The sequence below is a fragment of the Stieleria bergensis genome (assembly GCA_007745635.1).
In the GTDB taxonomy this organism is placed as follows: Bacteria; Planctomycetota; Planctomycetia; order Pirellulales; family Pirellulaceae; genus Stieleria; species Stieleria bergensis.
This window is the reverse complement of sequence record CP036272.1, coordinates 4,844,115-4,901,785: the sequence shown is the minus strand read 5'-3', so window position 1 is coordinate 4,901,785 and position 57,671 is coordinate 4,844,115. Positions and strand designations below refer to the sequence as shown.

The window sequence follows — 57,671 nt, the reverse complement described above, 5'->3', positions numbered from 1 at the left end:
CGTGACGTTCGGTCCACGATGGCACGGACGACCAGCTCCATTTTATCCGCTGCACCGCGTCCGGCGAGCAAAACTTCCGAATGATCCGCCTCTGCGGCCCGGTCGGGGAGTGCCAGGTTGGTGATCACGGAAACACCCAGAGCTGGAAATCCGCGTTCTTTCGCCAGAATCAGTTCCGGTACGGTGCTCATTCCAACCACGTCAGCCCCGATTCGACGCATCATCCGGCACTCGGCCCGCGTTTCGTAGTTCGGCCCGAGGGTGGCCAGATAGGTGCCCTGATGGATGGCAAACCCGTGTTGTTGGCCACACTGGAGAGCAAGCTGTTGAAGGGTGGCGGTTTCAGGATGGCCGGGACGATTGCCCTGCCAGTTCAAAGGCGGTTGTTGGCGTTCCGGATCGTCCTCTGGCAGCCCTCGGCCGCCGCGATCAAGCGGCTGGTGCAACCAGTCAATCCAGTCTCGAATGACCAGTAAGTCGCCCACCGAATAGTCTGCTCGCAGGCCTCCGGCGGCGTTGCTGGCGATGAATTGTCGCGGTTCCAGTGCCAGCATCAATTCGATGGGGAATGTCAGTTGGCAGCGTGAATGGCCTTCATAACGATGCAGTCTGCCAGCCATTGCGACGACCGGTTGGCCTGCGAATTGCCCAAACAAAAACGCACCGCGATGGCCGGCCGCTGTGCAGGAGGGCATGCCGGGGAGGCTGTCATAGGGAATCGAAAACGAGTCCTGGATCTTTTCAGCAAACGAGCCCAGGCCGGTCCCTAAGACAATTGCGGTCGCTGGGCCTTGTTGACGCCAAGCGGCCACGTCATCTCGTCGCGAGATGGCATCCAGAGCTTGTTGCAACAGAGAGTCGGGCAATGACAAGTTAACGCCGTGACTGAAAGAAAGCTGAGTGGCCAGCGAACTAGGCGATTCGCGTTTGGCCGGCTTCGAGAACCAATTCAGAGACGATGGTTTTAAGATCCGGCCCCGCTTGGTTAGCGACTTTGATGATTTCTTCGACGTTGGCGGGCTTCAGGGCATCGGCAAAACACATGTCGGTGACCACGCTCAGCCCCACCGTCTTGAGTCCACAATGCACTGCAACGATGGTTTCGGGGACGGTGCTCATGCCAACCACGTCGGCGCCAATCATTCGCAGAAAACGGTACTCGGCTCGGGTTTCAAGGTTAGGGCCCGCTACAGCGACAAAGACGCCACGATGCATGGGAATATCAGCGCGGCGGGCAATGGTCAGAGCTTGGTCGATCCAAAACTGGTCGTAGGGTTCGCACATGTCAGGAAAACGTGGCCCCAGTCGATCGTCATTGATCCCAATCAGCGGATTGTCGCCCATCAGGTTAATGTGATCGTCAATCACCATGATGTCGCCGGGACGATAGTACGGATTCATGCCGCCGCAGGCATTGCTGACAATCAGCAGTTCCGCTCCCAGACGTTTAAAGACGCGTACAGGAAGCGTAATGGTTTTCAGCGGGTAGCCCTCATACATGTGAAAGCGACCTTCCATCGCCATCACAGGAATGCCCTTTAGATAACCGCAGACCAAACGTCCGCGATGACTGGTCGCTGTCGAGACGGGAAAGTGAGGAATGTCCCCGTATTCAATCGATGCCTTGATGTCGATTTCTTCGACCAAGCCACCGAGTCCCGTTCCCAGAATCATCGCCACGGTGGGCTTCTCATCAAACTCGGCCATGATCTTTGCGGCCGCTTCTTCTATCTTGTCAAATAGATCCAACATCGAGGGGGGCTCTTTGGGGCAATCGTGATTCTGGACACAGGCGAGACGCCGGAGCAGGCTTGGTTCAGGGCCGCGGCAGTTCTTCCCCATCATAGCGGTCTCGCCTCAGATCGTCAGTACAACAGCGACGTAATTGCTGAATGCTTTGAGTGAATACCAAGCCCCTGGTGGTGTGCTCGCGTTTGCGGTGCTCTTCCTCCGCCGGCCCTGACGCGTGTGTCATAAATGCACATGACCTTCACGGATGATTCTCCGTGCAAACACAAACACTGTCCGTCGCCTCCCTCTGCGAAGCGACCGCCAGCACCCTATTGTCAATCTTTCTAGCGCTGGTTATCGTCGACGCCTCGATGGAGGCTCTATCCACCGATGCTGCTGTTTGGTCAATGAGGATGCAGAACGATGAACAAGAAAGACTTTTCGATCATTCCCACCGAAAGTGAGTTGGCTGCGATGGGACGCGATTTGCGATTCCATCCCAGCACCAACACCGATCCGAAGTCCCTGACTCTTGAACAGATCGAACAGTTCAACCAAGACGGTTACGTTGCGCCCTTGGAGATTTATAACGACTCGGAAATCAACTCAATCCGAAGCTACTTTGACGATTTGCTCGCTCAGGTCATGCAGGGTGGTGGGGATAGCTATTCCATTAGTTCAGCGCACCTGAAGTACGGCCCAGTTTATGACATTCTGACTGATCCCAAGATTGTCGCGCCGGTTGCCGACTTGTTGGGTGAGGACGTGATTGGTTGGGGATCGCATTTTTTCTGCAAGATGCCCGGTGATGGCAAAGCCGTCGCCTGGCACCAGGACGCCAGTTACTGGCCGCTGTCTCCTAGCAAGGCGGTCACGGTGTGGCTGGCGATTGACGATGCTGATTTGGAAAATGGCTGCATGAAGTTCATTGCAGGTTCTCAGGTCCACGGTCACATGACTTACCGGCCCAGCGATTCCAGCGAGCACAATGTTCTGAACCAGACCATCGATGATCCAGAAAGTTTTGGCAGACGAGTTGATGACCCCCTAAAGGCAGGCCAGGCGTCGATTCACGCCGATCTTTTGCTGCACGGCAGCGAGGCAAACCTTTCTGATCGCCGCCGTTGCGGATTGACGCTGCGATATTGCAGCAGTGATGTTCGTGCCGATCTGGGGTGGAGCCAGAAAGGCGTGCTGGTGCACGGTCAAGATGATGGGTCACATTGGAGCAACTTGGCACGACCGGAATAACTGTTTGGGTCAGTTGTCATCCTCTGGCTTTTTGCCGACCGTCATGTTCTGCCGGTGGAAAATCTTGACGCGCAGTGGACGGGACGTTATCGTCATAGACAGGTGAAAGGTTGCCTATTGGCCATTGATATCGTGTTGTTGTGACCGAATTGGATGTGTCACCTCTGCGATTGATGTTGTCAAAGCATGCTTTCACCGTTCCCGCCTGCCCTTCTGGGCTACCTGTACCGTTCCTACCTTCGCTCGATCGCCATGTGCCGTCGGCCCTGCGAAGAGCGAGGCAATGGTTTGAGTACTGGACTGGCGTTCGCCCAAAAATAACGTTCTACATCGCCTGTTCAGCCTGCGACGTAGATCTGCGAAACCGATCAGTCCACCGACCTGAGCTTGAGACCATGCGATCACTGCTGATCGGTGTCTGAAGCACAGGGACAAGGTGTTGTTGTGAACACTAGGGATCACCGAAAGGGTGACGGGAGTTCACGCACGCATTGTCTGATCTTCATTTCGCAGTTCTGTCTGCCGGTTCGAGCGCCCGAGATGGCTCGTTAAGTTCTGCTTGGAATGGTCAGCAGGAACTCGAGCGTTTGGTGATGTGGAGTGATTTTTTCCTCCGTCATTCAGGTGAACTCCGTGATTGCGCTGACAAACAAGCGACATCGATTCTACGTCTCTCCGTTGCTGCGGCGTCGCAGCTCGCTTCCATCGCTCATGGCCCTTTTGCTGGGCTTTTGTTTCGCCAACGCTGCGTCACGCGTTGTTGCTGAAGAAACCACCGAGAAGGCTGCCACGGAAGTCAGTTATCATCAGCAGATCGAACCCATTTTCCGCGCCAACTGCTTGGGTTGCCACCAAGGTGCGAAGCAGATGGGCAGGTATTTGATGACCGATTTCGCCAAGCTGATTGCGGGTGGCGAATCAGGCGATGCTGCGATTGTGCCCGGAAAGCCCGATGAAAGCTACTTGGTCGACTTGATCACTTCAGAGGACGGTCAAACAGCTGACATGCCCAAGGCTCCGGCCAAGCCATTGGCAGAGATCGAAGTCGAATTGATTCGTCGTTGGATCGAGCAAGGTGCCAAGAACGACTCACCGGAAAGCCAGGGCCCGTTGTACACCGCCGAGCAACCGCCCGTCTATCAAGGCAATCCCTCGATTGCATCCGTCGACGTGTCTCCCGATGGCCAGTTGATTGCCGTCGCGGGCTTGCACGAAGCGCTTTTGCTGGATGCCAACGATGGAACGCTCAAGAAGCGATTGGTTGGATTGAGTCCACGGATCAACAGCGTTCGCTTTTCACCGGATGGAAAACGGCTCGCCGTGGTGGGCGGCACACCGGGACAATCCGGTGAGATCCAGATCTGGGATCCGAATTCCGCTGAGTTGACTCTGTCGGTTCCGTTCACGTTCGATGCGTTGAGCAGTGCATGTTGGTCGCCTGACGGAACCAAGCTGGCCTTCGGTGCCAACGACAACGTCGTGCGTGCGATTGACACGACCACGGGCCAGCGAGTGTTGTTTCAAGGGGCTCACGCAGACTGGATTCGTGACGTGGCCTTTTCCAAAGATGGCAAGCACTTGGTCACCGTCGCGCGGGACATGTCTTGCAAATTGACCGAAGTCGAAACCGAACGCTTCATTGATAACATCACCTCGATCACTCCGGGGGCGCTCAGCGGCGGTCTGAACAGTGTGGTCATGCATCCCAGTCGAGACGAAATCGTGGTCGGTGGAGCGGACGGGGCGGCGAAGGTCTATCGCATCTTCCGTCAGACCGCTCGCAAGATCGGGGACGATGCCAACCTGATCCGCGTGTTGCCTGACTTGCCTGGTCGAATCTTTTCGGTGGACATCGATCAAGAGGGGTCGCGCATCGCTGCTGCTGCAACGTTGGACGGCAAGTCCGAAGTCCGCGTTTGGGCGTACGACTTTGACGGAACGCTCAGTGCGGGGCTCAAGAAAGTCTTGGCAAAACGCGTTCAACAACGAAACGCCGGTGAAAAGAAGCAAGTCGAAGAGTATCGCAAAAAGACGACCAAGGAGCTGACCAAGTTCACACTGGACGCCAAAATTTATGCCGTGCAGTTTGCGCCAGACAAATCATTGATCGTGGCAGCCTGTGACGGCAAATTGCGAAAGCTGTCGCCCGAAGGCAAACTGCTGGGAACCTTTGATGTCGTGCCAGGGAAACAGTCCGCCGTCAGCGAGGCGGCTCAGTTCGCGGCATCGAAATGGCTTGATCGCTTGCCAACATCGGAATCCAAACCCATCGATCCAGCTCAGTTTGCTTCGATCACGGTCTTGCCCCAACGCATTGCTCTTGATTCGCCCTACGCCTATCACCAGATTTTGGTGACAGGAGTGCGTGGCGATGGCAGCACCGTTGATGTGACGCGCGCTTGTCAGTTTCAATCGCCAGAGATCTTGAAGGTCAACGGTTCGGGACTGGTCGTTCCTGTCACCGATGGCAAGGGCCAATTGTCAATCAAATTTGGTCAGCACCAGCAAACGTTGGATGCGATTGTGTCTGCGTCAGACAGCCAGAAGCACGGCGAAGTCGATTTCATCAAGGATGTGAATCCGGTGCTTAGTCGACTCGGTTGCAATCAAGGCACTTGCCATGGTGCTCAAAAAGGCAAGAACGGCTTCAGGCTGTCGCTGCGAGGTTATGATCCGATCTTTGAGCTGCGTGCGCTGACCGACGATTTGGCGGCACGGCGAATCAATCCCGCTGCTCCGGATGAATCATTGATGCTGCGAAAACCGCTCGGCCTGACGCCGCACGAAGGCGGCGTGTTGATGGCCAAGGGGGATCCTAACTTTGCCATTTTGCGTCGTTGGATTGCCGATGGCAGCCAGTTAAAGATGGACGCATCACGCGTCACTAAGCTGGAGATTTTTCCCGAAAATCCGATCATTCAAACCATTGGCGATCGCCAGCAGATGCGTTTAGTGGCTCACTTTCAGGATGGCAGCACGCGAGACGTGACTCGCGAGGCCTTCATCGAAAGCGGCAACAGCGAAGTCGCAGAAGCCGGCACGGCAGGCTTGATCTCCTCGGTTCGTCGCGGCGAAGCTGCGATTCTCGCTCGCTATGAAGGGAACTACATCGCCACAACGTTGACCGTGATGGGCGATCGCAGTGGCTATCAAGCAGCAGAGGTTGAATCGTGGAGCCGGATCGATGAACTGGTCTCTCAGAAATGGAAACGCGTCAAAGTCCAGCCCAGTGGCTTGGCCGATGATGCCAGCTTCCTGCGCCGAGTGACTTTGGACTTGACCGGTCTTCCCCCGACCAGCCAAGAGATTCGCGACTTCCTGGCCGACCAAACTCCGACTCAGGAAAAACGAGCCAAGGTGGTTGATCGCTTGCTAGAGAGCGAAGCCTATGTCGAGTTCTGGACCAATAAGTGGGCCGACCTGTTGCAAGTCAATCGTAAGTTCCTGGGCGTGGAAGGCAGCAAAGCGTTCCGCGATTGGATTCGCACCGCGGTCAACGACAATGTGCCCTACGATGAATTCGCACGGCAGATTATCACTGCCAGTGGATCCAATAAGGACAACCCGGCGGCAAGTTATTTCAAGGTGCTGCGGGATCCAGAAGACACCATGGAAAACACCACGCACTTGTTCTTGGGTGTGAGGTTCAATTGCAACAAGTGCCACGACCATCCGTTTGAACGCTGGACACAAGACCAGTACTACGAGATGGCTGCCTACTTTGCTCAAGTCGGTCTGGAACGTGATCCGGCATCAGGCGACAAAAAGATTGGCGGCACTGCGGTCGAAGGTGCCAAGCCTCTGTTCGAAAAAGTTGTCGATCGTGCAAGTGGTGACATTGTTCACGCTCGCACCGGCGAGGTCACTCCTCCTGCGTTCCCCTATGAAGTTCCCTGTGATCTGCCAGCCGAGGGAACTCGGCGGGCGCAACTGGCAACTTGGATGACCGCCCCAGATAACCCGTACTTCGCAAAGAGCTACGTCAACCGCCTGTGGGGATACCTGTTGGGCGTGGGCTTGATTGAACCGATCGACGACATTCGCGCTGGCAATCCCCCGACCAACCCTGAATTGCTTGATCACTTGGCCGAGCAATTTGTTAGTAGCGGATTTGATACCCGTTCGGTCTTGCGATCGATTTGTAACAGCCGAGTCTATCAACTGAGCGTTGAGACGCAGCCGATGAACGAAGACGATCAGCTGAACTACTCGCACGCCATGCCGCGACGCTTGCCGGCCGAAGTGATTTTCGATTCGGTTCACCGGTTGACCGGTGCGGTTAGCAAGATCCCTGGCATGCCAGCCGGCACGCGTGCGGCCGCAGTCACTGATTCTGGCATTCGTTTGGCCGACGGTTTTCTGACCAACTTGGGGCGGCCGGCTCGAGAGAGTGCCTGTGAGTGCGAACGCAGCAGTGAACTGCAACTGGGCCCGATCATGGCTTTGATTAGCGGGCCGACCATTTCTGGTGCGATTGCCGATCCCAAAAATGAACTGGAGCGTTTGGTCAACGAGCATCCTGATGATCAACCGCTCGCCAACGAGATCTTCTTGCGAGCCCTGGGGCGTTTCCCGTCTGACGCAGAAGTCGAAGTGTTCAAGCAATTTAAAGAGCAGATCCTGGCCGACAACAAGATGTTGGAAGGGCGGCTGGCGAAAGCTGAAGCCGACTGGAAGGTTCGTCGGGAGGCACTGGAAAAACAACGACTGGCGAAATTGGAGGCAACCAAGCAGCAATTGGCTGCCAGGATCGAAGCGGCCAAGCCCGAACAAGATCGGCTGGCTAAAGAACGTCAACAGCGTATCGATGCTGCCAACAAACAACTGGAAGCCGCGCACGCGAAGTTGAACCAGAAGGCCGACAAGTTTGTCACCGATCACGCCAAATCCATCGAGTGGAATTTGTTGCGACCGGAAGCGGCTAGCAGCACCAATGACGTCGTGCTCACTCCGCAACCGGATCGATCTGTGCTGGCCAGCAAAGTGGCTCCGAAAGCGGTTTACACCGTGGAGGCTTTCACCACGCAGAAAAACATCACCGGAATCCGCTTGGAGGCCCTCTCTGATCCGGCTCTGCCAGGAAAGGGGCCGGGGCTTCCGCCGCACGGTAACTTTGTCATCACAGAGTTCCAGATTCAGGTCGCCGATGTTGCTCAAAAGGATCCTGCGAAGGCTTATCAGCCCGTGGTCATTGCCAAGGGGAAAGCCGATTTCTTGCAGCCTAGTTTCACCGCTGAAGCAACCTTCGATGGCAATGCCAAGGATCAAAAAGGTTGGGCCGTTTCGGGCGCACTGGGACAAGATCACTGGATCACGTACCAATTGAAAGAACCGATCGCCAATCCCAACGGTTCGAAGCTGAAGTTTGTGATCACCCAGGTTCACAATGCCAAGGATCACATTCTGGGCAAGTTCCGGATCAGTGCGACATCGCAGTCGGGAGATTTGGGTTTGGGCCTGCCAGAGAGCTTGCAGGCCATTGTTTCAACTCCCAAACCCCAGCGCACCGAAGCCTTGGTGAAACCATTGATCGATCATCTGGCGATCAACGATGGTGAGATCAAAGCTGCCAAGGATGCGATTGCTAAAGCAAGTCAAGCCGTGCCTCGTGACCAACAAACGGTCCAGCTGGAAACGCGACGCGATGCTTTGACGAAAGAAACCCCAATGGACACTGCGTTGGTGCGTCTACGTGCTGATGTCAAACAGAGCCAGCAGCAGGTGCAGCGAGCTCGGTTGACTGCCGCAGAGGACTTGACCTGGGCGCTGATTAACAGCCCTGCGTTCTTGTTCAATCACTAATCACCAACGTGAATCGTCCTGGTGACGATTCATCATTGCCAATTAAACAGTTCGTCATTCCGATACACTTCTGATCGCCGTTACCAACGGAGTCCAATCATGTTGTCTTTTAAAGGTTATCCAGCGAAGGATCTTTGTGATCCGCATTTGAAGTCGTCACGCCGAACGTTTCTGCGTGTCGGTGGCGCTGGCATGCTGGGGATGAGTTTGCCTTCCCTGCTGCAATTGCAAGGCGCCAACGCCAGTGATTCCATTGGAGGTGGGCCTGGCTGGGGAAAGGCCAAGTCGATCATCATGGTTTACTTGCAAGGTGGCCCCAGTCACTTGGATCTCTGGGATCCCAAGGAAAACTTGGCTGACAATTTCAAGAGTCAGTTTCAGCCGATCAGCACCAAGATTCCCGGCATCAAATTCACCGAGAACTTGCCTCGATTGTCCCAGTTGAATGATCGTTTCACCACGATTCGTTCGATGTCGTACACGCCCAATGGTTTGTTTAATCATACCGCGGCGATCTATCAGATGATGACGGGCTACACCACTGACAAAGTCAGTCCGTCGGGACAACTCGAACCCCCGTCACCCAAAGATTTTCCTAACTTCGGAAGTAACCTGATCAAAATGCGGCCGGTCGAAGAACCGATGCTGCCGTTCGTGATGTTGCCTCGTCCGTTGCAGGAGTCAAATGTTGTCGGCAAAGGCGGTAGCGCGGGGTTCCTGGGCAAAGCTTATGATCCGTACACGCTGTATCCATCGGGCGATGATCTGGATATGGGCAAGATGGATCGGATCAAAATTGATGATCTCAAGCTTCGCCCCGAAGTTTTTAGTGTGCGATTGCAGCGACGCGCCAAGATGCGTGATCTGTTGAATGCCCAGATGCCTCACATCAACAAAGCGGTGAACGATTTTCAGCTCGACACCTACTACGATCAAGCGCTTTCGCTGATCGTTTCGGGCCGCGCTCGCGAGGCGTTTGAGCTTTCCAAAGAGCCCGATGAGATCCGTGATCTGTACGGCCGCAACACATTTGGTCAAAGCTGTTTGCTGGCTCGTCGTTTGGTGGAAGCTGGAACGCGAGTGGTCGAAGTCATTTGGCCGAAGGTCGCCAACAGCGACAATCACTCGTGGGATCATCACTCCGGCCTCAGCAAACGGATGAAGGATCAGTCCGCGCCGATGTTGGACGCGGGTCTGTCCGGTTTGATCGAGGACTTAGACCAACGCGGAATGCTGGAAGAGACTTTGGTGTTGGCGGTCGGTGAATTCGGACGCAGCCCCCAACGTGGAGTCAGCACCAGCGGCAACAACAATAGCGATGACGGACGCGATCACTGGCCGTATTGCTACACCGCTGTCATGGCTGGTGCCGGGACGCGGCGTGGATATGTTCACGGCAAAAGCGACAAGACCGCCTCGGCTCCGCTGGAAGATCCCGTGCATCCATCGCAGTTGCTGGCAACGATCTATCACAGTTTTGGGATCAACCCGGAAACCATTGTTTACAACCACCTTAACCAACCGCGTGAACTGGTGAAGGCTCAAGCGCTAACGGCCTTGCTGGCCTAGCGAGCTGGGTGCAAACCCATTGATCAAATGCAAGGGCGATGCCACAGGGTGTCGCCTTTTTTCATGCATTGAGCGCTTTGCCGTCAGACTGTTTGGTGGCGTGTTTCTTGGCTGCAACGATGTCAGTCGGTGTCCGCTGATGGAAGACGTGCAGTTTTTACCGGTTGCTTTGAAAAATGTTCTTGTCGGTGCAAGTGGCTGGCAATGTGAACGCTTGCATATTTTTGAGCCGTTTGACCCGGTAAATCGCAGGGTTTTTAGGCTGTCTTGTTTTTCGTTTTTATCGATTGGTCCGCGTTGTGCTTAACGCTGGCAACAGATCCATGCGGGTCTGGTTTCTGCGGGGCGTCGACCTGCTGAATCGATCGAACGGCGTTTTTCTGTCTGCAAGTGCGGACGCGTCTTTCGATCAACCTCTCGATTTTGGAGAAAACGGAATGAAACGTCTAAGTGTTCAGGCTTTGGAAAGCCGCAAGCTGATGGCCGCTGACATCGGACTTCAGGACACGACTCTGTACATTCAGGGAACTGAAGCTAACGAGATCGCCGAAGTCTACACCGTCGACACCTCGGTCGTCGTCAAGTTGCAATCTCAAGATGCTGACGGGAATGTACTCGAATCGCTTGAGCAATCGTTCGACGCCCAGGCAGTCGATGGCGTCATCTTTGAAGCCTTCGCCGGTGATGACTTGCTAGTCAATGATTCCAATCTGCCTTCGATCATGCGTGCCGGCGGTGGTAACGACACCCTGCTCGGCGGATCAGGCGATGATATCATGGTCGCCGGTGCCGGTGACGATGTGGTGATGGGTGGCGGAGGGTCTGACACCTTTTTGGCGGGACCAGGGGATGACACCGCCATTGAGATGGATGCCAGTGCTGACGATGCCAGTGCTGACGATGCCAGTGCTGACGACCTGGAACCCGAAGCCAACGACGGTGATGAGCCCGTGGCCCAAGGTGACGAGCCCGTCACGGAAAACGGGGATGGCGACGAGCCTAGCGCTGAAGCGGATCAGCCCGTTGCTGAAGGCGGTGACGCAGAAGCTGATGATGCTGAAGACGCTGTCGTTGACGAGCCCGTTGCTGAAGGCGGTGATGTCGATGTGGATGCCACCGAGACCGATGGCGGCACTTTGGTAGACGTCGACGGTCAAGCGGATGCTGATGGCGAAACCTGCAGCGTTCAGGCCACTGAACCTGCCGCTGATGTAGTGCCGGAAAATACGGATGCGGAATTGCTAAGCGATGACGTTCCACCGGAAATCGTTGATCTGGAAGAAACCAGCAGTGAAGATCAGCCGGAGAATGATCCGGTTGACTTGGAACCTGTTGATCCAACGGCCATCGATCTTGGATCGGACGGCGATCTGCCTGAGCCGACCAATGATGCTCAGGATGACAATGATGCTCAGGATGGCAATGATGCTCAGGATGGCAATGATGCTCAGGATGGCAATGATGCTCAGGATGGCAATGATGCTCAGGATAACAGCGAAGGTGAAACCGATCCCGTTGATCCCACCGCGGAGGCCGAGCCGACTGAACCAGAGCCAGCCGATGATTCTGATCCCGTTGATCCCGTCGATCCGGGTCTGAGCGATGCCGAGGGGGCCGATCCCGAGGCAAGCGGTGATTCGGAAACCAATGACGAAGAATCAACTGATCCCGAAGCGACTATCCCCGAAGGCAGTCAGCCCGAAGGCAGTGACGCTGAAGGCAGTGATTCCGAGTCCGTTGATGGTGAACTGACCGATCCGCAACCGGAGGCTTCCGGAGACGAGAGCAGCGACGTTGAACCACAGGATCTGCCTGAACCGGTCAACGACGATTCTGCTGCCAGCGAAGAGGAGCCCATGTTGGAAGTGGTCGATGATCCCGCCGATCCACAGCCTGTGGATTCCCAGCCACAAGCTGATCTGAACGATGGCGACCAGTCCGAAAGCGAAGGCTCTGAAGATCCAATCGCTGAAACCACGACGATTGAAAACGAAGTCGAAGAGGGGCCGATGGAGCCTGAAACCGATAACGACGTGATTTTCGGTGGGGCCGGTAACGACTGGATCTTCGGTGAAAGCGGTGAAGACATCATCTTCGGTGGTCAGTCACCGCTGGAAGAGACCTTGATCAGCCAACTGTTGGCTGGCCGCATGAGCTAAGCAAAGCTCTCAAGCGACAAAGGAACACAAGCTGGTTCCATTTGTCAGCGATCGATTCGTTTGCACGCGAATCCGTGGCTAAGAGGGCAGATCGGATGTTTCAACGCTCTTAGCATCAACAAGATCGGCTCGCGCGGCAGGGAAGCCGCCCGCTCCGAACGTTCTTTTCATCGCAGGTCAGCCAACGCATCGTTGTGATGAGTCTGATCAGTGTGGATGGAGTGCTTGCTCTTGCACTCACTCAGCAAGCTAGTCGTTGAGTTCAAAGATTGCTTCGACTTCGACCGCCATGCCAGCGGGCAGGCTATTGGTGCCGATCGCACTGCGAGCACCAATGCCGTTTTCCTCGCCGAAAACATCACGCAGCAATTCGCTGCATCCGTTAATCACCGCGGGTGAATCTGGAAATCCGTCAACGCACTGAACCAAGCCCAGCAGTTTGATCACACGTTTGATTTTGTTGATCGATCCGAAGTGGTTTTGCACGCTCATCAAAATGCCAAGACCCGCCAGTTTGGCCGCTTCATATCCGACTTCCACATCCAGGTTCAGTCCCAGGCGGCCAGTCATCAAGGTCTTGTTGGGTTGCAGAGGGCCATGGCCGGAAACGTAGGCAAGGTTACCAACGACCACGACGGGTTTATAAACGCCCGCTGGCTTGGGTGCCGGGGGAAGTTCTAGGCCAAGGGATTCAAGTTTTTCTTGAGGGGACATGAGCAGGCACCAGGTAAAGGAAAAACACGCACACCAAGAGGCGAATGGAATGGCATCAGTTTGCCAAGCAATTCGCCAGCGCACAAGGAGCCCCTTTTTTACCAGGGCAACGCCCAGCCGACGGGGCGGGGCGACCTTCGCGAGGAGAGATCGGGTAAATTAAACTCAGCGAACGGTTCCGCTTCGTTTCAGGCTGCTCCGCCACGTTTGACCCGGTGCTTTTAGGGCTCTGGGGGCTCTTAGGGCAGGTCCAGCAAGACGTGGAGTTCAGCCGTCGGGATCGAGTTGTCGGGCGGTTCGGCCCATTTCGTTCGCTTTCCATCAACAACTTTCCTTCTGACCTTCGAACTGCTGACAACATGACATCACTGCAAGGCAAGCGAGCTCTGATCACCGGTGGCACCCAGGGAGTGGGGCAAGCGATTGCGCTGGCGTTGGCCGGTGCTGGGGCGGATTGCTTGTTGGTAGGGTTGGCTGCGGATGACACCGCCCAGCAAACCGTTCAGGCCTGTCGGCAACAAGGCGTGCAGTGTGAACTGATTTGTTGCGATCTGGCGCGGGAGCCAGATCAGTACCTCGATGACTTGATGCAACAGATCGAACAAACCTTGCCTGGGATCGACTTGCTGGTCAACAACGCGGGGACGTATGTCGACCTGCCCTTCTTGGAAATGGATTTTCAGCGTTATCAGAAAACGTTCCATTTGAACGTGACCGCTGGTTTTTTTCTGACCCAGCGAATCGCTCAACGCTGGGTGCAGCAGGGTGTTTCCGGCCGAATCGTTTTTACCGGTTCCATCAACGGGGTGTTATCCGAACCGGATCACGTGGCCTACGACGCCAGCAAAGGTGCGGTGGCGGCGATGGTGCGTTCCTTGTGTGTGTCGCTGGCTCCGCATGGGATCCGAGTCAATTCCATGGCGCCTGGGTTAGTGCGAACGCCGCTCACCAGTGGCGCCATCGACGCTGATGGATTTGGTCAATGGATGAGTTTGCACACGCCAAGCGGTGTCGTGCCGGACGCGAAGGTCTGCGGAGACGTCGCCCTCTTTCTATTGTCTGATGCGGCTCAGCATATTCATGGGCAGACCCTTTACGTTGACGGTGGCATGAGCGTTTGGCAACAACCTGATCCGCCAGCGGGATGGTCGCCCAGCTAAGCTCGTAACCAGCTCAGTTGGTTACTTGACGCCCAGTTTCTTTTTCAGCGCCGGACTCTGGAGGTGCTTGACGACGTCCAGCGGTTCGCAGCGATTGTCGTCACCATAATCGATGTCCACCGCGCCGATCGCTTTGGCTGCTTTAAGAGCAGCTTGGTGAAGCGTTTTGTTGCGTTTGCCGATTCCCATCAGCGCCGTGTTCATCGACTCGCGAACCCACATGTCTTCTTCGTGGATGCTGAACTTGATCTGCTCAATCAAGTTCAGCAGAAAGTCATCGTCCATGCCCTGGGTCTTTTTCTTGGAGAGTTCATAGATCAGGGCATAGCCACAGCGTCGGCGAACCGGGTCTTCGTTTTCCATCCAGTCACACGCCAGTTCAAAGGCGAAGGGAGTTTTGGCCAGGGTGGCGTCGCAGGAGGAGAACACATGGCTCATGTAGCCACCGGCAAGTTGTTCGACTTGCTTTTCGGCTTGGCTGCGTTTGAGTTGTTTGGGATCGTCAATCATCAGGCTTAGCAGTCTGGCGTCGTAGACTTTGCTGCGCCAGAGTTCCTTGGCCAGTTTGTGGTCCCGGCCGATGGACTTGGCAAGCTTGCGGAGCTGAGTCAATCCGATGCCAAAGCTCATGAGGTTGCCCGCCTTCTGGCAGAGCTTTTCCCAGTTCGCGATGCCGCGTTCGTTCTTGTTTTGCTCCAGCAATTCCATTACTTCCGCAGCAGTCATCGTCACTCTCAGATCAAGGCCTAAAGAAAACGCCGATTATAGATGATTCGCGGCGGACCGAGGGCTGTTTTCTTCCCAGCGCTGTGGCTGAGATGCTCGATGGCACGGAGTCGTGTCAAGATCCCGTTGCTGATGGATGTTTCTGGGATTTCGTCTATACTAGAGGTTGGTTGTTGGCTGCGTCTGATTTTGTTGTCACCGGCCACTTTCCAGCCTTCCTTTCGCTGCCCTCCCCCGCTTCCTTCCAGCAGTGCCGCTGTTCATTAGTGGTGATACTGAAACATGTTGTCAAAAGTCTCCATCTGCGGCCGAAACCACTGGTTGCCGGCAAAGCGTCTTGCTTCTGGGTTTGTCTTGTTGGGTGCGTTTTTTGCATCTTGCAATGGCAGTGCCGAACAACCGGCGGCCCCCGTGCAATTCAATCGTGACATTCGGCCGATCCTGTCGGACAAGTGTTTTTCGTGTCACGGCATTGGTTCGGAGGATCCGGCTGCGGACTTACGACTCGATCAGTTCGAAGCCGCAACGGAATCGGCGATCGTGCCCGGTGATGTTGAAGCCAGCGAAGTCGTTGCTCGGATTGAAAGCGATGATCCTGATTCGATCATGCCGCCACCTGATTCTCACAAGGAACTGAGTCCTGAAGAGATCAAACTGATCCGTCAATGGATTCAGCAAGGTGCGGGGTACGAAGATCACTGGGCCTATCAACCGATGCGTCGTGCAAGCAGCGTTGATGCCAAGTTGCCACTGTCGAAGCAAATTGATCAGATCACTGCGTCGCGGTTTGAACAAGCGGGGATGAAGCCCGCTGGCCCTGCCGACCCGGTCACCTTGATTCGGCGTCTCTCTTTTGATTTAACCGGTTTGCCACCAACGCTTGACCAAGTGAAAGCGTTTCAGGCCAAGCATGATCGTCAGGCGATCGAAGCCTTGGTGGATCAGTATCTTGCCTCGCCAGCCTATGGCGAACGCATGGCGATGTACTGGTTGGACTTGGTGCGTTACGCGGACACCGTCGGCTACCATGGGGACCAAAATGTGTCACAGTCCCCGTATCGCGACTACGTGATCCAGTCTTTCCATCGCAACATACGCTACGATCAGTTTGTCCGTGAACAGCTGGCCGGTGACTTGTTGCCCGATGCAACGCTGCAACAGAAGGTCGCCTCGGGTTACAACCGACTGAATCAAACGACGGAAGAAGGTGGATCGCAAGCCAAAGAGTATTTGGCGATTTACTTTGCGGACCGCGTGCGAAATGTTTCGCAGGTCTTCTTGGGATCCACAATGGGTTGTGCTCAATGTCACGATCATAAATACGATCCGTTTACCGCCAAGGACTTTTATTCCTTTGGTGCCTTCTTTGCTGACTTGCAGGAAGTCGGTGTGTATAGCAACCGTGGACGGCCGCCAATGATGCGTGTGCCTACGGCCGAACAGCAACAACAAATCAAAGGCTTGGAGCAAGAGATTGCTGACGCCGAAGCAAAGCAACCTGAACTGCGTGCTGAGTTGCTGACGAAACTCGCTGCCTGGGAAGGCGAAGCGGCCAAGCAAATTGGTGTCGCGGTGGAAGTTGAAAAGCCATGGGTCGACGATGCGTTGCTTGTCCAAGCACCGACCAATGGTGACTGGCGTTTCATTGCCGGCGACGAAAAAGCTGGCATCCCGGTTCACTCTGGCACGAAGGTTCGCCGGCAGCAAAGCGGGGAACTGGTCCAGCATTACTTTGATCGATCAAAGCAACCCTTAACCGTCACCGATGACACCGTGTTTTACAGTTGGGTTTACATCGATCCCAAGAACCCAGCGAAAGCCTTGATGTTGCAAATCAATAACGGTGATTGGTCGCATCGCAAAGTCTGGGGGAGCGATGACATTGTTTTTGGTCGAACCGACAAAAGCGGACCCGCCTACTTTCGTGCTGGCGCGTTGCCAGCGACCGGTCAGTGGACGCGTCTAACGGTTTCTGCGAAAGAGGTTGGCCTGAAGTCAGGCGACAAAGTCAGCGGGATGGCGTTCACTCAGTTCGCCGGCAAGGTCTTTTGGGATGACGCCGGCTACGTCGACACCGATGGAGTTCCGGCGGCAATCGCAAAGACCTTGCAAACCCCAAAAGAAAAGCGTGACGACACGCAACAACAGAATCTGATCACCTATTACTTGGAAAGCCAAGACGCTTGGAAAGACTGGAAACAGCAGGTTCAAACGCTTAAGGATCAACGGCAGCGTGTCGAGGCGATGGCGCCCCAGACCGTTGTGTCCGTCTCGGGGAAAGCCAGGCCGATTCGAATTTTGCCACGCGGGAATTGGCTGGATGAATCGGGCCCCATCGTTCAGCCTGCTGTGCCAGAGTTCATGGGGCAGCTGGAAGTCGGCTCCGAACGAGCCAGTCGATTGGATCTGGCAGATTGGATTTGCCAGCCGGATAACCCGTTGACAGCTCGCACGATGGTGAACCGAGTTTGGGCGTTGCTGTTCGGACGCGGGATCTACACCAGTCTGGACGACATGGGCGGCCAGGGGACGTATCCATCGGATGTTGAACTGCTCGATACGCTGGCCTTGGAGTTCATTGAATCGGGCTGGGACGTCAAGCAATTGGTGCGTGAGATTGTGCTGACGGACGCCTATCAGCGGTCTAGTTTGGCTTCCGCTGAGTGGCTGCAAGCAGACGCATTCAATGACAAGTTTGCTCGCCAAGGACGCTTTCCGCTGATGGCCGAAATGGTGCGTGACAACGCCTTGCAGATCAGTGGCTTGTTGGTGGATCAGGTTGGCGGTGGCAGTGTGCGTCCCTATCAACCTGCTGGCTACTATGCTCAGTTGAACTTCCCCCGTCGAAAGTACCAAGCCGACCAAGGTGGCAACCAGTATCGTCGTGGTGTTTATACTCACTGGCAGCGAACGTTCTTGCATCCGATGTTAAAAGCCTTTGATGCTCCCAGTCGCGAAGAGTGTACCGCCGCACGTGCTCGATCGAACACGCCGTTGCAGGCGCTGGTGTTGTTGAATGATCCAACCTTCATTGAGGCCGCTCGCGTTTATGCCCAGCGGATCATGAAGCACACGCCACAGCAGGATGATCGCATGGTGTGGGCGTTTGAAAACGCGGTTTCGCGGCAGCCGTCCGATGAGATTAAGCAAACTCTAAAGGATGTGTATCAAGCACACCTGGCCCATTATCGAGACCATCCAGAAGCTGTTGCCGAATTGCTTGCCCAGGGGCAACAGCCCGTCGACGAATCACTCAATGCTGCCGAGCTAGCGGCCTGGACGGGCGTTGCTCGTGTGATTCTTAACCTGCATGAATTGACCACTCGCTACTAAGATTCCTTCTTTCAGTTACGAAGAACATCATCGTGGAAACTTTCAATCAACGAATGATTCGCCGCACGTTTTTGCGCCGAACGGGAATTGGTTCGATCGCATTGGCATCCTTGCTGCGAGCGGACCAAGCTGGCGCGGACCAAACTGCTGCAGGTCCGGGCAATCTTGGTGGCGGTGCCTTGCTGTCTGCCAATCATCACCCGCCCCGTGTGCGGCGCGTGATTCATTTATGCATGGCGGGTGGTCCCAGTCACTTGGAGACCTTTGATTACAAGCCCACCCTGCAAAAGCTTGATGGCAAACCGATGCCCAAATCGGTCACCGAAGGGCAACCGATCGCACAGTTGCAAGGGCGGGAATTGAAAGTGCTGGGGCCGCAGCATCAGTTCAAAGCCAGTGGTGAGAGCGGTCTGATGATTTCAGAAGTCTTTCCACAGATCAGTGGGCTGGCTGATCAGATGTGCGTGATCAATTCGCTGCACACCGAACAGATTAACCACGACCCGGCTCACACGTTCTTTAACACGGGGACTGCGATCAGCGGGCGCCCCTCGATGGGTTCCTGGGTGTTGTACGGTCTTGGGTCCGAAACCGAAAACCTGCCGGGCTTCATCGTGTTGACCAGCGAAGGTGGCGGGCAATCACAGCCGATCAGTTCGCGGCAATGGCATTCGGGGTTTTTGCCCAGTCGCCACCAGGGCGTGCAGATGTATTCCACCGGCAGCCCGGTGCACTATGTGAAAAATCCCAATGGCGTCAGCGATCCGCTGCAGCGCAACGTCGTGGACGCGGTTTCAAAAATCAACTCGCTGCGTGACGGTTCCTTGCAAGATCCAGAGATTGCGACGCGACTGGCGGCGTATGAAATGGCCTTTAGGATGCAGAGTTCCATTCCCGAATTGACCGACATGTCCGATGAGCCACAGCATGTCATCGATGCCTATGGTTGCACTCCCGGTGATGGCTCGTTCGGCAGTAATTGCTTGCAAGCCCGGCGACTGGCGGAACGTGGCGTGCGCTTCATTCAGCTCTATCATCGTGGTTGGGATCACCATGGCGGTGTCAAGAATGGTGTCGCTACCACCGCGAAGCTTGTCGATCAGGGCACCGCTGCGTTGGTCAAGGATTTGCAGCAACGCGGCATGTTGGAAGAGACCTTGATCGTCTGGGGCGGCGAGTTTGGGCGGACGCCAATGGCACAGGGCAGCGGCCGAGATCACCATATCAAAGGCTTCTCAATGTGGATGGCTGGCGGTGGAATCAAGGGTGGCATGAACTATGGCCAAACCGATGAATTCGGCTACAACGCCGTCGAAGACAAAGTGCATGTGCGAGATTTTCATGCCACCATGTTGCATCTGTTGGGCATCGATCACATGCGGCTCTCGTACAAGTTCCAAGGGCTCGACTTCCGCTTGACCGGAGTTGAGCCCGCGAAAGTCATCAAACCGATCCTGGCGTAACCGGCACAGCCTTACATCAAGGCGCGGAAATAGCAGACGCCGGCCGCGGTAATGTGCAGTGGAATCATCGAAGCCGCCGTCCATTGGTAGCGTTTCTGTTTAGAAAAGATGCCCAGCACTGCCAGGACGACGCCCAAAGTTGCCACCATCAACCCACCTACGGGGAAGAGGATGGTGCCGAGGATCGCAAACAGCAGAACCAAGACCGCCGCGGCCGTTGCTCCCATCGCCAGATACATCAAGGCATTGAGTTCAGCCAATGAGACCGCGCTGACCGTCGGCGATGATTTGATCGAAGGGGCTGACGCGGTCCCGGGAGCAAAAGGTGATCCGACTCGCAACGGTCCGATTGCCAGTGCCGCAGTTTTGATCGAGACCGCTGGAGATGTTGCGCCGTCTGGGAGTGACTGGGGGCTGTTTTCCGATTCTGCTGGAGACGGTTCGGTTTCAGCAGGCGCAGGTTCCGGCGTGGAAATCACTTTCGCAACAAACAGTGCTTCCGATGGAGCAGGCGCTAAAGGCTCGTTTGCGGCCGCATGATCGTGGTTTGCCGATTGGCCAGCAGGCATTTTCGGGGACGCAGCTTGCTGATTGGGTGAGTCATCGGGGTTGCTCATGACAAAGCAGTCTGCCGTGGAATGTGAATGACAGGAGCGGAGACGCCGGCTGGGATGTCAGTCCTGGCGTCTAGAACCCTCATTGTAATGGATGAGGTTTTCCCTGCACGCGGTGGTCAGGGCCTGCGATCTGGGAATCCAAGAATTGCCTGCTCGTCCCGCCCGTCCATTGGGTCAGTCGCGGACCCGATCGTTGTGTCGTTTTGGGTCTCTGATGTGGCAGAGCTGTGTCTGCAGCGTGGGCGGATCTTGCAGCCTTTGTGAAACGCCCCCCAGACGAGTAGCGTTAAGATGGGGTTGTCTGTCAGAAACTGGACGGATGAGGGCGTTACAGGTGTAGTCGTCGTGGCGGATCCGATGCTACACTTTCACCCCGGTTTGATTAAAACGTGAATCTGATGGCGTAAGAGAAGTGCTTGCAATGTTGTGTTCGATTAAGAAGGCGTTTGTTGGTTTGGAGAAGCACCGCGCTATCCAGATTTGGGCCGTCATGCTGCTAGGTGTCCTACAAGGTGTGGTGGTCTTGCAGTCTGGATCGTTGGTGGTGGCTGCCGATGTCGAGGTTCCTCCGCCGGCGGAGCCAGAGGTTTCTCCTGCGTCCGAAGAAGCCACCGAGGCGATGGCAGCGATTCGGATTCCCGATGGCTGGAAAATTGGTCTTTGGGCGGCTGAGCCCGATGTCGCCAATGTGGTCGCTTTCGATATCGACCGCGTGGGGCGAGTTTATGTCTGCGAAACGTTTCGCCAGAATCGAGGTGTCACGGACAATCGTGGTCACGACAAAACGTGGCTGTACGCGGATTTGGCTGCGAAAACGGTTCAAGATCGCATCGACTATCACAAACGCTTGCTTGGCGATGCTGCGATCACGTACATGCAGCAAGATGATCGCATTCGTCGTTTGACTGACACCGATGGTGACGGCAAAGCCGATGAGAGTGTCTTGGTTGCCAACGGGTTTAACCGCCTGGAAGAAGGCACAGGCGCTGGGATTTTGGCGACCGATGAGGGGCTGTTCTACACCTGCATCCCCAAACTGTGGAAGCTGGTCGATCAGAACGGCGATGGAAAGATTGATGAACGGATCGCGCTCTCCGATGGTTATGGAGTGCGTGTTGCCTTCCGTGGACACGATTTGCACGGCCTGATTCGAGGCTACGACGGTCGGATCTACTTTTCCATTGGCGACCGCGGTTACCACCTTCGAAACAAAGAGGGCAAAGTGCTGGCCGATCCCGCCAGTGGTGCCGTCTTCCGCTGTGAACTCGACGGCAGCAACTTGGAAGTGTTCGCACGCGGATTGCGTAACCCACAGGAGCTGGCCTTCAATGATCGTGGTGATTGGTTCACCGTGGATAACAACAGTGATAGCGGCGACCGCGCTCGCTTGGTTCACTTATTGCAGGATGGCGACACCGGTTGGCGTATGTACTATCAGTACCTTCCCAATCGCGGTCCATTTAACCAAGAGAAAATTTGGTATCCTTTGAACGAAGATCAGCCAGCGCATATTGTGCCCCCGGTTGCAAACTTTACCGACGGACCGAGTGGTTTGGCTTACTACCCAGGAACGGGTTTTGGCGATCGGCTCGATGACACCTTTTTGATCTGTGACTTTCGTGGTGGCCCCAGCAACAGTGGCGTGAGGACCTTTCAGGTCGAGCCCGCTGGCGCGACTTATACCAAAGGCGAAGACACCGAATTGATCTGGTCGACATTGGCAACGGATGTGGCGTTCGGTCCTGACGGCGCCATCTATGTCAGTGACTGGGTGAACGGTTGGGATGGTCTTGGAAAAGGCCGAATCTTTCAAGTGACCGACCCGACCCATCAACAGGATGCGGCGGCGGTCCAAGCCAAGCAGTGGCTGGCCCAGGAATTCAGTGAGCTGGACGAAGCACTGCTGCTGGAACGCCTCGCACACGTTGATCAACGTGTGCGTTTGCACAGCCAATGGGAGCTGGCGCGACGGAACAGTCTGCAGCCTCTGGCTTCGATCCTCGCTGATGGAAAGGCTCTTCCGTTGGCTCGTTTGCACGCAGTTTGGGGGCTGGGGCAGATCGCTCGCTCGCAGCAAGCGGAGTTTAAAAAGAACAGTGATGAGTTAATTCAAGCGATCGTCGGTGCCGCAAATGACTCTGACCAGGACGTTGCGTTTGCCGCTTTGTCCGTGACCGGTGAACAGGCTTGGGGACAAGCCATTGCCGCTGCCACCAAGGCCTTGCAAAGTCAATCCTCGCGAGTTCGCTACGCTGCGATCGACGCCTTGGGCCGTTGCAAAGACGCCAAATCGATCAAGCAAGTGTTGCAGATTGCTGTGGCTGCACCAAAAGATGTGGCCCTGCGTCACGCGGCCGCGATGTATCTTTCGCGAGTCCTGAACAGCAGTCGGCTGGCTGAGTTGAAAGAAGACGATCGCAGTCACGTGCGATTATTGGCCGTCGTGGCTTTGCGACGTCAGCAGAGCGGTGCCGTGCGAGCGTTTCTGGATGACAGCGATCCCAAAGTGGTTCTCGAAGCGGCTCGTGCGATTCATGATCAACCCATTTCCGCTGCCATGCTGGACTTGGCAGCTCTGATCAAGCGGCCAGCGGCTTCCAAGGCACTCAGCCGCAGAGTGTTGAATGCGAACTACCGGATGGGCACTCCCGAGAACGCGGTCGCGGTCGCTCAATTCGCAACCCGTGGCGAAGCCGGCGAAGACCTGCGGCTTGAGGCGCTGGAGATGCTGGCCAATTGGGCCGCACCCGATGCCTTGGATCGCGTGTTGGGAGACTACCGCCCGCTAGAGAAACGATCACAGGCTGCTGCGGCGACCGCTTTGGAGCCGCAAGTTGACTTGTTGATGGCGTCAGCTGAAAAGGTCCGCCTCAAGGCAATCGATGTGGCTTCGTCGTTGGGGATTAAGAAAATTGGAGAGCAACTTGCCAAGCAAGTCCTGCAGAAAGAACGCAGCGCCGCCGCACGTGCGGAAGCTCTGCGAGGGCTTGCACGTTTGAACCCGTCGCAAGCCGTGGCGATGGCGCAGTCACTCACACAAAGCAAGCAGTCTGCCGCGCTGACTCTGGCGTCGTTGGATGTTCTGGCCCAGCATGCTGCCGCAAAATCGATCTCGCGATTTATTGATGCCTTGCAAGATAGTAACCTGACCGTGCGTCAGCGCGCTTGGGACTTGGTTAGCAAAGACAAGTCTGCCAAAGCCGATGAAGTGATCGCCGCCGCGACGGCTGATCTGATCGCTGGAAAATTGCAGACGAGTCTGCACTTGAACGTGTTGCAGGCTGCAGAGGGGCGTTTGAAGCAGGCCGATCGGAATGCGTTAGCGGACTATCAGGCGACGCTGGCCAAATCGGAACCGCTTGCCAAATGGATTGCCTGTTTAGATGGAGGCGATGTTCAGGCCGGCAAGAAGCTGTTCTTTGAAAAGACCGAGCTGTCCTGCGTTCGCTGCCATAAAGTCGATCGCACCGGTGGCGAGGTTGGTCCAAACTTGACAACGATTGGCAAGGACAAAGACGCGCGCTATTTGTTGGAGGCTCTTTGCCTTCCCGATGCACAAGTCGCCAAAGGATTTGAAACCACCAACGTGGTCGATATCGATGGGCGTGTCTTGGCAGGGATCGTTCGCCAAGAAAATGACGATTTCATTGAATTGATGCTGCCCGATGGGAAGCTCGAACGCGTGCTTCAAGATGACATCGAGGTTCGCAAAAAAGGCAAATCCGCCATGCCTCAGGATCTGATCAAGCACCTCAGTGATCGGGAACTGCGAGACCTGGTGGCGTATTTGAAAAGCCTGAAAAAATCCCGTCGTGGTGCCAGTGAGGCCGAGTGACGTTGCTGTGTTGCCATCGGCTTCTCTTCACCCTTGGTGATCGCTAAGCCTGGCGTGCGGAGTGATCCATCAAGGACTCGAAGGGATTGGCCTGCAACTGCCACTCGGAATCGTGTTTGGCGTCGTGCGTGGTTTCAATCGCGACTGCGGCCAAGTAACCATCGCGTGGTTGCAAGCATTCGAAACGCCAATCTGAAGCGTCACCAAGGTCAGGGTTGAGAAATTCAATCTCCGGTCGAGGCGAAAGGATGTCGACAAAGGCAAACTGATCGAGTTGTGTCTGCAAACCGGTTCCCATGGCTTTGACAAACGCTTCTTTCAACGTCCAAATTCGCAGAAACACCGTCCGAGCATCCGCTGCGTTCTGGTTGGCCAGAAAGCGAACCTCTGGTTCAGCAAAGTATCGTTCAGCCAGTTCCAGGGAGGTGCGTCGTTGGACCGATTCGACATCGACGCCCAGTCGCTGAACACCTTGACCGGCCACCGCACAGAGGACCATTCCTGACGTGTGGGCGACGTTAAAGGGGTGATTCAAATGAGCTGGAGTGGCGACGGCTGGTTTGCCATGTGGTCCCAGTGAGAAACTGATTTCGTCGGGCGACGTCTGGTCAGGCCCTTGTGCGTGATGGCAAAGCAAGAATCTGGCCATCCCGCGCCCGATGACGTGCTGATTGCGCGTCGTCGGTCGACGAAAGCGATCAGCCTCCCTCCGTTCCGAAGCCGGCATGACTCTTTCACACCAATGTTCGTTGGCGCCGGGAGTCTGCTCCGATGCCGCACAGTGCCATAACTGCACCGCTGCCGAACGCTGCTTGGGCGCCGAACTGGATGAAGGGTGGTTAGCAGACAAAGGGCTTCTCGCGCAGTGGAGTCTTTAGGGCTGAAGACGAACAGATTCGTTTGAGTCACCGTGCGTGACGGTTGCGTGTTGGCAGCAAGCGGTCTTGCTCGTGTGGGCCAGGTCTGTTGTCGCAGCCAATAATTGGGGACGCAGTTGGCCGGCCAAGAAAAACGAACCGCACACCACAACTGTTCCCGCGTTTGCTGGCTTGCCAGTGGGTGATGGTTGGCCGTGTTGGTTGACCCACAGCAGCGCATTTTGCAAGGCCGTTTCAGGGGCGTCGATCAAATGAATCTGACAGTCCCGCGTTGGCTTTGATGGTGAGGCAGTTTGCATCGCTTGGCCGAACGCCGTATGGCACTGCTGGGCAGGCAAGGCGCGCGGATTGGTCGTGTATTGCGTTGCAAACACCGCATCAGCGATCTCGGTGATGGACTCTGCCATCCCTGCAATGTCTTTGTCGTTGGTGGTTCCAAACACGAACGCTAGCGGTCGTTTCAAGGTGCTTTTGTCCGCACCTTCGCCGCTGTGGGGCTGATCGCTGTCCTTGAATCGAGAGCGAAGAGCCTGGCAAAGTGCTGCAATCGAATCACCGTTGTGTGCCGTGTCAACAATCACCAATTGCTCATCCGGCAGTTGGCGACTCGCGTGTGAGACTTGTTCAGGTGAGACGATGTCGCGAGGATCAATCCACAGTCGCTCGGTCCGGCCTGGGCACTCGATTGGATTCAAGCCTTGTGCGATTGCCGATTGAGGAATGCTCAGTGGCGTTCGGTGGTCCAGTGTCTTGAGAATCGCAATCGCAACGGCTGCGTTGTCTACTTGGTGTGATCCTAGCAGTCCGAGTTGCAGTGACTTGAGTTCCATCGGATGGGGTTGCTGATGCCCGGATTGATCGGGAGCGTGCGGGGCACCGTGCCATCGGAAATCAAACTGGCTGCCAGTGGCGTGCTGTTGCAAAATGGACGCAGAGAAATCTCGGCCACGCTTGGAAAAGGGGACGTTCGCCTGTTGGGCCAGTTGGTCGATGACTTTGGCGGCCCCGCCGCTGGCAACACCGCTGATCAGAGGAACATCGTTTTTGATGATGCCAGCTTTTTCGGCGGCGATTTTTTCCACCGTGTCGCCCAGGATTTGTTGGTGGTCCAATCCGATCGAAGTGATCGCCGTCACGGTGCTTTGGCAGACGTTGGTGCTATCCAGGCGACCACCCAGGCCGACCTCTAGCACGATCGCATCGACTTGACTGCGAACAAAGTACAGCATGGCCAGTGCGGTGGTGAGTTCGAAAAACGAGACCGGTTGTCCTGCTTGATCCATGTCATCAACGACCGGCCGCAAGCGTTCAATCAGTTGACGAAGCTCGTCGACAGAGCACATCTGCGAGTTGATGCGAAATCGCTCGCGAAGGTCACTCAGGTGTGGCGAAGTGTACAGTCCGACACGGTAGCCGGCTTGCTGCAACATCGATGTGACCATCGTGGCCGTGCTGCCTTTGCCCTTGGTGCCTGCAATGTGAATCACTGGGATCGGCGCGGCTTTCTGGGCTCCGTTTGGGTCGGCTAAGTAAGCGGCCAAGCCCAGTCGGCGAAACAGTTCTTCGGTTCGCTGCAGTTTGAACGGATGGTCACGTTGCCCAGAGCGTTCGAAGTCGATGCGATGGAACAGGAAGTCAGTGGCTTGTGCTAATTGTTCGCGTTGGGCCGATGTCAACGTTTCAGCGCGTCCCGCTGGCTGGTTCACCAGTGGCTCATCGCGGGTTGCCGCCACGGAGGTGTTTGCCGCTGGCACGGATCCAGCGGATTGCACGGCTTCCTGGTTTGAGATCTTGTCTGTGGACTTTGGATTGAGCACAGCGATGTTGCCAGCGTTACGAACGGCCCCAATCGATTGAGGCGATCAGGTTTTTGGTCTGACCGGGGATTGCGGAAAGAGGCCAGGAGGACTGTCGGATGCTGCCGCTTGCAGGCATTCTAAACGCCCCGAAAGCCCGATCGCTGGCAGCGTTAGTGTGAAGGGATTTGCTGGGATGCACAAGTCGAGCCCAAAGCCTGATTGTGGAGGGTGTTTCTGTCGGTCCGTTCGGACGTCTGGAGCGATGGTTTCGACGCTGGCGGCAGCTGACCAAGCCGCGCCTTGTTGTGTGCCGAGAGTGCCGGAAATCCAGCGAACCGCCGTTGCTGAACCGTTGCTGAGCGGGCGCTGAGCCGTTGCGGGGGCGGATTCGACAAGGAATTTGGAAAGTCGTGAACCTCGGCGGGTTGACTTGCGTAGCGTTATCACGACCCGGAATTTCCGGGGCGACGGCAAAAGTGTGCTGTGTCCGGAGCTTCCGGAAATGGCACCGTGATTGTCCCCAGCGGACACTCGCTGTCTTTTGCCTCTGGGGGTTCGCTGACCGGCATCAATGGTAGGCGAGCCGCCATCCTCAGGACGTTGCCTCCCCTGTTTCGACGACGCGTCGCAGGTGTTGGGGATCCGTTTTTTTGACCTTTCCTACGGAAACCTTTGTTCGTGGACACCGAATCAACAGCAGTTGCTGCATCAGATAGCGATCAAACCACCTCGGCAAGCCCCGCGTCGCCCGAGTCGAGTGACGTCATCATTGAAACCCGCAACCTCAATAAGATCTACAAGGATTTTTGGGGTCGGAAGAAGGTTCATGCCGTCAAGTCGCTGGACATCGAAGTTCGCAGAGGCGAGATTTTCGGACTGCTGGGGCCTAACGGTAGCGGCAAGTCGACGACGATTAAGCTGATCCTGGGCCTGTTATTCCCCACCAGCGGCCGTGTGCTCGTCTTCGACAAAGATGCGACCGAGACGAAGAAAAACGAAAAGATCGGTTACCTGCCCGAAGAGTCATACCTGTACCAGTTCCTCAATGCAGAGGAAACACTGGACTTCTACGGTCGTCTGTTCGATATGTCGGCCGAGATGCGAAAGCAACGTGTGGAGTCGCTGTTACGGCTGGTTGGGTTGCAAGGGGCACGCTACCGCCAACTGCGAGAATACAGTAAAGGGATGCGACGCCGTGTGGGGCTGGCTCAAGCTCTGATCAATGACCCCGACCTGATCCTGCTTGACGAACCGACCACGGGTTTGGACCCGATCGGGATCCGCGAAATGAAGGACCTGATTTTGGCCCTGCGTGATCAAGGCAAGACGGTCCTCTTGTGCAGTCACCAGCTGGGCGACGTTCAAGACGTTTGCGACCGGGTCGCGATTTTGCACCAAGGCGAACTGAAAGAACTTGGCCGAGTCAGCGACTTGCTGAAAGTCCAAGAGGTCACCGAAGTTCACGCCAAGGGACTGACCGAAGAGGCCAAGAAAGAAATCGCCGAAGTCATCGCCAAGCACGGCGGTGAACTCGAATCGATTGACAATCCAACTGCCACGATGGAAGACTTGTTCCTAAACATTGTTCGCGAAAGTGAGGCACGCCCCGGAGCTCGAATGATCTCCAGCGGCAGCCAGTCCTCTGACCAAGCCAGCGAATCGGAACAGTCCAGCGCAACCGATGGATCGGAGAACTGATAGCGATGAACTTGCAACCAGATGATTTTTGGTCCGTTCAACAGTGGCTTTTCCGCGACGGAAAAGTCCTTGAAAGTGCAGCGCTGAAAGGTGTCGTGCTGTTGGTGCTCGGCATGTTGCTCGGTGCCTTGATCGGATACGTGATTTCGGCACTTCGTTACGGACCCGGTGAAGCGTTTTACGCTGTTGCCAAAGCGGTGCGAGACTTCTTCATTGTTGATCTGCCCGGCACCCGATTCCAGCGGATCTTTGCACTCGCCAAGTTGGCCTTTACCGAAGCACGGCGACGTAAAGTTCTGTTCGTTGTGGGGCTGTTCCTGTTGATCTTGATGCTGGCCGGATGGTTCTTGAACCCCGACAGTGATGACCCCGCACGGCTCTACATCGTGTTTGTCTTGACCGCGACAAACTACTTGATGTTGATCCTGGCGTTGTTCATCAGCTGCTTTTCGTTACCACAAGACATCGAACAGCGAACGATCTACACGATTGTCACCAAGCCTGTGCGGATCACTGAGATCATCATGGGACGTTTTTTGGGGTTCCTGGCGATCTGTACCGTCATGTTGGTGCCCATGGGATTGGCCAGTTACGTCTTCGTCGTTCGTGGGCTGAGTCACTCTCACTTGACGGCCGAAAACGTGCAGCGGGATGAGCAGACCGGTCAGATCACCGGCGAGACCGATTACGTTCGCAAGCACAAACACAAATTCACGATCGAGCCGGGCGAAACGCAAGGCTTAACCGACACCGTTCGCGGCCACCAGCACCTGGTGACCTTGGATGAATCTGACGGCGAGATGAACATCACGTTCGGGGCGCCCGTCGGACACCTGCGTGCTCGAATCCCACGTTACGGCGAGATTCAGTTCTACGACCGCAATGGCAACCCGAAAGAGGCCGGGATCGATGTGGGCCAGGAACGGATGGGTGGCGGTTATGCCCAGTCAGGCATGGCCCGCTTAGTCGGTGTCGCCAAAGAGGCTCGCAAGTTAGAGCACAGTTATGTAGAGGGTGGTCGTAGTCTGAGTAAGGCCGAGTTCACGTTCAGTGATGTTGATGCTGGCCGCTACCAAGAGCTTGGCCACTTGCCAATCGGCGTCTCAGTGCGAGCTTACCGTTCCCACAAGGGAAAGATCGACCAGGTCATTCACTACACGCTCAGTCTTCAGAATCCGAAGACCGGAGCCCGAACAGTGCCACGTGATTTTCCCGTGGACGAATATGTTGTCGCTGAGTTGCCGTTCCCCTTGAAGTCAGAGGGAGTGGTTCGAGGCGAGGACGGCGAAGAAGTCACCCGAGAGCTGGATCTGTTCGAAGACTTGGTCTCTGATGATGGACAGCTGCAAATCGTCTTGAAGTGTGTTGAAGGCGGGCAATACGTCGGTGTTACAAAAAGCGGTATCTACCTCAGTGATGGTGAATCCCGATTCGGTTGGAACCTGACCAAAGCTTACATCTCCATTTGGTTGCAGATGGCGATGATCATCGCCTTCGGCGTGATGTGGAGCACCATGCTCAATGGCCCGGTGGCGATGTTGGCTACTGGAGTTTGCGTGCTGATGGGATTTGCTTCCGAAATGATCTATGGCATCCGCCACAACTTGGACGCCAAAATCAATCTGGGAGGCGGACCAATCGAGGCCTTGGTGCGTACCTTAAAGCAAGACGCCATGACCACCGAACTTGACGTCGAGGGCTTTGCAAACGTCGTCATCAAGAAAGCGGACGCAGTGATCATCTACGGTTTAGATGTCATTGCAACCTCGCTGCCCAACCTGCCGCGAATGGTTTCCACCGCTGAGTATGCGGCCGGTGGAGTGGACATTTTTAGCGCACTACTTGCTCGACACGCAATTGTGACACTCGGTTATTGTGTGCTGGCTTACTTTGCTAGTTACTTCATCTTGAAATCTCGCGAAATCGCATCATGAACCAGTCTGCTCAATTAAAGCGTAAGCTGATCTACATCGCGATCATTTTGGCTTGCATCATTCCGTTGTACCTGTTGGGACGGCCAACCGGTGGCGGGGACGATGCAGGTGGCCAGCTGGCGCAGATGCGCAATGCTTACGAGTTCTCAGAAGCGAACCTCGGCGAAATCAGCCCCGCCAGTTCCACCATGAAGTTGGCAACGGTGGGGATGCGAGGTGTCGCGGCAACGTTGCTTTGGCAAAAAGCTCACGAGTACAAGGTCAAGCACGAATGGGACCGGCTGCGTGCCGCTTTGAATAACATCTCGTTGCTTCAGCCGCGTTACGACAAAGTTTGGGAGCATCAAGCACACAACTTGGCTTACAACGTGTCGGTCCAGTTTGATGACTACCGACAGCGTTACGAGATGGTGCGCGAAGGCACCGAGTATCTCGAACGTGGTGTCCGACTGAACCGCAAGGCACCGCGATTGATCTGGTACACCGGTTGGTTCTACGGTCACAAGATTGGAACCTCCGACGAAAAGAAAGAGTTCCGTGTGCTGTTTGCAGACGATACCGAGCAACACACTCGGTTGGCCAATCAAGGGCTCCCGATCTTTGACGCGCGAGCCGAAGGACCAAACAACAAGCCCGACAATTGGTTGGTCAGCAACCTGTGGTTGGAAAAGGGGGCGGCAATGGTCGACGCCGGTGTCAAGCTGCGTCGAATCACGGCGATCAACTTTTTTGAGACCGGACCCAAAGCCATCTTCAAATTCGCTGAAGCCATCGAGAAAGAAGGCACTTACAACGAGAAAACTCAGGACGCTTGGGTGCGAGCTGCTGATGGTTGGGCTGAATTCGGCCGCCGAAGTCTGCCCACGACCTCCAATATCACCGTTCGCTTAGGAGCTTTGGAAGATCGTCTTGAAGAGCACGGGCGTGTCTTTGATCGTTTCAAAGTTCTTTGTGGACCGTTGTATACCGAACGCGAAAAAGAACTCGTTGGCACCCTGACTGGAACTTACCTGGACGTCTATCAGAAAGATCCCAAAGATCGCTCGAAGGCTGAGCAACGATTGATGCCAGAGATCAAGCGATTGATTCGCCCCGATGTGAAGCTGCTGCTGGCTGAGTTGCCAGCGGATAAACGGCTCAAGGGAATCGAGTTGATCGATAACATGATCCAGTTGGAAGATCGGATTCGCCGGATCGAAGGCTATCGCGAACAAATTAACTACAGCTACTGGGAAAGCCTTGCCATGGCTGAACAGGAAGAGCGAACCATTGAGGCGCGAAGGCTGATCTACGAAGCCAAGAAGTTCGCTGACAACGCTCAGCTGAAAGAGTCGTTGGAAAAGTATGAGGAAGCCTTCGAACTCTGGGCTGAAATCTTCGACGACTATCCCATTCTGACGATTGATGATTCCGCCGATGATCTTTATGAGTCAGTTCGGCAGTACATGATCGCTTTGGACTCGAATGATCTTCCAGAAGGATTCCCGCTGGAAACCTTCGTCGAGCTCATGGCCGAAGAGTCTTACGCTCGCGTTGAGATGTACGAAGAGGTTCGCGAGACTCAGAAGGAAAAAGCCGCTCAACGTCGCCGTGAATTGGAAGAAGAGGAGCGAAAACGTGACGCGGCCGACGCCGAACAGGCCAAGGCCGACGCCGAGAAAGCCGCTGAGATGAAGGCCGCCGAAGGGAATCAGGATACGTCGCGAGACGTAGCTGCTGAGAAAGCCGAAGCAGAAGACAAGCCTGCGGACGCCCAAGCCACAGAAGATAAAGATAACGCCGCCGAGAAAGCGGATGAGGAGCCTGTGGCAGAAGGAGACAAAATCTCCGAAGGTCAGGCCGTTAAGGAGGAAGCTGCTGCAGAAAAGCAGGGGGCGAATGAAGCTGGTTCAGACGAAACGCCCGAGCAGCCAACGTCTGACGGAAATCCAGCCGGGGAGGCCGCAGCTGAGAATCAGCCCCCACCACCGGCTGAAAGCAACTGATCGAGGTTCCAGCTCACTGGGTAACCGTTCATTGCGACTCCTTGAGAGCAACGCGGGAGCTAACGCATCGCCTCTGCTCACTTCTTCACGCCGTGCAGCGAAAGGTTGCTGATTTCGGCGACCGACTCCCAGTGTCCCATGCCTTCGAAGCCGATACTAAAATTGTAGATCGCGTCGTCTTCGAGTTTGCTGCTTAACGCGGGTTATTTCCTTGACCCAGCTTCTATCGCCTGCTTAACCAACGATTTAGCGTCAATCTGCAGCGTCTCGGGTTGGCCTGGTTTCGGTGGCTCTCTTCCGTCATCGGTGATGCTGCCCCCGGAAGAAGATGTTGCCGTGTTGTTCGACACCCAAATGCGGCGCGTAGAGTTTGGGCTTATTGGTAAATAGCATCATTCCGGCGAACAGCTTTTGCCCCAGATCCTTTGTCTTGCCGACTTCTCGTTATCGGAGGTTCGCGTTGCGAGGCGAATCTATAACACTCGATTCACGCTGGATTAACTAAAGAGACTTTAGCTGCACTCGGGACTGGTTTTCGAGGCGGCACGCAAGATTTTGTCTGGGGCCTGCGGGTAAAAGTGGCGTGCTCCCCAAAAACTAATCCATCTGTTATGAAGGTTTACCGGCCGAGCTGGCCAAAGGAGACTTTTTATGACTAAGAAACGCAAACGACGGAAACCCGAGCAGATCGTGAAGGCGATTCAAGAAGGCGATGCGATGATGGCGGCGGGCAAGACAGAGGCCGAGGTGTTTCAAACGCTTGAAATCAGCGTAACGACCTGGGAGCGTTGGAAGAAACTGTATGGCGGAATGAAGTCGGATGAAGCAAAACGACTTCGTGAGCTTGAAGTCGAGAATCAACGACTCAAAGAGCTTCTCGCCGAGGCCGAGCTAGACAAGAAGATCCTCAAGATGGCTGCAGAGGGAAACTTCTGAGCCCGACGCGACGACGTGAGGCTGTTGCAAAGGCTCAGAAATCCTTTGCAGTGTCAGAACGTCGGGCATGCAAAACGCTTGGCCAACCGCGGAGTACTCATCGGTACCAAGCGAAATCCAAGAGCGACGAAGAGCGATTGCTTCGCCGCATTTACGAACTGGTTCGAGAATTCCCCCGCTACGGCTACCGGATGATCACGCGGATGTTACGCCGCGAAGGATGGACAGTGAATTACAAACGAATCTATCGGCTTTGGAAACGAGAAGGTCTTCGAGTGCCACGAAGAAAGACGAAGAAACGCAGGCTTGGAAGCGTTTCAGGAGGGATCTGCCGTCGCCGCGCCGAACGCATCAATCACGTTTGGTCGATTGACTTTATCTTTGATCGAACAATCAATGGGCGGTCAGTGAAGATCCTTTCGTTGATCGATGAGTACTCACGAGAATGCATCGCCTTGGAGGTCTCACGCCGGTTCACCGGCGATGACTTGGTTGCCCTTCTAGTGGATGTGTTTGCAATTCGAGGCATTCCGGCATTTATCCGAAGTGACAACGGACCAGAGTTCATCAGTCGCCGCGTCCGCGATTTCCTTGGACGCATTGATGTCGGCACATCGTTCATTGAACCAGGTAGCCCCTGGGAGAACGGCTATGTCGAGAGCTTCCACAGCCGGTTTCGTGACGAGTGTTTGTCCTGCGAAGCGTTCAGCACGCTTGCCGAAGCGCAACAGGTAATCGGGCAATGGAGATCGACGTACAACCATCGACGTCCCCACAGCTCGCTGAGCGGGCTTACTCCTGCGGAGTTCGCGACCCGTTGTGCCGCTTCAACTCCAGTCGCTGCGCTCCTTACGTCGAAGCGGCACAACGAATGTGATTCAGTAACCCAATCCCTACCTTCATAACCCTGGACCAAGTTTCGGGGGCATTCCAAAAGTCGTTCTTGGGTGGTTTGTACCTTATTTTCGCTGTTGTTTGCGGGATGATACCGAAAACCCTCACACCTATCCCTGATCTGTAAAAATGGACGATTTAGACAAAATAGAAACGTCTCAAGCGATCGGCCTCGGTCTGATTCTGCAGACTGCAAGGCGGCACTTGCTCTGGGTGCTGCCAACCGGATTTGTGCTCTGTACTTTAGTTTTCCTTCTTCTTCACGACTGGAAGGTAGATCGTTACCAAGCTTCGCATTGGGTCGAGATTGCCCCCAACCACGTCGCCTTTTCAGATGTTAGAGCGAGGGGTGGGAGCGATGCCAAGGGCGAGGAGGCCCTACTCAAATCTCCGATGGTTCTAGAGTCGGTACTAGCGCAACCATTCATCAAAGAGTTGAAACCGACGACCGACGGCGGTCCACGGAACTTAGCTTATCTTGTCGAAAACGTTGCTCTGACGTCGAAAGGAGCACAAGGCAGGTACGCGATCTCCTTCATCGATAATGATCCCGTGGCAGCAAAGCAGCTAAGTGACGCGATCGCGGAGTCATTCATGGCTGTGAGAACGCTCTTGGATTCCACGCAACTAAGTAACGTTCGCGAATCCTTGAGGCCAGCGATTTCGGAGTGGGAATCCACTGTTCTGAACCAGCAGGAGCGTTTGCAATTGGCCGCCCGATCTGCTGGGATTCCTCTTGATGAGTTGACTCAGCAACGAGAGTTCTTGGCGTCTCTTAAACGCGCCCACATGGACGCAACCATGCAGCTCAAGGCGGTGCAGCAAGAGCTTTCATCGCTCCCAGATGCGGACTTAAGCGACTCCGAGGGGGTTCGAGTCGCCGAGTTGGAGGACGGCGAGGCAACCGATCTTACGCGGCTCCGCGCCGGCTTAGTTGCCGAGAAGCATCGGATCATCGTTGAGGACTCAGAGAACGTCTTCAAAGAGGGGCTCGTTCGGATTGAAGCGAAAATTAGGGACATTGATGAACAGCTAAGTTTGCGGAAAGCCCAGGCATCTTTGGAGGCTGAAACTGTGCTCCGCGACAAAGCGGGCAAGGCGGCGAAACAGCAAATCGCGGATTTGGAGCTCAGGATTAAAACGTTGAATGACGGGATCAACGCAGAAAAGGCTCGCTTGGCTGGTGAACAGTCAAAGTGGAATGCAATTCAGTTCGAACTGGATAATGTTGAGGTGTCAAAGGATGTTCTGATCTCGCTGCGACGTCGGGAGGCAGCTTTGAAAACCGAGGGTGGTTACAAAGATGTGGTTTCCAGTCTGGCCTCAGCATCTCTTCCTGAAACTCCGTTGGAAAACAGCAATACAAAGCGTCAGTTGTTAGCGTATCCGCTGGTTTTTGCTGCGCTGTTTGGGTTAGGTCTTACCGTGGAGGTTTTCTCCCAGCGCTTTTCACGAGCTCGGAACGTCACGGAAATCACACAACTAAGTCTGCTTGGAGAACTTGCAAAATTCCCTCGATGGGGGTCAAGGTCGGGCCGTCAATTCTATGAGAGGTCCGTTATGGCGTTAGCAGTTCGTCTGGGTTGTTTGAAAGTGCTCTCAGCCGGTAAGGTCGTTGGTGTCGTCAGCGGAGTGTCGGGCGAAGGTAAATCAACCGTAACCTTCGGTTTGGCCTGCATGCTTGGACATTCAAAACACCTTAAGGTGTTAGTCATTGACGCCGATGTGCGTAAACCATCTTTACATAGCTTGTTTGACGTTTCCAACGAAGTCGGCTTGGTTGACGTTCTGATGCAAAGATCGGAACTAGATGATGCAATTGTGGCGGTTGGTAAGTTGGACTTTTTGCCTGCTGGCCGGCTCTCTGCTCCGCCCTTTGGCATTTTCAGCGAGGGCAATGTCTCTGGCTTTATAGATTCATTGCGAGAGCATTACGATCTTATCCTTGTGGACACCTCGCCCTTGAACTTAACGCCAGAAACAATGCTCGTGGCCGAGTCATTCGACCATGCGATCGTTAGCTTTATGCGGGACAAAAGTCGGGCGGCTTATGCCGCAAAAATGTTGGATAAATTAGAACTCCTGGGCAGCAACGTCGTCGGAGCGGTCTTTTCGGGTACTCCTATACGAGAATACAAGTACCAATACGGATCTTATTACTACTACGGAGGCAAAAAGGCGATCGAAATGCCTGTCTCTAAGGATGCTTGTTCTGGCATCGGCTCTGTGCCGTCGTGACCCTCACCGTTAGACACTTCCACGGAGCGAGCATATGATCATCCACAGGTTGGATTGGCGTTGGTGTGTCGTTGCTGTCTCTCTACTGCTAGTGATTGGTTTTGTGACTGCCAGTCGTTTGGGCGAGCAGAGGGCGATTAGTTACTGGCAGCATCGTGGTGAAACCGCATGGTCAACGGGCGATCTTCCGGGGTGTGTTGAGGCGTACGAACGTCTGGTTTCGCTTTCTCCGGAAAAGGTGGACGTGGCGTATCGATTGGCAGTGGCCTTCGATGACTTAATTGGTTTGCCTCCAATCGCTACACCTCGTCAGTTGCATCAAGCAGAGCAGCGATTACGGAGAGTTTTGAATTTCCCGAGCGGCAGCATCTCAGAGCAAACCGCACAGGATTTGGGGCTACGACTGATATGGCGACAGTTGCAACTAGGCGGGTTGCATCCCCGCAAAGCTTACCATCGGCTACTCGACCCTGGGTGCGATCTACCTTACCACCGCCGTTCAGAGTTACTTTTGGTTGCGAGATGCCTTTTCGAAACGCTACCAAACGCGGGCAACTTTCGACTGGAGGAGGAGAGTGAGGGAGCGAGTGGATTTCGGGAATTATTATCGGTGCCAATTTTCTCGGCGATACAAGACAAGCTAAATCTTGCTCTGGTGGACGATCGTAGTTTGGTCGCGTTTTTACGGTTTGTCGACTTTCACCAGGCGTTGTCAGGCCCGGTCGACGTGCCTGCTGCGTTGGCAGAATCGATGATTGTCGAGTGCAAGCGACGCCGCAACGCTATAACGACGCTTGCTGCAGCGAGATTCGCTATTAATCAGAGTGTTGTGGACGATCCAAAGTGGTTGTCGAAAGTCACTTCCGACGCCTTAAACGAAGCTCTCTGCCATCTGAAATCGAGTTCAGTCTCTAGGCAAGTAAGTGCTGAACAGCGGATGGAGAACAACTGTAAGTTGGAGCTCGCGCAATTAACTTTGCCTGTGATCTCGGAATCATCTCCCGAGTCCGTTTTTAAGTGGCTTAAGCCATGGGAACAAGTTTTCTCAACAACACTTCAAGACTACCCCGTCGAATTGGAATTACAGTACGCTAACTGTCTTGCCAAGTTAACCAAGCACGCGGACCTCAGACGCTTTGGTAGCGACTCGTTGAAATGCCATCCGCAGAACGTGCGACTCCACGAGATGATGTTTAAACTCGCCGTTGAGTCTCGCTTTGACAAGGCATACTTGAAAGAAGTTTTATCAGCCTGGGGCGAGGCGCTGTCTTGTCAGGGTAGCAGGCTATCGTCTGCTTCCATCGAAGGCCAGACAGGATTGGGAAACGGGGACAAACATGCAGAGTACGAAAAATCCAGATGGTTATGGCATGTCATGTCTCTTTATTACGCCTCTGATGAGGAGCAGGGGACTTGGGATCAGATTAGTCAGTTGAGGCAACTGATTGCAACTGCCTCCAGGGACCAGGCGCTAGTTGGACGTCGCTTTGAAGTAGAACTGCTCATCAAGATGGGGTGTGTTGGTGAGGCCGCTTCGATCCAAGAACTTGTTTGCGAGCTCACTTCGAGTCAAGAAAGTCATGCGATGGCGGCGGATCTCTGGCTGGAGGTCGGCGCTTATCAACCTGCACTCCGCCATTTGCGTCTTCTCGATTCGCCGACGTGGATGCAGCGACTTCGTATCGCAAGATGCGTTTGGGAAAGCCAATACCGCCGCGAGTTCCCGCTTGCAGACCGGGAACATACTGCTGGGTTACTTAGGTCGCTTTTAGCCTCTGCCGATTGCACAAAAAGTGAAGACCGGTTCGTTCTACGTTGGATGTTAGCTTCGATTCCAGCTGATCAGGACAGTTGGGGTAATCATATCCAGTCCGAGAATTACCAAGGCGAGATTAGGGAAATCTTGTCGGAGCTTACTCGAACGGAACTGAAGCCTTCACACGCTGAATGGATTCGGACCCCGATGGATGCTGCCGTCTTTTTGGAGCAACTTAGCCTGGGGAATCGCACCTCAAAGCCCAGCGTGGCGGGCGATTTGCTCCGAGTGCATTGTTTGTTAATCGATGGAAAACTGGACGCGGCAACATCCACTCTAACGAGAACGGCTGACCAACTTGCAGCTTCACCGCAATGGGTTCGGTTTTTCGGGGAAAAGCTCTTGGAATCAGTCTCTGTTCGTGCAGACGACACTCGGTTTAAGCTTCTTTGCCAAGTTGGTAGGTCATTGAACGATTGGGAATTTCTGTACAGGGTGGCCCGGGATTCGAGCGACCCAGAGGTTTCCGAACGAGTTGCAGAGCTGATCGAAAAGTACGAGCCCGGGCGAGTCGACCTGACACTAATGCTTCAAGCACATGCTGGTTTCAGGAATGAAATGGGTAACCCCGTACAACTGTCAGGAACATTTGGAGAAAGTTGCGAGCGTGATCTTCAGCGAGTTTTAAAACTCCGCCCTAACTGGGGCGAAGTTAATGTGGCGCTCGGACGCGTGTTGCTTGCAAGATCGATTCGGCAATCCAAAAGAGATCTCCGATCGCAAATTGCTCGGCAGGCTCAGGAGTGTTTCCGACAGGCTTTGTATTTGGGGGCACAAGATCAAACACTCCCTTTCAATCTAGGGTTGGCAGCATCGATCGCTGGGAATGCGGTCGATATGGACTCAGAGGTCAATGTGAGTTCTCCGCTTTCCCGAGTGACTGATGAATACCAGGCACGCTCGAATGTGTATCTTTCTCTGGCTGCCGATTTCCGGGTTGACGAAGAATCCCTAGCGAAGCTCTTCAAAAACAGCGAGGGGAAAGCAAGAGCTAATGCTCTTCATCTGGCAAGCAGATTGGCGTGGCAACTGGCTCATCGGCAAGGGCCGAACCAGTTAACGTTGCCAGTACAGCAGGTTTTCGAATGGCTCGACGAGGCGATATCGATCACCGAGAAGCACGGTCCTTCCCCACTGCTCGAGTCACTCTTGCAATTGAAGTTAGCTTGGACTTCCAAGTTCCCAGAATCAGAATTAGTCCAAAAGTTTAGGCAGCAAGTTGAAGGTGCTCCCTTAAGTCCACAAGTTAAGTTGAATTGGACTGCTGCTCTGCTGAGCGGCCAAGATCGCGAAAGGTATCTGCTAAGCCAAGTGGCGGAAGCAAGTGTTTTGGAGCTTAGCGTTGAAAATGCAATCAACGTCGCCTTGGCCGACAAAGCTAATGTTTCGAAGGCCGACCACCTTAGCGTCTTGAAGGCGATCGTAGCGAAATGGCCTGAGTCTGAGCACGCACGTCTTGTGTTAGGATTCGAACTAGTTGAATGGCATCAACAGGAAGACGCCAATGGTGTTGAAACAGCGGATTTGCAAGGACAGTTAAGACGTTTGCTGCACGAGTCAGAGTATGCCAAAAGCCAACACAAATTGCTTTACGTTGATTGGTTGATTCGCTCCCGCGAGTTGGCTAAGTGTCGTGAAGCCAGAAGGATTTGTCGTGAATTACTGGCAACTGATCAGGCCGCCGAGAGTCGGTCGGTACAGCGTTGCTTACTAGCTACGTTATTGTTTGAGTTACGCAGGGGCGATGTCAAAGTGAGTCAGAAAGTCTTGCTTAGCAAGGAATCCGACGCTTTGTTTCAGCAAATCCTTGAGTCAAGCTATCGCTTGGACGTTCTGTCTGAATACATTTCGTTCCTGATCCAATCCGGCGGGCCAGGTCAAGTCCAAACCGCCAAACGTCTTGTGATGGAGAGCCAGCGTCACCTGCTGAGCTGTGCCGCAAGTTTGGGTTGGTATTTAGAAATCGCCGAAATAGAACTCGGTTTTCTCCCTCGACGTGACGTCGTTAGGAACTGGTTCTTGGCAGTGCCGCCACAGTTGAGGGTTACCGCCCTATCCGCGGTGGAGCAGGCGATCGGGCCGGAAGCAACGCTGGATCTTTGCCTTGATGCGATCGCGGCCTGGCAAGAAGAAGTTGACGCCTCCGGCAGCACGCTTCCGGATTTCCAAGTTGCGAGTTTCTCTGTCGATGTGCTGTGCGAAGGACTGGATGGCTCTTCTAGCGCCGAGTGCCTCTACGTCTTAACCAGACTACAAAAACCTTCTGAATCTGAAGCCGAAGTTGTTTCGAAGAAACTCCGGCGATTCTATCAGCAGCATTCGCTTGGACGAGACGAATGGCAACTTTATGCGGACTATTTGAATGAGCGTGGGGAAAAGATGGCAGCGCAGCGAATCTACTTGACGCTCGTGGAACGATACCCGAATAATCTCACGTTTACGAATAACTTTGCTTCATTGGCCGCTGAGACTGGGGCACAGATGAGTTTAGCCGACTCGAAACTGCGAATCGCAATCTCTAGACATCCCGGGCACGCTGTCTTGCTCGGTACACTCGACTATCTCTCCGCAGCACGCGAAACTTTCTCCGGTGACCTGGAGGTTGGAAAATGAATTTGATAACAAAACTGAATTTTCGGATGCCCGTCGTCAAGCGTTTGGTTGCTTGTCTACCTGTGCTTATTTCGTTACTCGTTGCCGATTCATCTTCAGCGCAGTTCACCGCCGATGCGATCGTATCGGAGGCGGAAGATGAAGTCTCCCGGTTGACGGACAAAGATGGGGTATCGCTGCTTAACACGAATGCTCGCGTTGTCCTGAGATTCAAGGTAATGTTTGCCACGCAGGGGAAAATTGATGGTCGCTCTTCGGACATTGCAACTTACAACAGCTTTGCCAACACTCAGGCAAGGCTGACAAATAGCATCTTTGGAGGTGCAGCTGATTCCTCAATTACTGATGCCGATCAGTGGGATTGGAAAGCGGTTCTTTCAACGAACAGCGGTACCCGTGCAGAGGTCAATTCCAGCACGCAATACGACGACGATGCAGATTACGCGTCCGATAAAATTACCATCGACATGATCAACCCGGTTTTTAATACGCATTCGGGTTTGCTGGCATCCAATTACCGGGAGTTATGGGAAGAACCTCTGGTAAATATGAATAAGACGCAGACCTTAACCAACAACTCCGGCAACACTTGGACGGGGACTGACAAACTGCCAGTTGGGAATTCGATTGATAAAGGTTTGGGTGGGGGGGCTAACGACCTAGCCTTTTATGGTAAAAAAACACCGTCCGTTTTCTGGAAGAACGGTGAGGACAAATTAAAAAAAGCGAACCGCATCTATGCAATTTCTCCTTTGCTTTACGTGGTGAATGTCAACTTTGGCACTGGACTGGATGCAAGTTATGTGATCATGGAGTCGCCTGAGCCGACAACTTTCGCCATGTTCCTAATCGGAATACTCGTATGTTTATGTTGTCGAAGAGGGCGAAAGGAAGCCAAAGTCGCTGCGTCTATCGTGCCCTGATGCTCGCCAACTGACGGTTGCCTTTTTGTTTCAATGAAATAAACTGCTTTTCGATGCATTTGTTTTCGAAGCCAAGCAGGGAATTTCAATGCCAGCGACAGTTAAAGATGTTGCCAAGGCCGCCGATGTCTCCATCGGCACGGTCAGTCGCGTGCTTAGCGGCGAGCCAAATGTGACGGCAGAGACTGCACGCCGTGTGATGAACGCTGTCGATCAGCTGGGCTACAGCCGGCTGCGAAAACGCAAGCATGATCCCGACGCGATGCAGCTGGGGCGAAAGAATATCGCAATGTTACTGTTAGGCATGGATCGCTCGTTGGCGACCTTACCCTCGGTGGCCTGTGGGATTCATGGTGCGGAATCAGCGCTTTCCAAAGCCGGCGCAAACGTCTTGTTATCTGACGTGCCTTCGGTGGATTCTGTTCCCACCTCGATCGTGCGGCAAAATCTGCATGGCGTTTTAGCCAAGGCCGCCTTACAGGGCAAACTGTTTGAATCAGCCGACGCGGGATTGCTTGAACGTTTGCGTGCCGTTCCCACCGTGTGGTTTCTAGGGCGGCCTCTGGGCGCCGATTGGGGTGATGTCGTTGAATCGAACGACCATGAAGTGGGCAAGTTGGCGGCTGAATATTTGTTGCATCGCGGACATCGCCGGTTAGCCATCATTGATCCCAAACCAGATCATGTCACCCTAAGCCAGCGCTGCGCGAGCTTTTCGTGGCATGCTGGAGAGGGCGGTGCAAAGGTCGAAAAAGTAGTCGGCGACAGCAAGGATTGGACACTGCCATTGCACCCGGTCGACGACGTCGAGATGGTCGACAAGCTGGTTGGAAGACTATTGAAACGACGGAGTAAGCCGACGGCAATCTTTTGTCCTGCAGATGGCATCACGGCGATGGTCTATCGCTCGTTTGCTCGCCGCGGGCTGCAAATGGGTCGCGACATGAGCTTGATCTCGTGTAACAACGAACTGCCATTATTGTCGGGGTTGTATCCCGAGGTAACGACCATTGATATCCGCGCCGAACAAATTGGGCGTCAAGCGGTCGACCAGTTGATCTGGCGTCTGGGGCACGCGGAAGCCCCGACTGTTAGCGTGTCTGTACAACCTGGCCTTGTTGAAGGCATGTCTGTGAAGGATCTTTCGGAGAGCAAGTCATGAGAGTTTGGATCGCGCTGTTAATGTGCTGGGCATTGATGCCCGTGTTGTCGGGTGATGACGATTTGCCCATCGTGGCAGATGGTTTTACGGTTGACGTGATTGCCAAAGAGCCAATGGTTCGAAACGCCTGTGCGATGGCCTTCGATCGCTTGGGCCGCTTATGTGTTGCTCAAGGACCGCAGTGGCGTGGGCCGACGCCAGAGACCGCTGGTGACCGCGTTGACATTTTGATCGATAGCGATGGCGATGGGATTGCTGATTCACGGAAGACCTTTGCCAAAGGTTTTAACAGTGTCCAAGGCATTGCCTGGCATGGCACGGACTTATGGGTCGCCAATGCACCGGACTTTACCGTTGTCCGCGACACCGATGGCGATGACGAAGCAGATGTTTATATCAAAGTCTACACTGGGCTCGGGAATTTGGAGCATTCCCTGCATGGCCTGAACTTTGGACCCGATGGCAAGCTTTACATGTCCAAAGGAAACTCCAAGGGATACAACCGCATCGATCAGTTGGCTCCCAAAGCGTTCCGTGACTTATGGGGACTGCCTTCGCCAGCAGGGGCGCCCGATTACCCACCGGTGACGGTCTACACCAAGGATAGCTATCAACGCGCTTATCACACGCCGCAAGATGATTGGGGACAGCAAGGTGGGATCCTCCGCTGTGACCCGTATTCCCAGGCTGGCAAGCAAGTGACCGATGAGATGGGGCGTGGGCTGGAGATCGTTTCAAGAGGCTTTCGTAATCCCTGGGACATTTGCTTTGATGATGGGTTTGACTTTTTGGGCACCGACAACGATCAGACCGAGGGCGACAAAGTCTTCGCGCCCTTTTACGGTGCTCACTTTGGTTGGGGACACCCTTGGAGTTTTGATTGGAAAGGCATTGATCATTTGCCAACGGTGCCAGTCAGCATGCCGCTGTACGAAGGCTCTGGTGCGGGGCTGATTCACTATCATGCGAAGCATTTCCCAGCCGAGTATCGCGACGTGTTCTTCGTCAATGATTGGATGCGCCGGGAAATCTATGTGTTTCGCCCAGAATGGCAGGGCGCCTTGGTTCGCCATCAAGGCGGGGAGTTCCCCGGCCGATTGGCGCACGCTGACGGCGGTCGTTCTCTGGCCAAAGGTTCAGGCCGTGTGTTTGAACCAACCGATATTGAAGTGGGACCCGATGGAGCGTTGTATGTTCTGAGCTGGGGACACGGCTACGGTGCAACCATGAAGGGCCAAGAACAAATCGACGCCGGTCGCGTTTATCGTATCCGTCATGCGGCCAGCGAGCTGATCGACTGGAAAACGTTTGATCGCAGTTTGCCGCTCGGCGAACGAAGTTTGGATCAGTTGTTTGACGATTTCTCCAGCAGCATCCCAGCCTGGCGAGTCGACGCGCAGAACGAATTGTTGCGGCGCGGTGAACAAGCGGTCACCTACCTCAGGAAACGTTTGCGGGAACCGGTCACCAAGGCTGAACAAACTTGGGGCTTGTGGACCTTGGGGCGATTGTCCGCTGAGGCATTGATGAAGCTATCGGCAAGCCAAAGCGATCAAGTCAACGTGCGCTTGCAAACCATTCGCATCCTGGCCCTGGTGGCACCCGATCGAATCGATCAAGTGTTGGCGCTAGATTCCGCTGAAGCTCGCCTGCGTCACGTTTCCGTGCAAGCGATTTGGCAGGCAAAGCGTGATGATCTTTCCAGTGCATTGACGGCCATGGTCTCAGCCGAGACCGATCGCGTGGCGTTCTACTCTGGATGGAACGCGATGGCTGAGCTGATTCCTGAAGCCGAACGCAAAGCACTGATTCAAGACCCGCGTCCGCGAGTGCGTTTGGCTGCCCTCTTAGGACTGTTTTTGCAGGACAAGCTGTCTGCTGACGAAGTCCAGTCGCTGCGGGCTGATGGCGATCAAGAGGTTGCGGGGCTGGTTGAATTGTGGTTGCGAAAGACCGGCAAGGGGGCACCGTTGATCACTTTGACGCCGCCACCGGGTGAGTATTCACAGCCGGTGAACGTGACGGCCAAGAGCACCTTGCCAGAGAGTTTCTTGACCTACACCACCGATGGGTCGACGCCTGCCGTGACGGGAATGCGAGTCAAAGGGCCGATTGTGTTGGATCAAGATACCAAGTTGCGGTTTTCGATCTTTCAGCGACGCACGCAAGCCGGTGCGACCACGACGGCTGAGTACACGATTCGTACCACCCCACGTTATCGCCATCGTCAATCAGTCCATCGGTTTGCTTCAGACAGCGGTGGCAATTATCAATGGGATTGGGGCGGTCTCTCGGAAGGCAAACTGCATTACACCGACCGCCAGTATCAGATTCTTAACGTTCCAGAATCCTTGCGAGGCCTGCCGTTTCTAAGGACTGCCAATGCAGATGATCGTCGGATGACCAAACGGCTGATGTCCTTTGAAATTGATTCTGACATGACCGTCATGGTCGGTGTGGATGTCAGGATCAAACAGCCGCTGCCTTGGCTAAGGCTCGGTGAACCGGATGGTTTTGCCGACACAGGATTGGTCGTCAAGACAAGCGATCCGGACTTCCGTGTTTATGCCAAATCATTCAGGGCTGGCGAGGTTGCCTTGGGGGCAAACATTGTGCAGCCCAATGGTTCTCCACGTGGAAACTACATCGTGATTCTCAAGCAATCAAACCTGGCACGACCGCCAGGTGGGCCTGCAGTCACGGTGGATCAGGTGGCCCAGGCAATGAACGCCGCTGATCCTGCCCGAGGTCGTGAGTTGTTTCTGCACCCGCAGGGCGCCGGTTGTTACAAATGCCATCGCATGCAGGGCATCGGCAACGTTCTGGGACCCGACTTGACGGACATTGGGCGTCGTGCCAAGACTGCTGAGGTGTTGATTGAGTCCATTGTCCATCCCAGCAAGGTGATCACCGAAGGCTTTGCTCAGCAGCGTGTGTTGACCATCGATGGACAAGTACTCTCTGGCGCCGTGATCGAGGAAACGGGACGCAGCATTAAACTAGCCAACTCCGAAGGTGAACTCACCACCATCGACAAAAAAGACATCGAGCAACGATCGGGGACAAAGCTCTCGCCGATGCCCGACGGATTTGCTTCCATGATGACTGCCCAACAGATTGCCGATTTGACCGCTTGGTTGATGACTCAAAAAGTCTCCGGCGATCGCCAGGGGTTCTGGTTTCAAGAATCCGATGCTGCGTTGCAGATCAACTATGGCAAGCAGCCCATTGCCACGTACTTGAAAGACCATCCCGTCTTGACCCGTCGAGCACTGGTCAATGTGCACACGCCCGGTGGCCTGCAAGTGACGCGGAATTTTCCACCACGTAAACCTGAGGATATCGATCCAGGCCATGCGAACAAATCCAGAATCATTCACCCCAACATGCATCCCGGTCTGTGGATTAGTTTTGGCGATCTGAACGGCAACGACTACTGGCGTTTAACGTCCAAGGTGGTCTTTGATCGCTATTTAGAGCTTCCCAGCGGCGACAAGAACACCGGTGGCTTCACGGCACTGAATCGCTACATCAGTCAGGACGGTCGTCAGGTGGTTTGCGAAGAGACAACGACTTATCGCTTTGAAAAGGTCGCCGAGGGGCTGCTGCTGAGAATCGATGCGCAGTACGTCTCCGATCAGCGTGATTTCTACTTTGGTGATCAAGAGGAATCCGGGCTTGCCGTGCGTGTGGCTTCACCACTGCGTGTTCAAGGCGGCGATGGAACCATCATCAACAGTCGAGGCGAAACAAATGGAGCTCAGATCTGGGGGAAGCAAGCCGAGTGGTTTGATTACTTTGGCACCATTGATGGCAAGCAAGCCGGCGTGATGGTGATGTCCAGCGACAAAAATCCTCGGCCGTGTTGGCTGCACGCTCGAGATTACGGAGTGATTGTTACCAATCCATTTCCCAAGCAGCCTCGTGAACGCCGCGAACCGTATGTCAAGACTCCGATCAAACGCGGAGAGACGTACAAGTTGTCGTTTGCGGTGCTGCTGCATGAGCTGCCTGCTGGTCAAACATTGGACCGAGAGAAAGCGGTGGAAATGCTGAAAGCATCTTTCCGTTAATCAGCGCGAGCAAGCCTCAGCAGCGAATGTCTCGTGTTCGCGACTGTTGGCGAACATCAAGGCTTTCGCAGAACGAGGATCTGCGGTCTCAGGGATTCTTCCGATCTGGTTTGCTGCAAGTGCCGTCCGCAGGTTTCTGCTGCCTGCCTCGGATGACGGTCACCGGAGGCTCTTTGTTAGGATCGATTAAGTAGTTTCCGTTAAGACTCAGCGCGGCTCGCTGTTCGTAGAGCGAACTCGTCTCTTGCTGCACGCCAGCGAACTGCTTCGTCCTGCCGTGATTCACGGTTGTCCTGGACACTTGTCTGAATTGAACGAAGGTTCTGTCGGACCGTTTCAGTCCTCATGTCCGTCAAATCATCGCTGATAATTGTGGGGTTGAACCTCGGGCCTGTGGACCAGGAGGTATGATGCAGGAACTACATCGCTTTCCGTTAATGATTTTGAGGTTCTAAGAATGAAAAGTTTTTCTTCGTCGACGATGAGGTTGACGCTCTTGCTGGCGGCCTTCGTTAGCGTAATCCCAGCGATAATGAGCCGTTGTGTCGCCGCGGATAAGCCCAACATCGTTGTGATTTGGGGCGACGACATCGGGGTGCACAACGTCAGCGCCTACAACCATGGCATCATGGGGTATCACACGCCGAATATCGATCGCATTGCCAAGCAAGGCGCACTTTTTACCGACGCCTACGCGCAGCAGAGTTGCACTGCGGGTCGAGCGTCATTCATTTTAGGTCAGCACCCCTTCCGCACCGGATTGTTGACCATTGGGATGCCCGGTAGCGACCACGGCATTCCAGATTGGACCCCAACCATCGCTGACCTGTTGAAAGATCATGGTTATGCCACCGGACAGTTCGGCAAGAATCACCTCGGTGACCAAGACAAGCATTTACCCACCGCGCACGGTTTTGACGAATTCTATGGCAACCTGTACCACCTCAACGCGGAAGAGGAGCCAGAGACTTACTACTACCCCAAAGATCCAGCGTTTCGGAAGAAGTATGGCCCACGGGGCGTGATCCATAGTTTCGCTGACGGTGACATCGAAGACACGGGACCGTTGACGCGAAAACGCATGGAAACGGTTGACGGCGAGATCCACAAAGCGGCAATGGATTTTGTTGATCGCAACCACGCTGCGAAGAAGCCATTTTTCCTGTGGTACAACAGCACGCGAATGCACGTCTGGACACGACTGAAAAAGGAGTCCCAGGGGCGCACCGGCATTGGTCTTTATCCGGACGGCATGGTCGAGCATGATGACTACGTGGGTGAAGTGCTCGAAAAGCTAGACGAGCTCGGCATTGCTGATAACACCATCGTCATTTACAGCACCGATAACGGAGCCGAAACCTTTTCCTGGCCCGATGGGGGAATCACACCGTTTCATGGCGAAAAGGGAACGACCTGGGAAGGCGGTTTCCGAGTCCCCTTGGCTGTGCGTTGGCCAGGTGTGATTAAGCCCGGAACGACTTACAACAATATCATTTCCCAAGAAGACTGGATGCCAACTTTGTTGGCCGCTGCGGGCGATGACAAGATCGTTGATAAGCTGAAAGAAGGAATGACTGCGAACAAGAAGAAGTTCAAGGTCCATCCCGATGGCTATAACTTCCTACCGTTCTTCAAAGGCGAGGTCAAAGAGAGCCCGCGGAAGGAAATCTACTACTTCGGTCAAGGTGGAGAGCTCAACGCGATTCGAGTGCAAAACTGGAAAATCCACTTCGCCACCATCCAAGGCAACATCGCCAACGGCGTACGAGAAACTCCCGGCTGGCCGTTGATCATTAACCTGCGTGCTGATCCGTACGAGAAGATGTGGAAGGAAGGCGAGCTCGGTTACTTTCGTTGGTACGCTGACAACTTGTGGACCTTCGTGCCGGCTCAGGAATACATTCAGGGCTTCCTAAAGACGATCCCTGATTATCCGTTCCAATCTGGAGCCAGCCTCAACGCAGCCGGTATCAACTACCAGTCACTGAAAGCCGCTGAGGTGCTCAAAAAGCTGGAGACGTTACGTTATCCTGTGAATTAGTCCCCGTCGTTTGATCACGAGCTTGCCTGCGGCGAAGGAGAGCCGCTGGGGAATCTCAGACGCTGAGCGTGATCAAGCGGCAGAGCATCTAGTTGACGATCTGATGAGCGAGAGTGAACGTGCGTTTGCTCTCGCTTTCTTTGTTTCGATCGCGTCCACTACGACATTCTCGCCTCGCATTGGCGATCTCTAAGCGAGGATTTCTTTCAGCACACGGCCTTCTTCTGTCGGGCCAATTAAGCGTTGCTGTAGTCCTTGATAGGGGAAGCTGAACTTGTGTGGATCGATCCCGATCTGATGCAAGATGGTGGCCTGTAAGTCGCGCACGCTGACCGGGTTTTCAGCGATGTAATAACCGATGTCATCGGTTTGCCCGTAGGCGCCACCGCGAATGCCGCCACCGGCCATCCACATGGTGAAGGCATGTGGGTGATGATCACGACCGACAAATCCTTTTTTCAGGTCCTTGTTGACGTTGTTTTGCATCATCGGTGTGCGGCCAAACTCGCCGCCCCAAACGATTAGCGTTTCGTCAAACAGCCCGCGTTGCTTGAGGTCGGTGATCAGGCCCGCGATGGCACGCTCGGTTTGTTGACACTTGATGGGCAGAGTTTCGTCAATTGACTCGCCAGGTGATGAACCATGATGATCCCAGCCCCAGTCGTAAAGTTGGACAAAGCGGACGCCGTTTTCAACCAAGCGTCTGGCAAGCAGGCAGTTGTTGGCAAACGTGGGATCGTTGCCTTTGTAAAGCCGCCGGGGATCGGCGGCTGATTCTGCTTCGGAAACATACCCTGGCTGGGCACCATAAAGCTCGAGTGTTTCCTTGGATTCTTTGCCGATGTCCATGACTTCGGGGACGAACATTTGCATGCGAAAGGAAAGTTCATACTGTGCGATCCGAGTCAGTGTTTCCGGATCGCCGATGTGCTGATGCTGATAGCGGTTGAGGTCGGCAATCGCATCAATGGTCTTTCGCCGGCCTGCTCGGGACATGCCGTCTGGATTGGAAAGAAACAAGATGGGATCGCCGCCATCGGTGCGGCACTGCACGCCTTGATAAACGGTTGGCAGAAATCCGCTGCCCCACAGTGATTTCCCTGCACTGGGCGTTTTGCCACCAGAGGACAAGACCACGAAACCCGGCAAGTTTTCGTTCTCGCTGCCCAACCCGTACGTCACCCAGGAACCCATCGCTGGATAGCCCAGCAGTGAGTTTCCGGTGTGCATGAAGAGCTGCGCCGGCGAATGGTTGAACTGTTCGGTATGAACGGTACGAATCACGCACAGGTCGTCGATCACTTTGGAAAGGTTGGGCAAGTGATTGCTGACCCATTGGCCACTTTCGCCGTGCTGTTTGAATTGAGCCTGTGAGCCAAGCATTTTTGGCACGCCGCGGATGAACGCAAAGCGTTTGCCTTCCAAGTATTCTTTGGGGCACTCCGTGTTATGCAGCCGTGACAACGTTGGCTTGTGGTCGAACAATTCCAGTTGCGATGGCGAGCCCGCCATGTGCAAATAAATGATGTTCTTTGCCTTGGCTGGAATTTGCCAATTGGGTTTGGCGGCCTGGCTTTCCTGATTCAGGAGTGAGCTCAACGCGATTGCACCTAGCCCCAGGCCCGCCTGGGCAAAGAATTGTCGACGCGTGTCCGCTTGCGCTCGTTGTAGTTTCTGGGAAAGATTCATCGTTCTGGGCGACGGTTTAGGGTTTGGTCAGTGTTTCGTCTAAGTTCAAAAGCACGTTGGCAACAGCGACCAAACGTGGATCGCCGTCTTCTAACCCGGCGGACTTGAGGAAGCGTTTCGCTTGCTCGGGCTGGTCCTTGTAGAGGTCTGCGAACTGCTCGTAAACCATCAGCAAGCGATCGAGTTCGATCGCTTGCGCTGGTCGGATAAGGACTCGTGAGAACCCGTGGGCGATTTGCTCGCGGGGCGTCTCACCAGCGGCTTGCATGTGTTTGGCTAAGGCACCGGCGGCTTCCAGATACACCGTGTCGTTCAATGTCACCAAGGCTTGCAGCGGAGTGTTGGTGCGAATGCGACGAATCTGGCAAACCTCGCCGCTGCCGGCATCAAAGGTCAGCATGGCTGGGTAGGGACTGGTCCGTTTTTTGTAAGTGTACAGGCCGCGGCGATAGCGATTGTCGTCGGTCGCATTGCGCCATTGCTCACCACTGTACGTGGACTTCCAAACCCCATCGGGCTGCGGGGGCATGACCGAGGGACCGCCCAGTCGTTCAGTCAAGAGGCCAGAAACCGCCAAGGCTTGGTCACGAACCTCTTCGGCAGACAAACGGAATCGCGGGCCGCGTGAGTACAGTCGGTTGCGTGGATCAGCCGCAATCTTCGCAGCGCTGGTGACAGCGCTCTGGCGATAGGTGTCCGAAAGCACAATGGTCTTCAGCAACTGCTTCTGCGACCAACCGTTGTCCCGAAATTCAACTGCCAGCCAGTCCAAGAGTTTCGGGTGTGATGGAAGAGTGCCTTGCGTGCCAAAGTCTTCTTCCGTTTCAACCAAGCCGATTCCAAAGAGTTGTGCCCACACGCGGTTGACGGCAACGCGAGCTGTTAACGGGTTCTTTGGCGACACCAGCCACTGGGCCACACCAAGCCGGTTCTGTGGAGCTTCCGCCGGCAGGGTGCCAAACGCCGATGGAATCGCTCCGGAAACGACATCGCCCCGATCAAGAAAGTTACCGCGCACATGGATTTTGGTTTCTCGACGCCGTGTCTCTGGGAGCTCTCGCATGATCGGCGTTTTGGGAATCGATTGATTCAATGCCGTTATCTGTTTTCTTGTGCTTTCAATCCGTTGGTGCAACTTGATCGTCGGTTCATACACGGTGCGCTGGAACAGACGCTTCAGATTCGCCTGTGGATGGATCTCCGCCAGCAGCCAGTCCGAAGCATAGGAGCTGACTGACACCTTAAAGTCGCGAAGAACCAATCCAATGCCATATTGCTGAACGATCTTCAGTCGTAGCTGCGAGCCCGCTGTGGGTTTGATCGCTTTTTCAAAATCAAAGATCGCAGCGTGTGGCTTGGCTGCATTGGGAGAGAACGCCCAGCCCGTTTTGGGGTCTCCATCGATCGCTTTGGGCACTTCCCAGTTCCGCTGCGAAAAGTCAGCTCGCGGACGCACAAGTTTTAGTCGCTGCGATTGTCCGTCTGGCGTGATCAGCTCGGCTTGTAGTTCATTGATCACGACGTTTGGGTCTTGCCACTTTGTGCTCTTGGGCTTGGGAAGCGTCTCCAGGCGTAACGCGGTCACTTCTTGATCGGCAGGCAGCGCGAGCGTCAGGGACCAGGTGTCTTTCTCGGGCAGTTCCTGCTGAACATGCAGCACGCCTTCGGCGTCTTGCTCAAGAGTCAACTGCTGCTCGGATTCAAGCTGCGGCCCCTTTAAAGCCACCCACAACGGTTGGTCGTCAAATTGCTTTTTCCATGATTGCCAAGCCTCAGTGTATCCCTCTGGAAGACGCTGAAGCTCTGCCTGAAGGGTTTGCAGTTCCGTTTCAAGCGACTGTTGTTGCTGTTGCTGCTGTTTGGTTGGTGTGGGAACAATCGGCTGTTGGCGGTCAGCGTCTTCGGTCTGATTGAAGAACGCGTACAGCCGATAGTAATCCTGTTGGCTAATCGGGTCGTATTTATGAGAGTGGCATTTCGCACAGCCCATGGTTAGTCCCATCCAAACCTGGATGGTTGTGTCCACTCGATCTTTTACCGCTGCTACTCGAAACTCTTCATCGTCCGTGCCACCTTCGTCGTTTTCCATCGTGTTTCGATGAAAGGCGGTTGCCAAGATTTGATCAGGCGTTGGATCAGCCAGCAGATCACCGGCAAGCTGCTCAATCGTGAACTGGTCAAACGGCATGTCCTGATTTAAGGCATCGATTACCCAATCTCGGTAACGCCAAATGATGCGCGGCCGATCCTTTTCATAACCCTTGGTATCAGCATAGCGCGCTAAGTCCAACCAGGGACGTGCCCAGTGTTCACCGTAGGCATCGGAGGCTAAGAGTTCATCGACAAGCCTCTCGTATGCTTTTTCAGAGTCGTCGGCGAGATAAGCTTGGATCTGCTTTTCCGTCGGCGGCAGCCCGGTGAGGTCCAGCGACACACGGCGCAATTGAGTGATGCGATCGGCAGGTTCGTTTGCAGTCAGCCCAGCAGCCTTCAACCGTTCATTGACGAACCAATCAATCGCATGAGGCGATTGATTCGCGCCGGCTTGGCTGGTTGATGGGCGCCGAGACGGATGGAACGCCCAGTGCTGCTGGTAGCCAGCCCCTTCGCGAATCCAGCGCCGCAAAATCTCGATCTCTTGTGTGGTGAGTGCGTCCCCCGAGTCCGCAGGTGGCATGATGCTGTCTGCATCGTCGGTTACAACGCGTGCGATCAGTTCACTTTGCTCCGGAGCGCCCGGCATAATGGCCCCGGCGTCGATCGCTGCAGCTCGGTCGTCGAGTTGCAAATCCCCTTCACGCGCTTGTTCATCAAAGCCGTGGCAGGCAAAGCAATGCTTGGCCAGAATCGGACGCACGTGCTGATTAAAGGAAATCTTTTCCTCACCCTGAGCAACCACAAGCCAGCCTGTCAAAGCAAGCATCGTGAGAGCGATCATCGCCTCTCGGCAACGCAACGGATGTTCACCGCGAGAGCGAATGCATAGCAAGCGAACGCAGAGAGACCGAAAGCTCAGAACTCGAAGGCACATAGAAAAGTGGTCGACGGGGGAAGGAAACAGGCGATCCAGGAAACAATGCATATTATGTTTGCCAGCGATGCAGATTGATAGAGTAACGCGGCAGGGTTTTCTAGAGGGAAGCGACCAGCAAAGGACCGCGTTTTGGGCTCTAGAATCGTCCAATGGCCGACTCCGACAAGTCGTGAAACACGCGCAGCCAGTCCGCCGGTCGTGCCGCTGAAGCACTGATCAAGAATTTTTTCACGAAGCTCGCCAAGGTGATCGGTTGAATCATGGGGACCGACTGACGCAATCGGCGAAGCTCCCCATCAAGCGACAGGGGCGAGGCAACGCGAAAGCTTGTGCAATGAAGGTGTCTCTCATGGCCTGGAAATTTCCGTGGTTCTGTTTTTTTGCTCGCAAAAAAGACGCCTTGGAATCTGGGTCAGGAACTGGCTTTGAAATCGGGGGCAGAGGGATCAAGGGGGCCGGTGTCAGACACGCCGGTGCGAGATGACGCTGCGTACTTTGCGCAGAAAGTTAGAAACACCTGAGTTTTTTTCGCAGATTGGTGTTTCACAGGATGCGGCACATTTGTTAATTTTGACTTCGCCAGGGAGGGGCGGGCTGCTACTTTCTGGTGGGTTTTGATTGAGGTTGATCTTCAAGGCCAGATTGGTTTCTTACTGTTTTCCTTTTAGAGAACCTCAAGACGACAACAAAAAACGCTTGGCGAGAGTTAAGGGCAAATTGCTTTCGCTGACGCGTCTACTTATTACTTCGGTTACCTGCAACGATCAAAAGGGGCATCTTATGATCCAAGCAAGTCCTGTGGCTGAATCGGTCTATGCGATTCAGCCATTCATGGTAGTGCTGCGCTCGTCGCGACTGTCTGTTCAATCTCTCCCTGATGCGCTGTCATTTCAGACGGCGGAAGTCAGTGACTGGGGCGGTGTGTTTCACAAGCTAAGCACATTTCGCCCGGGCTGTGTTCTCGTGGACTTCGATGAAGGACGCGAGCATCTCTTGTCAGCGGTGCGAGAGTTTGCTGACCAAGGGATCCGATTTTCCATCATTGGTGTGACAGTGGATCGTTCACGTCGCACCCTGCATCAAGCGATGCGCCATGGGATCTTGGATTTGGTTTCACGTCCACTGGACGCTCGGGCTCTCGGTGACGCAGTCAATGAAGCGTTTCACTATGATTCGCACGGCGACGATTCATTGTGTGAAATGCGTAGCTGTTTTGCAAAGTTGACTCCCAAAGAGCGTGAAATGCTACCGCACCTTCTGCTCGGTGTGCCGTCACGACGCTTGGCCAGCCAGTTCTTGGTCACCTATCAGACCATTGATCGGCACCGCAAGCGAGTCATTGAAAAGATGAAGGTCGACAACATGACCGAACTGGCAATGAAGCTGTACCGTAGCTATTGAAGCAACGTAGAGTGCGTGCTTGCACGCACAAAAAACCGTAGGTTGCTGTGCTTGCACGCACCAAAAAACGTAGGTTGCTGTGCTTGCACGCACCAAAAAACGTAGGTTGCTGTGCTTGCACGCACCAAAAAACGTAGGTTGCTGTGCTTGCACGCACCAAAAACCGTAGGTTGCTGTGCTTGCACGCACCAAAAAACGTAGAGTGCGTGCTTGCACGCACCAAAAAGCAGTGCGGTTGATTGGAGCTTCTGCTCGCGCCAACTGGTTACTTCTTTTTCTTTTTGCCGCTGATCAATTTCTTTTCGGTGGCGATCGGATCGCTGTCACCCACTTCCTCTAGGTGCTTGATCAGCGCGGCTTTCAGTCGAGCCAGTGTCTCGGCGTGTTTGGGATCTTGGGCCAAATTCGTTTCTTCCAGCGGGTCTGCCTGGCGATCATAGAGTGCAAACTCTGGATGATGGAACAGTCGGTTAACTAAAAAGGCAGCTCTGTCGTTCTCAGCGGTTTGCTTTGCCCAAGACGCTGCGACGTTCGTATTGCCAGAATCCTTGGTCTCGACATTGGTGTTCTGCAGAACGTTCAATGCGCCGGTAAGCGTGACATTGGAGGTCAGGCTTTCGTGATTAGGGCAGTAGATCAGCGTGTAGCGCTGGTCACGAATCGAGCGAATGGGATAGATCCGGTCGCGATTGTCCAGAATGTTGCAGTTGGTAAAGGCACCGGTGACATATTGATTGATTGCTCGCTGGCTGCCTTCGAGGACTGAGACAAAACTTTTGCCATCGCAACGCGGGGCCTGCAATTTGCCGCCAGCCAATTCCACGAATGTTGGCGCTACATCGCTTAGCGAAATCAATTGCTTGGCCACGCTGCCTGCTTTCACTTTTTGTGGATAGCGAACAATTAAGCCGATGTGCAAGCCATTGTCGTAACAGGTCCATTTGGCAAATGGAAATTGAATCCCCTGTTCACTGCAAACGACAAAAACCGTGTTGTCAAGCAAGCCTTGCTGTTCGAGATAGTCGCGAGTTCGACCGACCAAGGCATCGAAGTTCGTGACTTCAGCGTAATACTTGCTCAGTCCATTGCGAAGCTGCGGTGTATCAAGCCAGTACGGAGCGACGGTAAGTTTTTCTGGTGGGTACTGCGATGCGTCACCCGCGGTGTGCGGTGCATGCCCGTCATGTGAGGCAACGAATAGGCAGAACGGATTCTTTTCGGAGGTGCTGGAGTCAACAAATGATTTGAACGCGTTGAAATAAGTGTCGTTGTCCTTTGCTTTGTTATTGATGTACTCAAACGGATACGCTTGCGGCGGACCGACGTGAGTCTTGCCCAGTAGGCCGACGCGATAGCCCAGCGGTTTCAAATAGTGCGGCAGGCTCTTTGTATTGGGCGTTGATTTGGAGTGGTTAGCCAGTGTGCCTGTACGCCACGGAGAACGGCCGCTGTAAAGTTCTTGTCGAAACGGAGCGCACATGGCGACGCTGCAGTAAGCGCCGTCAAATCGCATGCCTTCTTTTGCAAGCTGATCAATATTCGGAGTCTTGCAATCCGGGTTGCCGTACACACCCCAGCTATCGCGGTTCACATCATCCGAGAAGATAAACACAAAGTTTGGTGGCTTTGAGTTGTTGTTTTCTGCGGCAGGCAGAGTGGAGCTGGCAAGCAGAAAGCAAAGTGCGACAGCGGAAAGCAATCGAGTCATAGATTCGCCGGGGAGAGAGGGGAAGATAAGCCTGGGTCACCATTGTAGAGTCAGCAGGCCGTGACTGCACGAGGCCCGTCAATCTGCTCCTGGAGGAAAAGTTTTCACGACGAGCGATCATCCGCCAGGTCGAGATCAGAGGTTTTGGCGTTCGCCGCGGTTTTTTCAGCAACAACCTCCCGCTTGCGGGAGAGTTCAGTCAACGAATTTTCCGAACAACAACCCCCTCGCGTTTGCGGGAAGGTTCTGTTGTGGCTGCTTGTGGTCGGCGTTGCCAACCACTTTACCCTCACCTCGCTTAGGCTCGACTCTCCCGCAAGCGGGAGAGTTCAGTCAACGAATGGTCAACGGTTCTCCGATCAACAACAGCCTCCCGCTTGCGGGAGCGGCTGTGTTAGATGTCAAGCGTTTTGTGGATTTTCCCATGCTGTATTTGTTTTGACCATTGTGTTGAGTGTGATGAGGATTTTGCGCATGCATGCGGTAATA

The 57,671-nt window shown here is 54.6% G+C and carries 28 protein-coding genes and 1 pseudogene (1 of these 29 only partly in view); 19 read left to right on the top strand and 10 right to left on the bottom strand.

The window, feature by feature from the left end:
• Together SV7mr_RS17270 and SV7mr_RS17265 are read right to left on the bottom strand one after the other, a co-directional pair.
• On the bottom strand, positions 1–872 hold the 5' portion of the coding sequence (locus SV7mr_RS17270) for a purine-nucleoside phosphorylase (RefSeq protein ID WP_419187526.1). 10 nt of this gene lie to the left of the window's left edge; 872 of the gene's 882 nt are visible here — the first part of the coding sequence; the start codon lies at positions 870–872; the stop codon falls past the left edge of the window.
• Between the two features lie 40 nt (positions 873–912).
• Positions 913–1,752: a purine-nucleoside phosphorylase gene (locus SV7mr_RS17265; protein WP_145274957.1), complete on the bottom strand. Its 840-nt coding sequence runs from the start codon at positions 1,750–1,752 to the stop codon at positions 913–915.
• Between the two features lie 402 nt (positions 1,753–2,154).
• On the opposite strand from SV7mr_RS17265, the gene SV7mr_RS17260 reads away from it, so the two are divergent.
• From SV7mr_RS17260 to SV7mr_RS17245, 4 genes are all read left to right on the top strand, one after another.
• Positions 2,155–2,982: a phytanoyl-CoA dioxygenase family protein gene (locus SV7mr_RS17260; protein WP_145274954.1), complete on the top strand. Its 828-nt coding sequence runs from the start codon at positions 2,155–2,157 to the stop codon at positions 2,980–2,982.
• Between the two features lie 600 nt (positions 2,983–3,582).
• Entirely contained in the window at positions 3,583–8,784 is a 5,202-nt protein-coding gene (locus tag SV7mr_RS17255) for a DUF1549 domain-containing protein (RefSeq protein ID WP_419187525.1), read from the top strand.
• Between the two features lie 99 nt (positions 8,785–8,883).
• Complete coding sequence (locus tag SV7mr_RS17250; RefSeq protein WP_145274951.1) at positions 8,884–10,353, top strand: DUF1501 domain-containing protein; 1,470 nt, start codon at positions 8,884–8,886, stop codon at positions 10,351–10,353.
• Between the two features lie 437 nt (positions 10,354–10,790).
• The gene (locus tag SV7mr_RS17245; RefSeq protein WP_145274948.1) at positions 10,791–12,512 is read left to right on the top strand and encodes a hypothetical protein; all 1,722 of its coding nucleotides are present in this window, start codon (positions 10,791–10,793) and stop codon (positions 12,510–12,512) included.
• Between the two features lie 249 nt (positions 12,513–12,761).
• Here SV7mr_RS17245 and SV7mr_RS17240 read toward each other — a convergent pair whose 3' ends face one another.
• Entirely contained in the window at positions 12,762–13,226 is a 465-nt protein-coding gene (locus SV7mr_RS17240; protein WP_145274945.1) for a RidA family protein, read from the bottom strand.
• Between the two features lie 359 nt (positions 13,227–13,585).
• On the opposite strand from SV7mr_RS17240, the gene SV7mr_RS17235 reads away from it, so the two are divergent.
• Complete coding sequence (locus SV7mr_RS17235) at positions 13,586–14,386, top strand: SDR family NAD(P)-dependent oxidoreductase (RefSeq protein ID WP_145274940.1); 801 nt, start codon at positions 13,586–13,588, stop codon at positions 14,384–14,386.
• A 21-nt stretch (positions 14,387–14,407) separates the two neighbouring features.
• Here SV7mr_RS17235 and SV7mr_RS17230 read toward each other — a convergent pair whose 3' ends face one another.
• Complete coding sequence (locus tag SV7mr_RS17230) at positions 14,408–15,112, bottom strand: DNA alkylation repair protein (RefSeq protein WP_145274937.1); 705 nt, start codon at positions 15,110–15,112, stop codon at positions 14,408–14,410.
• A gap of 282 nt (positions 15,113–15,394) precedes the next feature.
• Here SV7mr_RS17230 and SV7mr_RS17225 point away from each other — a divergent pair, with 282 nt between their 5' ends.
• Both SV7mr_RS17225 and SV7mr_RS17220 read left to right on the top strand, forming a co-directional pair.
• A complete protein-coding gene (locus SV7mr_RS17225) occupies positions 15,395–18,445 on the top strand; it encodes a DUF1553 domain-containing protein (protein ID WP_145274934.1) in 3,051 nt (1,016 codons plus the stop codon).
• A gap of 53 nt (positions 18,446–18,498) precedes the next feature.
• Positions 18,499–19,908, top strand: coding sequence for a DUF1501 domain-containing protein (locus tag SV7mr_RS17220; protein ID WP_145278549.1), 1,410 nt, complete (start codon positions 18,499–18,501; stop codon positions 19,906–19,908).
• Positions 19,909–19,919: 11 nt separating this feature from the next.
• On the opposite strand, the gene SV7mr_RS17215 is transcribed toward SV7mr_RS17220, so the two are convergent.
• Positions 19,920–20,525, bottom strand: coding sequence for a ribonuclease E domain-containing protein (locus SV7mr_RS17215; protein ID WP_145274931.1), 606 nt, complete (start codon positions 20,523–20,525; stop codon positions 19,920–19,922).
• Positions 20,526–20,946: 421 nt separating this feature from the next.
• On the opposite strand from SV7mr_RS17215, the gene SV7mr_RS17210 reads away from it, so the two are divergent.
• Positions 20,947–24,360, top strand: coding sequence for a PVC-type heme-binding CxxCH protein (locus tag SV7mr_RS17210; protein WP_419187524.1), 3,414 nt, complete (start codon positions 20,947–20,949; stop codon positions 24,358–24,360).
• Between the two features lie 43 nt (positions 24,361–24,403).
• Here SV7mr_RS17210 and SV7mr_RS17205 read toward each other — a convergent pair whose 3' ends face one another.
• Together SV7mr_RS17205 and SV7mr_RS17200 are read right to left on the bottom strand one after the other, a co-directional pair.
• Positions 24,404–25,210 (bottom strand): 4'-phosphopantetheinyl transferase family protein, encoded by an 807-nt coding sequence (locus SV7mr_RS17205; RefSeq protein ID WP_419187523.1) that lies wholly within the window; start codon positions 25,208–25,210, stop codon positions 24,404–24,406.
• 24 nt (positions 25,211–25,234) lie between these two features.
• Positions 25,235–27,010 carry a bifunctional folylpolyglutamate synthase/dihydrofolate synthase gene (locus SV7mr_RS17200; protein ID WP_419187522.1) on the bottom strand — a complete coding sequence of 592 codons (1,776 nt, stop codon included), beginning with the start codon at positions 27,008–27,010 and terminating at the stop codon, positions 25,235–25,237.
• A 705-nt stretch (positions 27,011–27,715) separates the two neighbouring features.
• Between SV7mr_RS17200 and SV7mr_RS17195 the strand changes: the two genes are divergently transcribed.
• From SV7mr_RS17195 to SV7mr_RS17150, 10 genes and pseudogenes are all read left to right on the top strand, one after another.
• Positions 27,716–28,735 carry an ABC transporter ATP-binding protein gene (locus SV7mr_RS17195; RefSeq protein WP_145274922.1) on the top strand — a complete coding sequence of 340 codons (1,020 nt, stop codon included), beginning with the start codon at positions 27,716–27,718 and terminating at the stop codon, positions 28,733–28,735.
• 5 nt (positions 28,736–28,740) lie between these two features.
• On the top strand, positions 28,741–30,669 hold the full coding sequence (locus SV7mr_RS17190; RefSeq protein WP_145274919.1) for an ABC transporter permease: 1,929 nt from the start codon (positions 28,741–28,743) through the stop codon (positions 30,667–30,669).
• Positions 30,666–32,654, top strand: coding sequence for a prolipoprotein diacylglyceryl transferase (locus SV7mr_RS17185; RefSeq protein ID WP_145274916.1), 1,989 nt, complete (start codon positions 30,666–30,668; stop codon positions 32,652–32,654). The genes SV7mr_RS17190 and SV7mr_RS17185 overlap by 4 nt, the downstream gene beginning before the upstream one ends.
• Before the next feature lie 651 nt (positions 32,655–33,305).
• A pseudogene (locus SV7mr_RS17180) lies at positions 33,306–34,393 on the top strand (IS3 family transposase); the annotation flags it as partial.
• A 220-nt stretch (positions 34,394–34,613) separates the two neighbouring features.
• Entirely contained in the window at positions 34,614–36,722 is a 2,109-nt protein-coding gene (locus SV7mr_RS17175; protein WP_145274911.1) for a polysaccharide biosynthesis tyrosine autokinase, read from the top strand.
• 262 nt (positions 36,723–36,984) lie between these two features.
• Entirely contained in the window at positions 36,985–41,151 is a 4,167-nt protein-coding gene (locus tag SV7mr_RS17170) for a hypothetical protein (RefSeq protein ID WP_145274908.1), read from the top strand.
• The gene (locus tag SV7mr_RS17165) at positions 41,148–42,074 is read left to right on the top strand and encodes a hypothetical protein (RefSeq protein ID WP_145274905.1); all 927 of its coding nucleotides are present in this window, start codon (positions 41,148–41,150) and stop codon (positions 42,072–42,074) included. Before SV7mr_RS17170 ends, SV7mr_RS17165 begins: the two co-directional genes overlap by 4 nt.
• An 88-nt stretch (positions 42,075–42,162) precedes the next feature.
• A complete protein-coding gene (locus SV7mr_RS17160) occupies positions 42,163–43,236 on the top strand; it encodes a LacI family DNA-binding transcriptional regulator (RefSeq protein WP_145274902.1) in 1,074 nt (357 codons plus the stop codon).
• Positions 43,233–47,309 carry a PVC-type heme-binding CxxCH protein gene (locus SV7mr_RS17155; protein ID WP_145274899.1) on the top strand — a complete coding sequence of 1,359 codons (4,077 nt, stop codon included), beginning with the start codon at positions 43,233–43,235 and terminating at the stop codon, positions 47,307–47,309. The genes SV7mr_RS17160 and SV7mr_RS17155 overlap by 4 nt, the downstream gene beginning before the upstream one ends.
• A 457-nt stretch (positions 47,310–47,766) precedes the next feature.
• Complete coding sequence (locus tag SV7mr_RS17150; protein ID WP_419187521.1) at positions 47,767–49,350, top strand: arylsulfatase; 1,584 nt, start codon at positions 47,767–47,769, stop codon at positions 49,348–49,350.
• Between the two features lie 189 nt (positions 49,351–49,539).
• On the opposite strand, the gene SV7mr_RS17145 is transcribed toward SV7mr_RS17150, so the two are convergent.
• Both SV7mr_RS17145 and SV7mr_RS17140 read right to left on the bottom strand, forming a co-directional pair.
• Positions 49,540–51,039, bottom strand: a complete 1,500-nt coding sequence (locus SV7mr_RS17145) for a DUF1501 domain-containing protein (RefSeq protein WP_145274896.1) — start codon at positions 51,037–51,039, stop codon at positions 49,540–49,542.
• A gap of 16 nt (positions 51,040–51,055) precedes the next feature.
• Positions 51,056–53,962 (bottom strand): PSD1 and planctomycete cytochrome C domain-containing protein, encoded by a 2,907-nt coding sequence (locus tag SV7mr_RS17140; RefSeq protein WP_419187520.1) that lies wholly within the window; start codon positions 53,960–53,962, stop codon positions 51,056–51,058.
• An 891-nt stretch (positions 53,963–54,853) separates the two neighbouring features.
• Here SV7mr_RS17140 and SV7mr_RS17135 point away from each other — a divergent pair.
• A complete protein-coding gene (locus tag SV7mr_RS17135; RefSeq protein WP_145274890.1) occupies positions 54,854–55,474 on the top strand; it encodes a LuxR C-terminal-related transcriptional regulator in 621 nt (206 codons plus the stop codon).
• A 265-nt stretch (positions 55,475–55,739) separates the two neighbouring features.
• Here SV7mr_RS17135 and SV7mr_RS17130 read toward each other — a convergent pair whose 3' ends face one another.
• Entirely contained in the window at positions 55,740–57,182 is a 1,443-nt protein-coding gene (locus tag SV7mr_RS17130) for a sulfatase family protein (RefSeq protein WP_145274887.1), read from the bottom strand.
• Positions 57,183–57,671: the final 489 nt, after the last annotated feature.

What these genes read in the sequence shown, in the direction of transcription:
- SV7mr_RS17220 (WP_145278549.1), top strand. Translation starts at nt 18,499, where the DNA reads ATGATTCGCCGCACGTTTTTGCGCCGAACGGGAATTGGTTCGATCGCA.
- SV7mr_RS17215 (WP_145274931.1), bottom strand. Translation starts at nt 20,525, where the DNA reads ATGAGCAACCCCGATGACTCACCCAATCAGCAAGCTGCGTCCCCGAAA.
- SV7mr_RS17185 (WP_145274916.1), top strand. Translation starts at nt 30,666, where the DNA reads ATGAACCAGTCTGCTCAATTAAAGCGTAAGCTGATCTACATCGCGATC.
- SV7mr_RS17260 (WP_145274954.1), top strand. Translation starts at nt 2,155, where the DNA reads ATGAACAAGAAAGACTTTTCGATCATTCCCACCGAAAGTGAGTTGGCT.
- SV7mr_RS17145 (WP_145274896.1), bottom strand. Translation starts at nt 51,039, where the DNA reads ATGAATCTTTCCCAGAAACTACAACGAGCGCAAGCGGACACGCGTCGA.
- SV7mr_RS17265 (WP_145274957.1), bottom strand. Translation starts at nt 1,752, where the DNA reads ATGTTGGATCTATTTGACAAGATAGAAGAAGCGGCCGCAAAGATCATG.
- SV7mr_RS17160 (WP_145274902.1), top strand. Translation starts at nt 42,163, where the DNA reads ATGCCAGCGACAGTTAAAGATGTTGCCAAGGCCGCCGATGTCTCCATC.
- SV7mr_RS17190 (WP_145274919.1), top strand. Translation starts at nt 28,741, where the DNA reads ATGAACTTGCAACCAGATGATTTTTGGTCCGTTCAACAGTGGCTTTTC.
- SV7mr_RS17210 (WP_419187524.1), top strand. Translation starts at nt 20,947, where the DNA reads ATGTTGTGTTCGATTAAGAAGGCGTTTGTTGGTTTGGAGAAGCACCGC.
- SV7mr_RS17225 (WP_145274934.1), top strand. Translation starts at nt 15,395, where the DNA reads ATGTTGTCAAAAGTCTCCATCTGCGGCCGAAACCACTGGTTGCCGGCA.
- SV7mr_RS17130 (WP_145274887.1), bottom strand. Translation starts at nt 57,182, where the DNA reads ATGACTCGATTGCTTTCCGCTGTCGCACTTTGCTTTCTGCTTGCCAGC.
- SV7mr_RS17150 (WP_419187521.1), top strand. Translation starts at nt 47,767, where the DNA reads ATGAAAAGTTTTTCTTCGTCGACGATGAGGTTGACGCTCTTGCTGGCG.
- SV7mr_RS17175 (WP_145274911.1), top strand. Translation starts at nt 34,614, where the DNA reads ATGGACGATTTAGACAAAATAGAAACGTCTCAAGCGATCGGCCTCGGT.
- SV7mr_RS17155 (WP_145274899.1), top strand. Translation starts at nt 43,233, where the DNA reads ATGAGAGTTTGGATCGCGCTGTTAATGTGCTGGGCATTGATGCCCGTG.
- SV7mr_RS17240 (WP_145274945.1), bottom strand. Translation starts at nt 13,226, where the DNA reads ATGTCCCCTCAAGAAAAACTTGAATCCCTTGGCCTAGAACTTCCCCCG.
- SV7mr_RS17250 (WP_145274951.1), top strand. Translation starts at nt 8,884, where the DNA reads ATGTTGTCTTTTAAAGGTTATCCAGCGAAGGATCTTTGTGATCCGCAT.
- SV7mr_RS17245 (WP_145274948.1), top strand. Translation starts at nt 10,791, where the DNA reads ATGAAACGTCTAAGTGTTCAGGCTTTGGAAAGCCGCAAGCTGATGGCC.
- SV7mr_RS17165 (WP_145274905.1), top strand. Translation starts at nt 41,148, where the DNA reads ATGAATTTGATAACAAAACTGAATTTTCGGATGCCCGTCGTCAAGCGT.
- SV7mr_RS17135 (WP_145274890.1), top strand. Translation starts at nt 54,854, where the DNA reads ATGATCCAAGCAAGTCCTGTGGCTGAATCGGTCTATGCGATTCAGCCA.
- SV7mr_RS17140 (WP_419187520.1), bottom strand. Translation starts at nt 53,962, where the DNA reads ATGCTTGCTTTGACAGGCTGGCTTGTGGTTGCTCAGGGTGAGGAAAAG.
- SV7mr_RS17230 (WP_145274937.1), bottom strand. Translation starts at nt 15,112, where the DNA reads ATGACTGCTGCGGAAGTAATGGAATTGCTGGAGCAAAACAAGAACGAA.
- SV7mr_RS17235 (WP_145274940.1), top strand. Translation starts at nt 13,586, where the DNA reads ATGACATCACTGCAAGGCAAGCGAGCTCTGATCACCGGTGGCACCCAG.